At 64.9% G+C, this 54,201-nt stretch carries 61 protein-coding genes (1 of these 61 only partly in view); 36 read left to right on the forward strand and 25 right to left on the reverse strand.

Translation table 11 applies throughout. The annotated features are described in order from the left end of the window. Positions 1-980: hypothetical protein (locus ACRECX_RS10225; protein ID WP_431558732.1), on the forward strand; the 980-nt coding region annotated here is incomplete at its 5' end. Positions 981-987: 7 nt separating this feature from the next. Further along, positions 988-2,769 carry a trypsin-like peptidase domain-containing protein gene (locus ACRECX_RS10230; RefSeq protein ID WP_431558733.1) on the forward strand — a complete coding sequence of 594 codons (1,782 nt, stop codon included), beginning with the start codon at positions 988-990 and terminating at the stop codon, positions 2,767-2,769. Here ACRECX_RS10230 and ACRECX_RS10235 read toward each other — a convergent pair. Next, complete coding sequence (locus ACRECX_RS10235; RefSeq protein ID WP_431558734.1) at positions 2,735-4,600, reverse strand: protein kinase domain-containing protein; 1,866 nt, start codon at positions 4,598-4,600, stop codon at positions 2,735-2,737. The two genes, ACRECX_RS10230 and ACRECX_RS10235, sit on opposite strands and share 35 nt — an antisense overlap. A 172-nt stretch (positions 4,601-4,772) precedes the next feature. Between ACRECX_RS10235 and ACRECX_RS10240 the strand changes: the two genes are divergently transcribed. The 4 genes from ACRECX_RS10240 (at position 4,773) to ACRECX_RS10255 (ending at position 7,983) form a co-directional block, all read left to right on the forward strand. Further along, positions 4,773-5,681: a serine protease gene (locus tag ACRECX_RS10240; RefSeq protein ID WP_431558735.1), complete on the forward strand. Its 909-nt coding sequence runs from the start codon at positions 4,773-4,775 to the stop codon at positions 5,679-5,681. Between the two features lie 11 nt (positions 5,682-5,692). Then, positions 5,693-6,724: a S1 family peptidase gene (locus tag ACRECX_RS10245; RefSeq protein ID WP_431558736.1), complete on the forward strand. Its 1,032-nt coding sequence runs from the start codon at positions 5,693-5,695 to the stop codon at positions 6,722-6,724. A gap of 4 nt (positions 6,725-6,728) precedes the next feature. After that, the gene (locus ACRECX_RS10250) at positions 6,729-7,739 is read left to right on the forward strand and encodes a S1 family peptidase (protein WP_431558737.1); all 1,011 of its coding nucleotides are present in this window, start codon (positions 6,729-6,731) and stop codon (positions 7,737-7,739) included. Between the two features lie 82 nt (positions 7,740-7,821). Next, positions 7,822-7,983 carry a hypothetical protein gene (locus ACRECX_RS10255; protein ID WP_431558738.1) on the forward strand — a complete coding sequence of 54 codons (162 nt, stop codon included), beginning with the start codon at positions 7,822-7,824 and terminating at the stop codon, positions 7,981-7,983. Here the strand turns inward: ACRECX_RS10255 and ACRECX_RS10260 are convergent. Both ACRECX_RS10260 and aat read right to left on the reverse strand, forming a co-directional pair. After that, entirely contained in the window at positions 7,980-9,350 is a 1,371-nt protein-coding gene (locus tag ACRECX_RS10260) for a polysaccharide biosynthesis C-terminal domain-containing protein (protein ID WP_431558739.1), read from the reverse strand. The genes ACRECX_RS10255 and ACRECX_RS10260 overlap by 4 nt on opposite strands. Positions 9,351-9,371: 21 nt before the next feature. After that, positions 9,372-10,223, reverse strand: coding sequence for a leucyl/phenylalanyl-tRNA--protein transferase (aat, locus tag ACRECX_RS10265; protein WP_431558740.1), 852 nt, complete (start codon positions 10,221-10,223; stop codon positions 9,372-9,374). 254 nt (positions 10,224-10,477) lie between these two features. Here aat and ACRECX_RS10270 point away from each other — a divergent pair, with 254 nt between their 5' ends. Beyond that, positions 10,478-11,521, forward strand: coding sequence for an NADP(H)-dependent aldo-keto reductase (locus ACRECX_RS10270; protein WP_431558741.1), 1,044 nt, complete (start codon positions 10,478-10,480; stop codon positions 11,519-11,521). Between the two features lie 29 nt (positions 11,522-11,550). After that, a complete protein-coding gene (gene thpR, locus ACRECX_RS10275; protein WP_431558742.1) occupies positions 11,551-12,087 on the forward strand; it encodes an RNA 2',3'-cyclic phosphodiesterase in 537 nt (178 codons plus the stop codon). Here thpR and ACRECX_RS10280 read toward each other — a convergent pair. Next, positions 12,084-12,584: a low molecular weight protein-tyrosine-phosphatase gene (locus ACRECX_RS10280; protein ID WP_431558743.1), complete on the reverse strand. Its 501-nt coding sequence runs from the start codon at positions 12,582-12,584 to the stop codon at positions 12,084-12,086. The two genes, thpR and ACRECX_RS10280, sit on opposite strands and share 4 nt — an antisense overlap. Before the next feature lie 181 nt (positions 12,585-12,765). On the opposite strand from ACRECX_RS10280, the gene ACRECX_RS10285 reads away from it, so the two are divergent. After that, positions 12,766-13,167 (forward strand): YkvA family protein, encoded by a 402-nt coding sequence (locus ACRECX_RS10285; protein ID WP_431558744.1) that lies wholly within the window; start codon positions 12,766-12,768, stop codon positions 13,165-13,167. A 7-nt stretch (positions 13,168-13,174) separates the two neighbouring features. Here ACRECX_RS10285 and ACRECX_RS10290 read toward each other — a convergent pair whose 3' ends face one another. Then, on the reverse strand, positions 13,175-14,155 hold the full coding sequence (locus ACRECX_RS10290) for an NADPH:quinone oxidoreductase family protein (protein ID WP_431558745.1): 981 nt from the start codon (positions 14,153-14,155) through the stop codon (positions 13,175-13,177). 194 nt (positions 14,156-14,349) lie between these two features. On the opposite strand from ACRECX_RS10290, the gene ACRECX_RS10295 reads away from it, so the two are divergent. From ACRECX_RS10295 to ACRECX_RS10315, 5 genes are all read left to right on the forward strand, one after another. Next, positions 14,350-14,901, forward strand: a complete 552-nt coding sequence (locus ACRECX_RS10295) for an RNA methyltransferase (RefSeq protein WP_431558746.1) — start codon at positions 14,350-14,352, stop codon at positions 14,899-14,901. A gap of 99 nt (positions 14,902-15,000) precedes the next feature. Beyond that, complete coding sequence (locus tag ACRECX_RS10300) at positions 15,001-15,498, forward strand: invasion associated locus B family protein (protein ID WP_431558747.1); 498 nt, start codon at positions 15,001-15,003, stop codon at positions 15,496-15,498. Between the two features lie 75 nt (positions 15,499-15,573). Continuing rightward, positions 15,574-16,746, forward strand: a complete 1,173-nt coding sequence (rlmN, locus tag ACRECX_RS10305; protein ID WP_431558748.1) for a 23S rRNA (adenine(2503)-C(2))-methyltransferase RlmN — start codon at positions 15,574-15,576, stop codon at positions 16,744-16,746. Then, positions 16,743-17,318 (forward strand): peroxiredoxin, encoded by a 576-nt coding sequence (locus tag ACRECX_RS10310; protein WP_431558749.1) that lies wholly within the window; start codon positions 16,743-16,745, stop codon positions 17,316-17,318. Before rlmN ends, ACRECX_RS10310 begins: the two co-directional genes overlap by 4 nt. After that, positions 17,315-17,761 carry a hypothetical protein gene (locus tag ACRECX_RS10315; protein ID WP_431558750.1) on the forward strand — a complete coding sequence of 149 codons (447 nt, stop codon included), beginning with the start codon at positions 17,315-17,317 and terminating at the stop codon, positions 17,759-17,761. Before ACRECX_RS10310 ends, ACRECX_RS10315 begins: the two co-directional genes overlap by 4 nt. Before the next feature lie 162 nt (positions 17,762-17,923). Here the strand turns inward: ACRECX_RS10315 and ACRECX_RS10320 are convergent, their stop codons facing one another. Continuing rightward, on the reverse strand, positions 17,924-18,151 hold the full coding sequence (locus tag ACRECX_RS10320; protein WP_431558751.1) for a ChaB family protein: 228 nt from the start codon (positions 18,149-18,151) through the stop codon (positions 17,924-17,926). A 261-nt stretch (positions 18,152-18,412) separates the two neighbouring features. On the opposite strand from ACRECX_RS10320, the gene ACRECX_RS10325 reads away from it, so the two are divergent. From ACRECX_RS10325 to ACRECX_RS10350, 6 genes are all read left to right on the forward strand, one after another. After that, positions 18,413-19,222, forward strand: coding sequence for a phosphatase PAP2 family protein (locus ACRECX_RS10325; RefSeq protein WP_431558752.1), 810 nt, complete (start codon positions 18,413-18,415; stop codon positions 19,220-19,222). Positions 19,223-19,294: 72 nt separating this feature from the next. Next, positions 19,295-19,831 carry a response regulator transcription factor gene (locus ACRECX_RS10330; protein WP_431558753.1) on the forward strand — a complete coding sequence of 179 codons (537 nt, stop codon included), beginning with the start codon at positions 19,295-19,297 and terminating at the stop codon, positions 19,829-19,831. A gap of 202 nt (positions 19,832-20,033) precedes the next feature. Beyond that, positions 20,034-20,804, forward strand: a complete 771-nt coding sequence (locus ACRECX_RS10335; protein ID WP_431558754.1) for a phosphatase PAP2 family protein — start codon at positions 20,034-20,036, stop codon at positions 20,802-20,804. A 48-nt stretch (positions 20,805-20,852) separates the two neighbouring features. Beyond that, positions 20,853-22,061: an argininosuccinate synthase gene (locus ACRECX_RS10340; protein WP_431558755.1), complete on the forward strand. Its 1,209-nt coding sequence runs from the start codon at positions 20,853-20,855 to the stop codon at positions 22,059-22,061. A gap of 242 nt (positions 22,062-22,303) precedes the next feature. Beyond that, positions 22,304-24,070, forward strand: a complete 1,767-nt coding sequence (locus ACRECX_RS10345) for an autotransporter domain-containing protein (RefSeq protein WP_431558756.1) — start codon at positions 22,304-22,306, stop codon at positions 24,068-24,070. 75 nt (positions 24,071-24,145) lie between these two features. Next, the gene (locus tag ACRECX_RS10350) at positions 24,146-25,168 is read left to right on the forward strand and encodes an NAD(P)H-dependent flavin oxidoreductase (RefSeq protein WP_431558837.1); all 1,023 of its coding nucleotides are present in this window, start codon (positions 24,146-24,148) and stop codon (positions 25,166-25,168) included. On the opposite strand, the gene ACRECX_RS10355 is transcribed toward ACRECX_RS10350, so the two are convergent. Together ACRECX_RS10355 and ACRECX_RS10360 are read right to left on the reverse strand one after the other, a co-directional pair. Further along, positions 25,165-26,256, reverse strand: a complete 1,092-nt coding sequence (locus tag ACRECX_RS10355; RefSeq protein WP_431558757.1) for a cupin domain-containing protein — start codon at positions 26,254-26,256, stop codon at positions 25,165-25,167. The genes ACRECX_RS10350 and ACRECX_RS10355 overlap by 4 nt on opposite strands. Positions 26,257-26,391: 135 nt before the next feature. Then, a complete protein-coding gene (locus tag ACRECX_RS10360; RefSeq protein ID WP_431558758.1) occupies positions 26,392-26,817 on the reverse strand; it encodes a winged helix-turn-helix transcriptional regulator in 426 nt (141 codons plus the stop codon). 78 nt (positions 26,818-26,895) lie between these two features. Between ACRECX_RS10360 and ACRECX_RS10365 the strand changes: the two genes are divergently transcribed. The 5 genes from ACRECX_RS10365 to ACRECX_RS10385 all read left to right on the forward strand — a co-directional run bounded on the left by ACRECX_RS10365 (position 26,896) and on the right by ACRECX_RS10385 (position 33,441). After that, positions 26,896-27,525, forward strand: a complete 630-nt coding sequence (locus tag ACRECX_RS10365) for a flavodoxin family protein (protein ID WP_431558759.1) — start codon at positions 26,896-26,898, stop codon at positions 27,523-27,525. Between the two features lie 90 nt (positions 27,526-27,615). Then, the gene (locus ACRECX_RS10370; protein ID WP_431558760.1) at positions 27,616-28,725 is read left to right on the forward strand and encodes a site-2 protease family protein; all 1,110 of its coding nucleotides are present in this window, start codon (positions 27,616-27,618) and stop codon (positions 28,723-28,725) included. A 94-nt stretch (positions 28,726-28,819) separates the two neighbouring features. After that, positions 28,820-30,643 carry a translational GTPase TypA gene (typA, locus tag ACRECX_RS10375; RefSeq protein ID WP_431558761.1) on the forward strand — a complete coding sequence of 608 codons (1,824 nt, stop codon included), beginning with the start codon at positions 28,820-28,822 and terminating at the stop codon, positions 30,641-30,643. Positions 30,644-30,762: 119 nt separating this feature from the next. Next, entirely contained in the window at positions 30,763-31,269 is a 507-nt protein-coding gene (locus ACRECX_RS10380; RefSeq protein ID WP_431558762.1) for an N-acetyltransferase family protein, read from the forward strand. Positions 31,270-31,368: 99 nt separating this feature from the next. Further along, positions 31,369-33,441 carry a putative bifunctional diguanylate cyclase/phosphodiesterase gene (locus ACRECX_RS10385; protein WP_431558763.1) on the forward strand — a complete coding sequence of 691 codons (2,073 nt, stop codon included), beginning with the start codon at positions 31,369-31,371 and terminating at the stop codon, positions 33,439-33,441. Here the strand turns inward: ACRECX_RS10385 and ACRECX_RS10390 are convergent. Further along, complete coding sequence (locus ACRECX_RS10390) at positions 33,438-33,935, reverse strand: hypothetical protein (protein WP_431558764.1); 498 nt, start codon at positions 33,933-33,935, stop codon at positions 33,438-33,440. The genes ACRECX_RS10385 and ACRECX_RS10390 overlap by 4 nt on opposite strands. Positions 33,936-34,141: 206 nt before the next feature. Between ACRECX_RS10390 and dapB the strand changes: the two genes are divergently transcribed. Continuing rightward, positions 34,142-34,948, forward strand: a complete 807-nt coding sequence (gene dapB / locus ACRECX_RS10395; RefSeq protein WP_431558765.1) for a 4-hydroxy-tetrahydrodipicolinate reductase — start codon at positions 34,142-34,144, stop codon at positions 34,946-34,948. Between the two features lie 186 nt (positions 34,949-35,134). After that, entirely contained in the window at positions 35,135-35,812 is a 678-nt protein-coding gene (locus ACRECX_RS10400) for a 2,3-bisphosphoglycerate-dependent phosphoglycerate mutase (RefSeq protein ID WP_431558766.1), read from the forward strand. A gap of 3 nt (positions 35,813-35,815) precedes the next feature. On the opposite strand, the gene ACRECX_RS10405 is transcribed toward ACRECX_RS10400, so the two are convergent. Both ACRECX_RS10405 and ACRECX_RS10410 read right to left on the reverse strand, forming a co-directional pair. Further along, on the reverse strand, positions 35,816-36,565 hold the full coding sequence (locus ACRECX_RS10405) for a hypothetical protein (RefSeq protein WP_431558767.1): 750 nt from the start codon (positions 36,563-36,565) through the stop codon (positions 35,816-35,818). A gap of 127 nt (positions 36,566-36,692) precedes the next feature. Further along, positions 36,693-37,211 carry a DUF2244 domain-containing protein gene (locus ACRECX_RS10410; RefSeq protein WP_431558768.1) on the reverse strand — a complete coding sequence of 173 codons (519 nt, stop codon included), beginning with the start codon at positions 37,209-37,211 and terminating at the stop codon, positions 36,693-36,695. Between the two features lie 41 nt (positions 37,212-37,252). Between ACRECX_RS10410 and nth the strand changes: the two genes are divergently transcribed. Further along, positions 37,253-37,966, forward strand: a complete 714-nt coding sequence (gene nth / locus ACRECX_RS10415; RefSeq protein WP_431558769.1) for an endonuclease III — start codon at positions 37,253-37,255, stop codon at positions 37,964-37,966. A gap of 4 nt (positions 37,967-37,970) precedes the next feature. Here the strand turns inward: nth and ACRECX_RS10420 are convergent, their stop codons facing one another. Further along, a complete protein-coding gene (locus tag ACRECX_RS10420; protein ID WP_431558770.1) occupies positions 37,971-38,663 on the reverse strand; it encodes a sulfate transporter family protein in 693 nt (230 codons plus the stop codon). Positions 38,664-38,766: 103 nt separating this feature from the next. Between ACRECX_RS10420 and ACRECX_RS10425 the strand changes: the two genes are divergently transcribed. The 3 genes from ACRECX_RS10425 to ACRECX_RS10435 all read left to right on the forward strand — a co-directional run bounded on the left by ACRECX_RS10425 (position 38,767) and on the right by ACRECX_RS10435 (position 42,273). After that, positions 38,767-39,765, forward strand: a complete 999-nt coding sequence (locus ACRECX_RS10425) for an adenosine kinase (RefSeq protein WP_431558771.1) — start codon at positions 38,767-38,769, stop codon at positions 39,763-39,765. Positions 39,766-39,898: 133 nt separating this feature from the next. Further along, on the forward strand, positions 39,899-40,975 hold the full coding sequence (locus ACRECX_RS10430) for a hypothetical protein (protein WP_431558772.1): 1,077 nt from the start codon (positions 39,899-39,901) through the stop codon (positions 40,973-40,975). 140 nt (positions 40,976-41,115) lie between these two features. Further along, positions 41,116-42,273: a hypothetical protein gene (locus ACRECX_RS10435; RefSeq protein ID WP_431558773.1), complete on the forward strand. Its 1,158-nt coding sequence runs from the start codon at positions 41,116-41,118 to the stop codon at positions 42,271-42,273. Between the two features lie 76 nt (positions 42,274-42,349). Here the strand turns inward: ACRECX_RS10435 and coaA are convergent, their stop codons facing one another. The 8 genes from coaA to hisB all read right to left on the reverse strand — a co-directional run bounded on the left by coaA (position 42,350) and on the right by hisB (position 47,434). Next, positions 42,350-43,303 carry a type I pantothenate kinase gene (gene coaA, locus ACRECX_RS10440; protein ID WP_431558774.1) on the reverse strand — a complete coding sequence of 318 codons (954 nt, stop codon included), beginning with the start codon at positions 43,301-43,303 and terminating at the stop codon, positions 42,350-42,352. A 24-nt stretch (positions 43,304-43,327) separates the two neighbouring features. Continuing rightward, positions 43,328-43,654, reverse strand: coding sequence for a phosphoribosyl-ATP diphosphatase (locus ACRECX_RS10445; RefSeq protein ID WP_431558775.1), 327 nt, complete (start codon positions 43,652-43,654; stop codon positions 43,328-43,330). A 109-nt stretch (positions 43,655-43,763) separates the two neighbouring features. Next, positions 43,764-44,540, reverse strand: a complete 777-nt coding sequence (hisF, locus tag ACRECX_RS10450) for an imidazole glycerol phosphate synthase subunit HisF (RefSeq protein ID WP_431558776.1) — start codon at positions 44,538-44,540, stop codon at positions 43,764-43,766. 5 nt (positions 44,541-44,545) lie between these two features. Further along, entirely contained in the window at positions 44,546-44,860 is a 315-nt protein-coding gene (locus ACRECX_RS10455) for a hypothetical protein (RefSeq protein WP_431558777.1), read from the reverse strand. A 6-nt stretch (positions 44,861-44,866) separates the two neighbouring features. Continuing rightward, positions 44,867-45,619 (reverse strand): 1-(5-phosphoribosyl)-5-[(5-phosphoribosylamino)methylideneamino]imidazole-4-carboxamide isomerase, encoded by a 753-nt coding sequence (hisA, locus tag ACRECX_RS10460; RefSeq protein ID WP_431558778.1) that lies wholly within the window; start codon positions 45,617-45,619, stop codon positions 44,867-44,869. After that, the gene (hisH, locus tag ACRECX_RS10465) at positions 45,616-46,266 is read right to left on the reverse strand and encodes an imidazole glycerol phosphate synthase subunit HisH (protein ID WP_431558779.1); all 651 of its coding nucleotides are present in this window, start codon (positions 46,264-46,266) and stop codon (positions 45,616-45,618) included. The genes hisA and hisH overlap by 4 nt, the downstream gene beginning before the upstream one ends. 6 nt (positions 46,267-46,272) lie before the next feature. After that, a complete protein-coding gene (locus tag ACRECX_RS10470) occupies positions 46,273-46,773 on the reverse strand; it encodes a DUF2628 domain-containing protein (RefSeq protein WP_431558780.1) in 501 nt (166 codons plus the stop codon). 46 nt (positions 46,774-46,819) lie between these two features. Next, complete coding sequence (gene hisB, locus ACRECX_RS10475) at positions 46,820-47,434, reverse strand: imidazoleglycerol-phosphate dehydratase HisB (RefSeq protein WP_431558781.1); 615 nt, start codon at positions 47,432-47,434, stop codon at positions 46,820-46,822. 110 nt (positions 47,435-47,544) lie between these two features. On the opposite strand from hisB, the gene ACRECX_RS10480 reads away from it, so the two are divergent. From ACRECX_RS10480 to ACRECX_RS10500, 5 genes are all read left to right on the forward strand, one after another. Then, on the forward strand, positions 47,545-48,075 hold the full coding sequence (locus ACRECX_RS10480) for a DUF2939 domain-containing protein (protein ID WP_431558782.1): 531 nt from the start codon (positions 47,545-47,547) through the stop codon (positions 48,073-48,075). Between the two features lie 86 nt (positions 48,076-48,161). Further along, a complete protein-coding gene (hslV, locus tag ACRECX_RS10485; protein ID WP_431558783.1) occupies positions 48,162-48,725 on the forward strand; it encodes an ATP-dependent protease subunit HslV in 564 nt (187 codons plus the stop codon). Positions 48,726-48,813: 88 nt separating this feature from the next. Beyond that, a complete protein-coding gene (gene hslU / locus ACRECX_RS10490) occupies positions 48,814-50,118 on the forward strand; it encodes an ATP-dependent protease ATPase subunit HslU (protein WP_431558784.1) in 1,305 nt (434 codons plus the stop codon). A 182-nt stretch (positions 50,119-50,300) separates the two neighbouring features. Continuing rightward, the gene (locus tag ACRECX_RS10495) at positions 50,301-50,648 is read left to right on the forward strand and encodes a hypothetical protein (protein WP_431558785.1); all 348 of its coding nucleotides are present in this window, start codon (positions 50,301-50,303) and stop codon (positions 50,646-50,648) included. Between the two features lie 55 nt (positions 50,649-50,703). Beyond that, the gene (locus ACRECX_RS10500; RefSeq protein ID WP_431558786.1) at positions 50,704-51,012 is read left to right on the forward strand and encodes a hypothetical protein; all 309 of its coding nucleotides are present in this window, start codon (positions 50,704-50,706) and stop codon (positions 51,010-51,012) included. Positions 51,013-51,072: 60 nt separating this feature from the next. Here the strand turns inward: ACRECX_RS10500 and ACRECX_RS10505 are convergent, their stop codons facing one another. From ACRECX_RS10505 to ACRECX_RS10525, 5 genes are all read right to left on the reverse strand, one after another. Then, positions 51,073-51,390, reverse strand: a complete 318-nt coding sequence (locus tag ACRECX_RS10505; RefSeq protein WP_431558787.1) for a hypothetical protein — start codon at positions 51,388-51,390, stop codon at positions 51,073-51,075. Positions 51,391-51,484: 94 nt separating this feature from the next. Further along, the gene (locus ACRECX_RS10510; RefSeq protein ID WP_431558788.1) at positions 51,485-51,826 is read right to left on the reverse strand and encodes a hypothetical protein; all 342 of its coding nucleotides are present in this window, start codon (positions 51,824-51,826) and stop codon (positions 51,485-51,487) included. Between the two features lie 147 nt (positions 51,827-51,973). Then, a complete protein-coding gene (locus tag ACRECX_RS10515) occupies positions 51,974-52,555 on the reverse strand; it encodes a Smr/MutS family protein (RefSeq protein WP_431558789.1) in 582 nt (193 codons plus the stop codon). A 23-nt stretch (positions 52,556-52,578) separates the two neighbouring features. Continuing rightward, positions 52,579-53,619, reverse strand: a complete 1,041-nt coding sequence (gene mltA, locus ACRECX_RS10520; RefSeq protein WP_431558790.1) for a murein transglycosylase A — start codon at positions 53,617-53,619, stop codon at positions 52,579-52,581. A gap of 94 nt (positions 53,620-53,713) precedes the next feature. Further along, positions 53,714-54,201 carry the 3' portion of a Tim44/TimA family putative adaptor protein gene (locus ACRECX_RS10525; RefSeq protein ID WP_431558791.1) on the reverse strand. Its footprint extends 238 nt past the window's final position, so the window shows 488 of its 726 coding nt (coding positions 239-726); its start codon lies off the right edge, out of view; it ends in the stop codon at positions 53,714-53,716.

The raw sequence follows: 54,201 nt of genomic DNA on the forward strand, positions 1-54,201 counted from the left end.
CCTGCGGGACCGACATCATTCTCGCGGAGACGGCCCTCAAGATGGGCGCGGACTTCGAGGCGGTGCTGCCGTTCAATACCGAACGTTTCATCGAGTCATCGGTGAGGATCGGCGACCCGCCGGGCGAGCCAGGCAAGTGGGAGAAGCGTTTCCGCGCCATTCTCGAAGGCTCCCATGGCGCGTGCACGCTAACCATCATGGACCCGCAGGGCCCGGTCGAACGCGATCTCGACGGCTATTTCTTCTATGGGTTCCGCTATGCGGCCGGCTGCGCACTGCAGCGTGCCGCGATGCTTCAGACGGCCTGCGGGCTCATCGTCGTGTCCGACGCCACCGAGCCGGACACGCTCGCCGGCACGAATCGCGTCGTCGCCGATTGGCGGAGCCACGGCCGGCCCTTCGACCTGATCCCCTATGAGCACAAGCGTCCGCCGCGCCCCACACGCGCGCGCGGCGAGACCGCCTTCCGGCCCGCCATATTTCTGTGGGATGGCGCGCCCGAGGCGAAGGGCGCCGATGCCGCACTCGACAAGCTATTTAAAAGGATTGGCAAAGGTTTGGACCGCATCGAGCGCACCCACCGCGATGGCCGGCGCGGCTGTTGCCTGATCGCCGAGACCACGTCGCAGGCGCTGGAGATCGGCCTCGCCGCGGTCGACGCCGCGCGCAAGGCCAAGCACCCGTTACGGGTGATCTGCGATTTCGGCCTCGTGCTCGGCACCAATCTCAAGCCGGACAAGAAGCTGATCGCCCGTCTGCAATCCGCCGACGATTTGCCGGGCCTGCCGGTGGACAGCGTGCTGGCGACCGAGGCCTATGCCGCACAGACGAAGTTCGATCAAGGCGCGGGCGTCGTCCTCGTCCCCGTGGGTCGCGCCGAAGTGGCGCCCTCCGCCGAGGACGGCGAGCGCCAGACGATCCGCAGCCGCCCGTCGCTGCCAATCTTCACCGTTGAACCCGCCAAGAACCGCAGAACGTGAAACTGCCATGACCATCACCATCACCCATCTCGAAGGCCCTCTCAAAGGCACGGAACAAACCTTCGGCGACGACGTACCGAGCGTCGTATTCGGCCGCGACCGCGAGGCGGCGCGGGTCGTCTACCCGCCGCAATACGACGTGGTCGGCAGGCTGCACTTCGAGCTCCGCCGCACGAAGTCAGGCGACTACGCGGTCGAGCTGTTCGGCACGCGCTATGTGGAGATCAACGGCATCCCCGCCGAGAACGGCATGCCCGTCAAGTCGGGCAGCACCTTTAGGCTCGGCCGCAAGGACGGCCCCGCCTTCAAGGTCGAGATCGGTGCGCCGTCTGCCAAAGGTCTGTTGATCACGGGCGACCAAAGCGAGATGACGACCGGCTACAGCCGGCTCCTGCGCTATGGCACTTATGCAGGCGGCGCTTTTGCTGCCGTCCTTGTCGGGTTCTTCGCCTACACGACCTATCTGCACTCGACGCTCGGCCATCAGATCGAAGCCGCCCGCGCTGAAGCGAGCGAAATTGCCAAAACGGAATTCTCGCCGGCAGTCCTCAAGACCCTCGAGGCGGCGGTCTATCTCGTCGCCAAGAAGCACGGCAACGTCGACGAGGCGGCCGGCACGGCCTTCGCCTTTGCCCCCGGCAAGCTCGCCACCAACGCCCATGTCACCGAAGCCATCAAAAAAGGCTATGAGAGCGAGTACTTCCTCGTCACCCCGAACGGCGACAAAGTCGACATCGAGGGCGTCGTCTCGCATCCCGGCTATACCGCCTTCGAGAACTACAAGAGGACCCAGGGAACCATCCAGTGGGATGAATTCGTCGCGCTCGATCTCGTCAACGAATATGACGTCGGCATCATCGAGGTCGATCCCAAGATCGAGTTTCGCGCCTTGCTGGAGTTCGCCTCACAAGAGGAGCTGGAGCAACTCGCGCCCGGTACGCCGGTCGCCTCATTCGGCTTCCCCGTGGAAGGCCTCGCTGGCGACCAGACGGCATCCAAGGCGCCAGGCAAGCTGCGCTTCGGCTATATCAGCGCGTTGACTGATGTATTCATGATCCGCGCCGAGCCCGAGCATCGTCTGCTCATCCAGCATTCGGTGCCCGTGACCGGGGGCGCGAGCGGCAGCCCCTTGATCGACCCGAGCGGCAAGGTCATCGGCATCGTCAACGGTGGCAACACCACGGTGTTCAAGGACAAAACGGAGTCCCTGGGCGCCAAAGTGCGTGTCCCCAACGCGGCGCTCATCAACTTTGCCCAGCGGGCCGATCTACTGACGAGCCTTGCTGACGGCGACGCGGATAGCGCGCTCACAGAGGAAGAGGCCTATTGGGACGAGGTCGCCGAGCAGTTCGACGGCTATTTCGATGTGGCCCTGGAGACCTTCAGGAAGGACGCCAAGGACCGCTATGGGGTCTCGGAGGGCAAGGAGACCGCGCTGGATAGCGAGACTCTTAAGCCCGGCAGCACGGACACTCCCAAACTGGTGACCAAGACCTACACCATCGAGGCCTCGCCTGGCCTCGTTTATGGGTTCATCGCCGACACCAAGAGCGGCATCCCCCTTGGCATCAACGTCAAGAAGAAAGGCACAAAGGAATATGTGCGTGATGCCAAGGACCCCAGGAAGACGACCGAGCCCGAGCCTGCGCCGACCGCATGGGTGACCGTGACCGAGCCGACGACGCTCGAGGTCGTGGTATGGGGCTTCCTGACCGAGCCCGCGCGCTTCCAGCTGCACACCTATGCGTGGGACGCTACGCCTGGACCATCTGCCGGCGCTGGGTTCTGAGCGCTTCGGCGACCCGCGTAAGGTCGCTTGTGCGCCGTCCCGGATCGGCGCGCAGCATCCCGCGCACGATCTTTCGGATCGGCCGCGGCATCGATCGTGCCTCCTCCCCCCGACGCCACGTCCTGAGGGTGAAGCGCGCCGGAACATTGCCGCCCCAGATCTCGGCGATCATCTGCCCGAGCGCATAGACGTCGGCCCTCGCATCCACCGGCCTGCCGGCGACCTGCTCGGGCGCGACGTAAGGCGGCGTGCCGAAATGCTTGAGCTCGTCCGCGCGGCCGGCGACGAAGGCGATGCCGAGATCGATGATCACTGGCCGCTCGCCGCCTCCGTCCCGCGCAACGATGACGTTCTCGGGCTTGAGATCGCGGTGCACGATGTTGCGGCGGTGCAGTTCGACCAGGGCGTCGGCGATGCCGGCGAGCAGGTCGAGCAACCGGTCGGGGCGTGCGTGAGAGGTATAGAGCTCGCGCAAAGTTGGTCCTTCCACGAAGCGCTGCACCACATAGAGTGAACCGCCCGGCGACATACGCAGGTCGAGCACCCGGGCGAAGCGCGGATCGTCGAGCTTCCCCGCCGCTGCATATTCCGTCTTGATCGTGTTGACCATGGCGTGGCGCTGGCTCTCGCCAAGCCCGCGGAGATCGATCTTCTTGAGTGCGACGTGCCGACCGTCGTTGAGGTCGATGGCGCGGTGCACCTCGCCGGCGCCGCCCTTTCCGAGCCGGCCGATGCGGATGAAGCGCCGCTCGTCACCGGCAGGCCCGCCGATCAGGTCGATAGCTTCGGCCAGCTCTTCCAACTGATCGGCGTCGGCGCTCTTCAGCATGTCGGCGCGGATGTCGTCGGCGACTTCCTCATTGTTGTGACGGAGCGCGCCGCGTAGTCCTTGCGCCAGCACGTCGCGGGCCTGCTCCTTGTCGCCCAGTTTGAACAGAGCGTCGGCAAGAGCCCGTCGCGCCACAGCCTCCTGCACCATGAGCTCCTGCTCGGCGTATTCCCCGACCAGGAGCCGCAGGCTTTCCACCGCCGGGGGGCCACCTTGCATTTGCTGCAGCTCGGTCACGGCCCGCAGGAACTCCGAGCGCTCGTAAGCGCTCTCCTTTTCGGGGAGCACCGCCTCGGCCTCCAGCAGGACCCGCTCGGCATCGTCGAAGCGGCCACGGCCACCATGGGCCCGTGCCTCTTCGAGCCGTGTGAGAATGTGCAGGCGTTCATCGTCCGCCGGGAGTTCTTTGCGCAGACCTGCGATATGCTGCAGCACCTCTTCGTGCGCACCGAGTCGGTTGAGCGCCTGGCAAAGATTGATGCGGATGCGGTGAGCCTCGCGCGGTGGCAGCTTCAGTTTGGCGTCTTTCGACACAAGCTGGCGGAATAGCCTGGCGACGTTGTCGAAACGCTGCGCCTCGAGTTCGATGCGCCCGAACTCGGCGATGATCTTGGCAACCTCCTTGGCGTCGCCTTCGAGCGAGGCGAACGCAAGCGCCGGCAGAAGCTCGGCTGCAGCGCGACGAGCGTCGCCGCGCCACGCATAGATGACCGCTGTCTCCCGTCCGATCTTGGCAAGTTCGCCGTAGTTCGGCGGCGAGGCGGCCTCAGCGAGCGTCTTCGCCTCGCGCAACTCGCGCAGCGCGTCGCGATAGAGCTTGAGCCGGTTATGCGCGACGCCGAGCAGGCGGTGCGCCCGTGGGCGGTGGACCGAATTGGCCTGCAGGCTGAGAAGAATGGTGGCGAGGCGCGGCGGCAGAACGTCCGGGTCGCCGCGCCGGAGATCGATGTCCTCCTCGATGGCGTCGAGCGCCGCCAGCGCGTCCTGCGGTTCAATGGTCATCCCATAGGCCCCGATCAACATCTTGCGAGGAGGCGCGAGAGGCAGCACTGCACTCTCAACCTCACTAAAGTTTAATGTACAGCGTTGTTGAGCATAGTTAAAATGGCGCCAAATAAACCTAGCGCCTCGATAGAAGCTCACACAACAACCAAAAACATCCGGAGAAAACAGAATGACGCGAGTCCAAGTGCTTGTGGCAAACCTTCTCTTAGGCGCCGGCCTCTTGTGTGGCCTCAATGCGCCGGCGCTCGGCGAGACCGACACCGAAATGATCGTTGGCGGCCAGCCTGCGGCGCAAGGGAAGTACCCCTGGCAGGTGCGGCTTTACGAGTCCATGGACGACGATATTGGCTTTTGCGGCGGCTCCGTCATCGCGCCGCAATGGGTGCTGACCGCGGCGCATTGCCTTGTCGATACGGAGAAGGTCGTCGTCGGCTACGGCGATGTCGACCGCACCAAGACGAAGAAAGTCGAGAGCGAGAAGATTATCGTGCACCCCGCTTATCTCGATGGCCATAAGGCCGATATTGCGCTGGTCAAGCTCGCCCAGCCGATCGACAACGCTCCCGTCATTCCCTTGGTCGACACCGCATCGTCGCAAGACGCACTCAAGCCCGGTGTGAAGGCGACCGTCACCGGCTGGGGCGCGATTTGGGATTTCCAGATATTTAACAACGCCATGATGGCTGGCAGGCGCACTCTGTCCGAGCGGCGGCTTCTCGACGACGAGGAACTGCAAGCGCCTCGCCGGCTGCACGAGGTGGATATCGAGGTGATCGATCCGGACGAATGCAAGGCGGTGTACGAATCGCTGCAACAGTCGGGGTTTACGATCGGCGACACGGAGATTTGCGCCACTGGTCCGCGCGGCGGCAAGGACTCCTGCTATGGCGACTCGGGCGGCCCCCTGGTCGTGCCCTCAGATGCACCGAGCGGCTATGTGCAGGTCGGTATCGTGAGCTGGGGCCCGCAATGCGGCAACCCGCTGTTCCCCGGAGTCTATACCCGCGTATCGTCCTTTTCCGACTGGATCGGTGAAGCAGTGAACGCGGGTGCGCCCGCAACCATGTCATCCCAATAAGGCCTCCCGCCATGATACGTCTCGCATTCATTCTCGCCGGTTCATTGACGGTGCTCGCTGCGGCGTCGACGCCGGGCGTCGGCCTCGCCGAGGAAGACACGGAGATGATCGTCGGCGGCAAGCCCGCTCCCGCCGGCAAGTTTCCCTACCAAGTGCGCCTCTATGATTCGATGGAGGACAAGAAGGGCCACTGCGGCGGCTCGATCATCGACCCGCAATGGATCCTGACCGCCGGCCATTGCGTCGTTTCCGGCAAGGAGACGGCGGGCGCGCAGAAGGCCACCGAAACCGTATTTGTCGGCTATGGCAGCGTCGACCGCACCGAGACGACCAAGATCGAGGCTGAGAAGATCGTCGTTCATCCCTTATATCTGGAACACGGGCTTCCCGGCGGCGGCGACGTCGCCCTGATCAAGCTCAAGGAAGCGATCCCCAGCGCCAAGCCGGTCGAATACGCCAACGACGACACCGAGGCGAAGCTCGTCACGCGCGGTGTCAAGGTCACCGTGACCGGTTGGGGCTCGATCTGGGACCCCGACGACAAGGAGGTCGTGGAGCTTCTGTCCAAGCTCAACCCGCAGGATGACATTTCCGAGAAGCTGAACTACCCCGAGAAGCTCTATTACACCGACATCCACGTCATGGATCGCGGGGAATGCCGGTCGGTGTACGAGCCGCAGCAGCTCAATATCGCTGACAGCGAGATTTGCGCCATGAAACCGCGCTCTGCGGCGAACTCCTGCTATGGCGACTCGGGCGGACCGCTCGTCGTTCTTGCCAAGGATCCCAAGCGCTACGTCCAGATCGGCGTGGTGAGTTGGGGCGACCGCTGCGGCCGCGCCGGCAATCCCAACGTGTTCGCGCGCGTGGCGTCGTTCGCCGATTGGATCGAGGATACCATGGCTGCCAACGCCGCTTCGGCGGTCGAGGCACCATCGGCCGAAGAGTCCTCGACTGACGAGCCTTCCGAGCAGCCGGCCGCCGAGGCGGACCCTGACGATTCGGACGATGGGTCGGAATCGGAGACGATGACGTCCGAGTAGCCCAATGCGAATAACGACTCCTACGCTCGCTCTGGCCGGATTGCTCTCGCTGGGCGTGCTGTCACCCCTCGCCGCCGCTCTTGCCGAACAGGACACCGAGATGATCGTCGGCGGCACGCCGGCGCCCGAAGGGAAGTATCCTTACCAAGTTCGCCTCTACGACAGTTTGGAAGATGAGAAGGGAAGCTGCGGCGGTTCGATCGTCGATGCGCAATGGGTCCTGACGGCCGCCCATTGCATGTATGCCGGCCGGAGCGACAACAAGCGGCTCATTGAGGCGAGCGAGGTGGTTATCGGTTACGGCAGCAACGACCGCGCCGAGACCACCAAGGTCGAGGTCTCTGGCATTTTCGTTCACCCGAAATACGCCGCATGCGAGGGCGACACCAAGTGCGCTGACGCCTCCAAGGCGGACATCGCGCTGCTCAAGCTCGCGGCCCCGATCGCCGATCCCAAGACCGTGCCTCTCGTGGAGCCCGGCGCCGAGCCTACCCTACTTGTGCCTGGTGCCAAGGTCGTGGTCACCGGGTGGGGCGCCATGTGGGACCCGAGCGATGAGGACATGGATAAGCTGCTCGCCGCCATCGGACCCGCCGGTGTCAAAGACCGGCTGAACTATCCGCGCAAGCTGCACGAGGTCGAGGTCGACTGGGTCGACAATGCGACCTGTGACGCCGCCTTTCAGGCGGCCGGTGGCGGCGAGATTGCCGACACGGAGATTTGCGCCATGGTCGAGGGCACGCGGAAGGATTCCTGCCAAGGAGATAGCGGCGGCCCGCTGGTGGTTCCCGCGAATGATGGCGAAGGTTTCATTCAGGTCGGCGTCGTGAGTTGGGGGCGCGGCTGCGGCAGCTCGCTCCCCGGGGTCTATTCCCGCGTTGCGGCGTTCTCGGACTGGATTGACGAGACCATGCAGGCCAATCCAGGGCCGGTGACACCAACGTCCGAGGAGGAGCCCTCTGCCGATCAGGCTCCCGTGGAGGAGACGCCTTCGGACGCCGCGACCTCGGAGTAGTCTCCCCGCCAATTCGATTGATTGGGCGCGGGCGTTTGGTTAGGTTCGTGCTCTTCCGTCACAACGCTGAGGCCGCGAGCAAATGCCCCTGTCATTCGGCAAACTTGGCAAGGCCATCGCCATCCTTGTCATCGCTGCCTTCGTGCTTTGGTTGATCTTTACCTATTTCTTCGCCACCGAAGAAGTGGCGGAGGAGGTCGCGCCAACTGGCGCCGTCGATGTCGTCGGCGACCCCGTCGCCTAGACCGGGGCTGAACGCGGCGCCACTAACCTGCCAACGAGGTAGACGGCGTCTGTCCTGAGCCCGCTGAGGCGCGCGAGCACGACGGCGCTTGCCGCGAGCCAGAAGAGCGTGGCGATGGCGACCGCGACTGCTGCCCCAAGCACCCCATAGGTCGGCACCAGCGCGAGGTTACAGACCGCAAGCACGGCGATCGCCGCGACGGCAAGCGCCGCATTCTCCCTCTGCGCCCCGATCACCGTGAGCAGCGGCACACTCGGCCCGAACACCGCGCGTGCCAGCTGGCAGAACAGCAGGATCAGGAGGGGCATCTTGGCGCCCGTGAACTCCGGGCCGAAAATGCCGAGCAAGGTCTCGCCCCATAGCGCGACCACAACGATGGCGGCGATGGTGATGACGAGCGGGAAGGCGAGCGCCTTCAGCACGACGTCACGAATGGTGCCGTGCTCCTTCCGCGCATGGGCATCGGCGAGGTCCGGCACCACCACCTGATGCGCGACCTGCACGGCAAAGCCTACGAGCAGAGCGAGCTTGAGGCAGAGCCCGATGATGGCGGTATCGGCGCTCGTCATCAGCGGCGTCACCATGAGAATGGCGACGTCGGCGAAGAAGAAGGTGAACAACGCGACGAGGATCAAAGGCTTGGCCTCGCGCCGCCAAATTTTGACCAACCGGGGCGGCGCCTCGATCCTCGACGCGTCCCCCTTGGGCAAATCCTTGCGCAATAGCAGGTACTGAGCGAGCGCCAGTCCGGTGAACAAGACGGTGAGCAACCAGGTCACGTTGCCCGCCGTGAGCGTGACCCCGAGCGCGATGAGCAAAAGCACGCCGCCGAATAGGAGAAACGGCCTGATGCACGTATCAGGCAAATAGGCGAGGGCGAAGCGCCGGATCGCCGCGGCGAGCGAGCCGTTGAGGCGGAGCGCGGCGTTGGCCGGGATCGACAGCGCCGCGGCGATGAGCGCGAACCGCGCCTCGAGGCTGAGCGAGGGCCACAGCACGGCGAAGGCGAGCGCGCCCGCCGTGGCGACTGCGGCAAAGACGGCGGCATCCTTCCGGGCGCGGGCCACGAATGCGGCGATCAGCGCCTCTTTGCCCTGCTCGCGATAACGCGACATGAAGCGCGGCGCGATGGAGGGGTAGCCGTGGGCGGCCATCAGTCCGACCACAGCGGCAAGGCTGGTGACCGAGTAGAACACGCCGAGCGCCGATGCGTGCAGCGTCCGCGCCAGCACGACCTGCGTAACAAAGCCCGCGAGCGCACCCGCCACGCGGGCGAGCGACAGCAGGGACGGGGTGGTGAACAGGCGTCCCGCTCGAGACAGGAGCGGCGCCAGCCAGGCGCTCCCGTGCGCGCTTGATCGGGTCATGGATCGAGCCATGGCGAGCCCTTAGGCAACCTTTCGGGGCGCAGGCTTGAGCGTCCCGGAACTCACGGTCTCGTCCGCAAGGTCGAGTGCAGGATCGACGGCCCAACGGCCCACATTTCCGGGCTCACCGACATGAGCTGCCACCAGGGCTTGAAACGCGTCACGCGGCATGGGCTTGAACCCGAAGCTCGCGAGATGCGGGGTCATCCATTTGCCGTCGCGCAAATGATAGCCCCACGCAGCGAGATGCCGGTGGAGCGCGACGAGCGCAATCTTCGAGGCATGCTCCACGGCGGAAAACTGCGACTCGCCGAAGAATACCTTTCCGATCGCCAAGCCGTAGAGCCCGCCCACCAGCCGTCCCGCCTCGTCCCACACTTCGACCGAGTGCGCGTAGCCGGCCTCGTAGGCATCCCAATAAGCGCGCATGACTCGCGGCGTGATCCACGTGAGCGGCACCTTGCCGGGACGCGGTGCGGCGCAAGCCTGCATCACGCCGGCGAAGTCATGGTCCATAGTGACCGTGAATCTGTGCTGGCGGATGAGCCGGCGGAGATTCTTGCTCGCGTGAGTTTCGGCCGGGTCGATAACGGCACGGTCCTCCGGACACCACCACTTCATAGGTCCGAGGTGACACACAGGAAAGAAACCACGGCTGTAGTTGGCCACGAGCGCCGGAACCGAAAGATCGTCGCTGATGCCGACCAAACCGCGCTTGCTATAGTAACTCGGATGCTCCGGCAGCCGGTTGCGCTCCGACTCTGGCGCCAGCATGGAGGCGATGCTCAGCATCAAGATGCGCGGCAGCAACCCGATGCGCTCCGGCATGAGGACGTAGATCGAGCCGAGCACAACGCGCCGCAGCCACTGCACCCAAGTTTCGCGGAACCGCGGTGCTTCGAATTCTGGACGCGCAGCGGGTTCCGGCGCGGTCTTCGCCGCACCATTTTGGGCACTCATCGTCGCGTGCATGGACCGGTTCCCATCCCGCCCCGAAGCCCGTTCTCATCGCCCGGATGGCCGGTCGCGGGTCCTTCTCTCTTTAGGCTTCACTCCTTAACAAGAGGGATAGGGCGCACCCTGAGCAACGAGCTGTTAACCTTGCCGGATCGTTAGGAGGATCACCGATGGAATACCGCGAGCTTGGGCGCACGGGCCTGAAGGTGAGCGCGCTTACGCTCGGCACTATGACCTTCGGCGAGCAGAATACGGAAGCCGAAGGCCACGCCCAGATGGACTACGCGGTGACGCGCGGCATCAACATGTTCGACGCCGCCGAGATCTATCCGATTCCGCCCAAGCCGAAGACGCAAGGCCGCACCGAGGCGATCATCGGTACCTGGCTCGCGGCGCGCAGGAATCGCGACAAGGTGCTGATCGCCACCAAGGTTGCCGGCCGCAGCACCAAGATCGATTGGCTGCGCGAGGACGGCTCGTTGTCGCGGCAGAGTCCGGCGCAGATTATGGAAGCGGTCGACAAGAGCCTCGCGCGCCTCAAGACCGACTACATCGATATCTACCAGCTGCATTGGCCCGACCGCCCCCTGCGCATCTTCGAGGGCCTCGAATACGTGCATCTGCCGGGCGCCACGCATCCCATTCACGACATCCTGTCGACCTTGGGAAAGCTCGTACGCGACGGCAAGGCTCGCTTCATCGGCCTCTCCAACGAGACGCCGTGGGGCCTCATGACGTTCCTGAAGCTCGCCGAGCAGCACGGCCTTCCCCGCCCCGTGTCGATCCAGAACGCGTTCAACCTGGTGAATCGCTCCTTCGAAGTCGGGCTGTCGGAGATTGCCTATCAGGAGCAGGTCAGTCTGCTGGCGTACTCGCCGCTTGGCCAGGGCTATCTCACCGGCAAGTACGAGGGTGGCGCGCTGCCCCCGGGCTCACGCAAAACCCTATTCGACCGCCTCGGCCGCTACGAGAAAGGCAATGGACCGCGCGCCATCTCGACCTATGTGGCGCTCGCCAAGAAGCACGAACTCGATCCCGCACAAATGGCGATTGCCTATGCCGTGTCGCGGCCGTTCGTCACCAGCGTCATCATCGGCGCCACGACTATGGAGCAGCTCGAGACGGACATCGACGCCGCCGGCCTCGTCCTCGGCGCCGACGTGCTTGAGGACATCGAGCAAATCCACCTTGACTATCCCAACCCGTGCCCTTGATTCTTGTATGTAGAAGTGAGTCTTTCGTCATGCCACGGCTGTTCTCCGCCATCGAAATTCCCCGCGGCATCGCCGAGCGTCTCACGGTGCTTCGCGCAGGCCTGACCGGCGCCCGCTGGATCGATCCCGAGAACTATCACCTGACGTTGCGCTTCATTGGTGACGTCGACGGCGCCACCGCGCGCGACTTCACCCTGGCCTTGAGCCAGATCGAGGTGCCCCCTTTCGAGCTCAGGCTGAACGGCCTTGGCAGTTTCGGCGGGCGAAAACCCCGCGCCATCTTCGCCGGCATCGTGCCGTCCATGGCCCTCGACACCTTGCAGCGCGCCAACGAACGCGCCGCGCGCGAGGCGGGCCTGCCGCCCGAGGGCCGCAACTTCAAGCCGCACGTCACCTTGGCGCGGCTGCGCGGCGCCCGGCCCGACGCCGTGGCCGCTTATCTCGAGCGCCAGGGCGGCGTCGATGCCGAGCCGTTCACCGTGAGCCGCTTCGTGCTCTACTCGTCGCGGAATTCGGTGGGCGGAGGTCCCTACGTCGTCGAGGCCGCCTATGACCTGGAGGACTAGGCGCCCTTCTTCGTCGAAGCCTTGCCCGTCTTGGTGAGATCGGCGAGGAGCCCGCGCGCGGCCTCCTCGATCAGATCGAGCGCATGGTCGAAGCCGCCCGCCCCGCCATAGTACGGGTCGGGCACGTCTCTCGTGCCCACGTGCGGCGCGTAGTCGAGAAAGCGGCGGATCTTGTGCCGCGCGCCGTGCGGCGCGATCTCCATGAGATCGGCGATGTTCGATCCATCCATCGCTAGCACGAGGTCGAAGTCGTCGAAGTCCTCGGACTCCACCTTGCGCGCCGATTGGCCGGAAATGTCGATGCCGCGCTTCCGCGCCGCAGCCTGCGCACGCCGGTCCGGCGCCTGGCCTTTGTGCCAATCGCCCATCCCCGCCGAGTCGATCTCGAACAGATGGAGCACGCCTTCCTCTTCGGCGACGCGCCGGAACGCGCCCTCGGCCATTGGCGAGCGGCAGATATTGCCGAGACAGACGAAGAGGAGCCGGTGTTTGGTCATGGGGCTGTTTGCACGGGCTGGCGGCCGCGCGCAAGTTGGACGCGGGTTAGATAGGGAAGCGCCGGCGACTTCGAAACAGCTCTCACTCGCTTTTGTCGCGGCTTCTTGCGTGGCCCCCCGCGTCACCCTATGTTTCTCACCGGCTTGGGGGATCCAAAGGACCTTCACGAGGTGGAACGAAATGATCGCCTTTAACGATGCGAGCAACTTGCGGGACGCGGCCCTCGGGCGGCAGATTTCGCTTCGTGCGTTTGCCGAGCGGGAGCGCAAAGTGCGCCGCGACTTCTGGGCCAAGCTGAAGCGCTTCGCTGTGCAGGTCCCGTTCGTCGAGGACCTCGTCGCCGCCTATTACTGCGCGCTCGATCCTACCACGCCGCTGCGGGTACGCGGTATGCTGCTCGCGGCGCTTGCCTATTTCATTCTGCCGGCCGACCTCATCCCCGACATCGTCCTCGGCCTCGGCTTCGCCGACGACATGGCGCTGCTGACGGCTGTGGTTGGCATGGTCTCGTCTCACATCACGCCGACCCACCGGGCAGCGGCTGCGCGCGCGCTCGACAAGGAGCTGCCGAAGTCGGCTTGACCTTCCGCTAGGCTTGCGGGTGGACGATGACTTTGCCGGTGACTTGCCGGCCTTCGATCTGCGACAGCGCTTCCGCCGTCTCTTCGAGTGGGAAGACCCCGTGGATGTGCGGCGCGATCTTTCCCTCCCTGCACCATTCGAGCACTTTGGCCGTGTTGGCGCGGTGCTGTTCGGGCGAGCGCTCCACGAACGACGTCCAGAACACGCCGACGATCGCGCAGCCCTTGAGCAGCACGAGATTGAGCGGAATGCGGGGGATCTCGCCCGACGCAAAGCCGAGCACGAGATACCGCCCCTCCCAGGCCATCGACCGCAACGCCGGCTCCGAATGCGGACCGCCCACGCAGTCGTAAAGCACATCCACGCCGGTCGGCACCGTCAGCTCCTTCAGCCGCCGCTTGAGGTCCTGGTCCTTATAGTTGATGAGCTCGCTCGCGCCATGTTGCCTTGCGAACGCGAGCTTCTCGTCCGACGAGGCGACGGCGATGACGCGGGCTCCCATGTTGTGGGCCACCTCGACGGCGGCAATGCCCGCGCCGCCCGCCGCGCCGAGAACCGCGACCGTCTCGCCCGGCTTGAGATTGGCCCGGTCTTTCAGCGCGTGGATGGCCGTGCCGTAGGTGACGGGGACGCCGGCCGCCGTCTCGTCGCTGACCCCGTCGGGAATGGGGATGAGGTTCTTCGCCTTGGTAACGATTTTCTCGCGGCAGCCATTGCCGCCGATAAACGCCACGACGCGTTGACCTTCATGCAAGTCGGTGACGCATTCCCCGAGCGTCTCGATCGTGCCGGCGATCTCTGCCCCCGGCGAGAACGGCAGCGGCGGCGTAATCTGGTACTTGTTGCGCAGGACCAACGTGTCGAAGAAATTGAGGCCTACCGCGGTGACCTTGACGAGGACATCGCCAGGGCCCGGGCTCGGATCGGGGACGCGGTCGATATGCAGAGCTCGGGGCCCGCCGAACTCGGCGAATTGCGCAACTCGCATGAAATCTCCCATGGTCAGCGGCTCCGGCTCTGGGCTGGAATCCTGGTGGGCCCTGAGGGCTCCGTTTTTTGACGCCGTCGCTCTTGAAGTGCAACCTTCTCACTAGGCTGCGGGAAACGGTTGCTCTTGGAAGGGGCTCACCGGGCGCCCAAGCGCAATTTTGTTCGGCACCGCAATTGTGGCAGACAAAGATTGTGAAACCTCTACCTCCCAACACCCGCGGGTACTTCGGCATCGGCACCGAAGGCATCTCAAAGGCCGTGAATTTGGGCAATTTGCTCCGCTCGGCTCACGCGTTCGGCGCACGCTTCGTATTCACCATCGGGGCTGACAGCCGCGCCCTCGAAATGCGCTCGGACACCTCCCGCGCCGAAACCCATCTCCCGCTCTATCATTGGGCGAGCCTCGAGGAGATGCGTCTGCCCAAAGGGTGCAGCCTGGTCGGCGTGGAAATCCTCGAGGCGGCGGCGGACCTGCCGAGCTTTCCGCACCCCCTGCGCGCGGCCTACATATTGGGTCCTGAACGCGGGCAGTTAAGCCCGCAACTTGTCGCCCGCTGCCAGCACCTGGTTCGCATTCCCGCCGCCTTCTCGCTTAACGTGGCGACAGCCGGGGCCATTGTCATGTATGACCGCCTACGCTCCCTCGGCCGCTTTGCGCAGCGCCCGGTCAGCGAGGGGGCGAAGGCTGGCGCCCACCCGCCCCATGTCCAAGGGGCGCCCAAGCGCCGGAGGCGGCGGGGTTGACCTAACGGCCTGATCCAGTGAAGATTGGGGGCATTCATGCTTAACGCTTGCTCACGACACGGGGACGGGGAGATGCGCCGAGCCGTACGAGCTGCTTGCGTGATCGCGGTGCTGAGCACGACGCCCGCATTCGCGCAGGAAGTCTCACTCCTGCAAAAATATGGCAGCTGGTCCGCCTATACGGCGACCGGCAGTCCCAAGGTTTGCTTCATCGTCTCCCAGCCCTCGGAATCGGCGCCCAAGAACGTCAGGCGCGGGCCGATCTACTTCTACATCTCCCACTATCCCGCCGATAAGGTCACGGGCGAGATCAGCGTGAAGATGGGCTACCCATTCGCCGCCGGTGCCAAGACTACGGTCACCGTGGGCAACGACAAGTTCGAATTGTTCACCAAGGAGGAAGGCGCCTTCGTCGAGAAGACCGAGGACGAGGCACGGCTGATCACCGCGATGCGGGCCGGCAGCTCCCTGCGCGTGCAAGGCAAGTCGGCCCGCGGCACCAGCACGACTGACACCTATTCCTTGAGCGGCATCTCCGACGCGCTCGACCGCATCGCCAAGGAGTGCGGCGACGCCGCCGCCACGCCACCAAATTAGCCGCCTTGGCCTTTTCAGGCCTCAACATGATATGAGGGATGCTGCCAGGCTTTGCCGGAGCCGCCCATTGATGTCATGACCCTATCGTCCCTCATAGAGGCCGTACCGCCTCCACCTGACAGCTCCGCCGGGGAGTCACTTGTGGGTCTCGGCCGCCTTGCGCTCGCCGTACGCCTCGCGGCGCTTGGCGTGCCCGAGCGGCAGCTTCGCATGCGTGTCAGCCAGCTGTGGAGCTGGCTCTATGTGCGCGGGGCGACCGATTTCGCCGCCATGACCGACGTCGCCAAGGAGCTTCGCGCCGAACTCGCCGCGAACTTCACCCTGGCGCGGCTCGCCATCGTCACCGAGCAAATATCCGTCGACGGCACCCGCAAATGGCTGCTCCGCCTCGACGACGGCAAGGAGATCGAGACGGTCTACATTCCCGAGGAGGATCGCGGCACGCTCTGCGTCTCGAGCCAAATCGGCTGCACGCTCACCTGCACCTTCTGCCACACCGGCACCCAGCGCCTCGTGCGCAACCTTACCTCTGGCGAAATCGTCGGCCAGATCCTCCTTGCCCGCGACCGCATCGGCGATTGGCCAGGGGCCACGCCGCCCGACCCGCGGGGCCTGCCCTCTGCCGAGCGCAAAATCACCAACGTGGTGCTCATGGGCATGGGCGAGCCGCTCTACAATTTCGACAATGTGCGCGACGCCTGCGCCGTCGCCGCCGATGGCGAAGGCCTCTCCATCTCAAAGCGCCGCATCACGCTCTCGACCTCGGGCGTCGTACCGGAAATCCCCCGCTGGGGCGCGGAGGCCGGCACCATGCTCGCCATCTCGCTCCATGCCGTGCGCGACGAGCTGCGCGACCAGCTGGTGCCCATCAACAAGAAATGGCCGATTCACCAGCTGCTCGACGCCTGCCGCGCCTATCCCGGCCTCTCCAACGCCAAGCGCATTACCTTCGAGTATGTGATGCTGAAGGGCGTCAACGACTCCGTCGCCGACGCCAAGGCGCTGGTGCGGCTCCTCGCCAAGATCCCGGCCAAGATCAACCTGATCCCCTTCAATCCATGGCCGGGCGCGCCCTATGAATGCTCCGACTGGGAGCAGATCGAGAAATTCGCCGAGGTGGTGAACAGGGCCGGCTACGCAAGCCCGGTGCGCAGTCCGCGCGGGCGCGACATCATGGCCGCCTGTGGCCAGCTCAAGAGCGCGAGCATCAAGCAGCGCGCCGGTGCGCGACTCGCGGCGCCGGCTTGAGCAGTCTGCTCGATCTCCCCGAAGACCTGCCCTGTCCCGTGGACGACGGCGCCTGCGATCATCTCACAGGCATGCAAATGCCGCACATACGGCTCGCTTCGACCGCGGGCCGCGACGTCGATATCGGCGCCTTGGGAAGCGGCTGGACTATCCTCTACTGCTACCCGCGCACCGGCCGGCCGGGCGAGGCCTTGCCCGCCGGCTGGGATGCAATCCCCGGGGCGCGTGGCTGCACGCCGGAAGCTTGCGCCTTCCGTGACCATGCCGCGGAGCTTGAAGCGCTCGGCGCGCGTGTGTTTGGTTTGAGTACGCAGACGACCCAATATCAGCGCGAAATGGCTACCCGTCTGCACTTGCCCTTCGAAGTGCTGAGCGATGCGGACCTCACGTTCGCCACGGCACTCCGACTGCCAACCTTTGAGGTGGATGGGATGCGGCTCATCAAACGGCTCACGCTCATCATCAGGAACGGCATGATCGAGCACGTCTTCTATCCGGTGTTTCCGCCGGATGAGAGTGCGGCTGGTGTGGTTTGCTGGCTACGCGGAAGGGCAACAGGGGCGCGGCCATGATCCTTAAGACGATCGTGCGTGTGCTGTGGGTCGTCGTGGCCTTCTGCATCGCTGCGTTCGCCGCGCTCGCCGTGTTATTCGCGTTGGGCTCGATGTGGGTGGGAGACGAGCTTCGCGCCGCCGCGCCGCCCGACGATCCAATCTTGGGTCATGCCGGCGGCGCCAATGTATTCGGCATCGTTCTGTTCGCCAGCACCGTGACGCCGGCACTGACCGCGCTGCCCGGCCTGATCGCGGTCGTGGTCGGCGAAGTGCTGCGCGTGCGGTCGTGGATTTATTACGTGCTCGCGGGCGGTGCGTCGGTCGCCGCCATCCCGCTTCTCGCCGGCGCGCCGGCTGCGGGCACGCCCCCGGTTCCCTCCGGCGAATACATGGTGATTTTCGTCGCTGCCGGATTCGCCGGTGGCTTCATCTATTGGCTGCTGGCCGGTGCCCGGGCTTGACGGGCAGTCCCATGCGGTCGCGCGCCAGCGCCACGAGCCACGGCTCCGGCACAAAGTGCGTGACCGTCTGCCGCCAGGTCTGATCGCCTCGCCGCGGCGACCGCTTCCGCACGGCAAAACCGGCAGGCGCCGTAGGCGAGTCCAGACGCTCACCCGTTCGCTCTAATCCTTTGCCCGCCACTGTCCCGCGTCCTTCTCGTATTTCTGCTTCACCGCCGCCCACGCAACCTTGTGGGCGACCTCCTCGCGCGTGTCGTCGCCGCGGCGTTCGGCCGGATCCTCGTACTCGTCCCACGCGCTGTTGGACGCTTCGCGGTAGATATCCTGCGCATGGTTCGGCAGGTTGTCCTTGACGCTGTCGGGCAGCTCTCGATTGCTGCGGTACGGCATGGCCCTACTCCCTTGACGGCCGGAGCGAATTCAAGAACGCGCAGACGCCGCACAAGTTCCCGGGCGAAAGTTCGCGCGCAGCGCAGACTGACACTGTCCACAGTTTGTGCACCGACGAAGATCAAATTCGTCATCCGAACGTCGGACAACCTTCACCGATCCGGCATTGAAACTTCATTGCAACCTCACCGAAGTGTCGCGCGTCGCCGCTAGCGTCGGGCCTGGGTATGGGGTTCGGGGGGCGCTGTGGTTCGCGGCTGGTTGTTCGCATCTGTCGCGCTTGGTCTCATCTCAGGGATCTTGTTTGCCGCGTATCCTCTGATCGATCTCGAAGTCGCGCGCCTGTTCTTCGATGACCGGGCGGCGAAGTTTCCACTCGCCATAACCTATGAATGGAATCTCGTCCGGCGCGTTGCCAACTGGATTCCGTTCGTGCTCCTTGCTCCTGCCCTGTTCGTGCTTCTGCGCAAGATTGTCTATCCCGGGTCGGCGATGTTAATTGCCCCGTCGGTCGTGGTCTTCCTGCTCGCCTCCTTCGTCGTCGGCCCGGGACTCACGTCCAATCTCCTGCTCAAGGAAAATTGGGGCCGGCCGCGCCCCAATCACGTGCAGCAATTTGCCGGCGCGGCGGACTTCCAGCCCTGGTGGCGGCCGAGCGGCGCATGCACGCGCAACTGCTCGTTCGTCTCCGGCGAAGCCTCGCAGGCCTTCTGGGCGGTGGCCCCGGCGATGCTCGCGCCGCCGCAGGTGCGGCCGGTGGCGATGGGCGCCGCCGTCGTGTTCGGGGCTTCGGTCGGCGCCATGCGTGTCGTCTTCGGGCGCCACTTCGTCAGCGACATCGTCTTCGCCGGCCTCATCACCATCGCCATCGTCATGGGCTTCTACCGGCTCCTCCTCGATCCCCTCCGGCGCAACGATGCGCGCCTCGAACGGGCCGTTGAGCGGACCTCCGTCGCCCTCCACAAGGCCACCGGAGCGGCCCTGGCCGGCCTCGGCGCGGCCCTGGCGCATGCCGGCGGCTCCTTGCGCCACACCGGACAGCACTTGCACAAGCGCATCGCCTGCCTATAGCCAAATTTCAATCCTTAGATGTGCCCCGCGCGAGTTCACTATGGCTCGCGAAAGGGAGGGGATCGTGGCGCGATGAAGCGGATGATCGTCTGTTCGGTCTTGGCGGTCGCTCTATTCCTCTCTCTGGTGGCGCTGGAGGCCCTCGAGAACTGGCCAGACTTCACGATCGAAGAACTCCTTTTCGATCTCTTCGAAATCGCGCTCTTGGCGGGTGCCGTGGTTGCGACCGCCTATGTCTCCTTCGAAATGCGCGAGGTGCGCCACGAGCACGCCACCCTGATCGGCGATCTTTCCCAAGCCCGGGCCGAGGGTGACCGCTGGCGGGCGACCGCGCGCGTGCATATTGACGGCCTTCACCGCGCGATCCGGCAACAGTTCGAGGCTTGGCGTCTGACCGCCAGCGAGGCCGACATCGCACTTCTGATGCTGAAGGGTCTCTCCCACAAAGAGATCGCGCGGCTGCGCAACTCAAGCGAAGCGACCGTGCGCCAGCAGGCCACGGCGATCTACGGCAAGTCCGGCCTGGCGTCGCGCGCGGCGCTGGCGGCGTTCTTCTTCGAGGATCTCTTCGCCTCGGCCGCCGAGCGCGGCGGCTCACACGTGTCATAGGGCGCGACGACGAGCTGGCAGCTTTCCACGCCCCACACCCCTTATCGCACCTGTCTGATTGTGGCCGCTGAGGCCGGCCTGCATGGTCCTCGCGACGCGTGGCATGCCGCACGCGAACTCGGGGGCGGGGGCCTAGCTGAGGGAAGCCGTGGCTTGGCGTTGGTCCGTTGCGATTGCGGCCCTAGGAGTCTCGCTCGGGGCGGTGTTTGCTGTAAGTCCTTCCTTGGACCTCCAGGTGGCGGCGCTCTTCTTCGATCACGAGCAGGCGCGTTTCCCACTCGCCACGGAGAGCGGCTGGCACAGTCTCCGTCAGGCCGCCAATTGGATCCCCTGGTTGCTGCTTTCACCGGCAATCGCCGCGCTGCTGTTGAAGCTCTTCTTTCCAGCCAGGCGCATGCTGATTGCGCCGTCGATCACGCTCTATCTCCTTGGCTCCTTTTTGATCGGGCCTGGACTGGTTAGTAACGCGCTTCTCAATGAGAATTGGGGCCGGCCGCGCCCCAATCACGTGCAGCAATTTGCCGGCGCGGCGGACTTCCAGCCCTGGTGGCGGCCGAGCGGCGCATGCACGCGCAACTGCTCGTTCGTCTCCGGCGAAGCCTCGCAGGCCTTCTGGGCGGTGGCCCCGGCGATGCTCGCGCCGCCGCAGGTGCGGCCGGTGGCGATGGGCGCCGCCGTCGTGTTCGGGGCTTCGGTCGGCGCCATGCGTGTCGTCTTCGGGCGCCACTTCGTCAGCGACATCGTCTTCGCCGGCCTCATCACCATCGCCATCGTCATGGGCTTCTACCGGCTCCTCCTCGATCCCCTCCGGCGCAACGATGCGCGCCTCGAACGGGCCGTTGAGCGGACCTCCGTCGCCCTGCACAAGGGCACGGGAGCGGCCCTGGCCGGCCTTGGCACGGCTCTCGCGCATGCCGGCGGTACGTTGCGGCATACCGGACAGCACTTGCACAAGCGCATCGCGTGCCTATAGTCGCGGCCGGTTCCACCCTTTACCGCGGGGCCCGCGAGGCCTTTTCCCATGTCCGACGTCAAGAAGGTGGTGCTTGCCTATTCCGGCGGGCTCGACACCTCGATCATCCTCAAATGGCTCCAGGAGACCTACGGCTGCGAAGTGGTGACCTTCACCGCCGACCTCGGCCAGGGCGAGGAGCTTGCGCCCGCGCGCAAGAAGGCCGAGCTGCTCGGCATCAAGGAGATCTTCGTCGAGGATTTGCGCGAGGAGTTCGTGCGCGACTTCGTGTTTCCCATGTTTCGGGCGAACGCGCTCTATGAGGGCGTCTATCTGCTCGGCACCTCGATCGCCCGGCCACTGATCGCCAAGCGGCAGATCGAGATCGCCAAGGCGACCGGCGCCGACGCCGTCGCTCACGGCGCCACCGGCAAGGGCAACGACCAGGTGCGCTTCGAGCTCACCTATTATGCGCTCAACCCCGACATCAAGGTGATCGCGCCGTGGCGCGAGTGGAAGTTCGCGTCGCGGAGCGACCTCATCGAGTTCGCCGAGAAGCACCAAATCCCGGTGGCCAAGGACAAGCGCGGCGAGGCGCCGTTCTCGGTCGACGCCAACCTGCTGCACTCTTCTTCGGAAGGGAAGGTGCTGGAGGATCCCAACACCGAGCCGCCGCCTTACGTCTATCAGCGCACGTTGTCGCCCGAGGAAGCGCCTGACAGGGCGGTCGAGATCACTATCGGCTTCGAGAAGGGGAATCCGGTCTCGATCAACGGCACACGTCTGTCCCCTGCCGAGCTCCTCACCGAGCTCAATGCCTACGGCAAGGAGAACGGCATTGGCAGAGTCGACCTAGTGGAGAACCGCTTCGTTGGCATGAAGTCGCGCGGCGTCTACGAAACGCCCGGCGGCACCATCCTGCACGTGGCGCACCGCGCCATGGAATCGCTCACCCTCGACCGCGAGGCGATGCATCTAAAAGATCAGCTGATGCCGCGCTACGCCGAGCTTGTCTATTACGGTTTCTGGTTCTCGCCCGAGCGCGAGATGCTGCAAGCGCTGGTCGACAAGAGCCAGGAGCATGTGGAGGGCGAAGTCACCCTCAAGCTCTACAAAGGCAATGTCATCGTCATCGGGCGGAAGAGCAACAAGTCGCTCTACTCGGACAAGATCGTCACTTTCGAGGACGATTTGGGCGCCTACAACCAGAAGGACGCCGAGGGCTTCATCAAGCTCAATGCCCTCCGCCTCCGCCTCCTCGGCAAGCGCCGCTCCTGACCGTGGCGGATCAGCAACAGCCGGTCCTCTTTCGACCCGCCTGCGGCCCTTTTCACCTACGCGAATCAAGGCCATCTGCTACCGTTGATGGTGTAGGGGACAGGCCGGTCAACGGCCTGCAAGGGGCGTTGGACAAGAATTCCAGGCGAACGGCTTCGGGAGAGGTCGGCGCTGACATTTGTCAGCGCCATATCGCATTTCGCAGGCTCAGCGCGTCGCTTTGTGCCCTTTTTGGTGCGCTCGTGACGTTGTTTTGCCTCGCGCCTCTCGATCGCGCCGCGGCGCAGATTGGGCCGGACTTCTCCTTCACGAAAACCGCCAGCCCTACGACCTATACCCAAGCCGGCCAGGTCATCACCTACGACTATGTGCTGACAAACACCGGCGACCAAATCCTGAACAACGTCGGCGTGACCGACGACAGGGTCCCGGTTGTCACCTGCTCAAGCTCGTCCTTCGCACCCACTGAGACGATCACTTGCACGGGGAGCTATACGATAACGTCCGCCGATATCGCCGCCGGCAGCGTGACCAACACCGCGACCGCAAGCGCCGAGGGCGATCCGGACATTGTGGTCAGGCAGGCGCAAGCCACCGTCACCTTTGCCGGAGGGCCGCCACCGCCACCTCCATCGCAGAACAGCAGCATTACCATCATCAAGGAAGCTGTGGCCGGCTCGGGTACCTTCACCTTCGTGTCGTCGACCGCTGCGCTCGCTTTCTCCCTCACGACGGGCGGCACGGCGAGCTCGGGGCGTATTGCTCTGCCCCCGGGGACTTATTCGATCCGGGAACTTCAGAACAATCAGTTCTTCTACCTGTCGGAGATCGCCTGCAACGATCCCGACGGCGGCACGCAGATCAATCAGTCGAACTCGACTGCCACCATCGACCTCGACGCCGGCGAGCACATCACCTGCACCTTCACCAATGTCGATCCGCGGCCACAGACCCAGGCCGTCATTGAGCGCTTCCTGTACCATCGCCTGACCGCGCTGCTCGACGATGATCCCGACCGGCCGCGTTTCCTTCGCCGCTTCCCCGGCTCGCTATGGGGCGGCGGGCCCGGCGGTGATGGGTCGCCGTTCAATGTCACGGCTTCGGAGAACGGCAGCAATGTTGCCTTCTCCACGAGCCTCAGCCAGATGCGGCAGGCTGTGGCGAGCGCGGACTCTAAGCTCGACGATCGGGCGATGAGCCTCGGCAGCGCGGCGCTTTACGAGCGTCCGGGCCCCGCGCCCTATCAGGGCATCGACATCTGGACCGAGGGTCATTTCACCAGCTACGACGATACAGGCGGCGCCAGCGGTAACTTTGACGTCCTGTATGTCGGCGCAGACTATCCTCTGACGGACAACATTCTCGTCGGCGTGCTCGGCCAGTTCGACTGGGCTGACGAGCACACCAAGGCCGATGGCAGCAGGATCGACGGCGACGGCTGGATGGCCGGCCCCTATGTCAGCGCGCGGCTCGACGAGCATCTGTTCTTCGACTGGCGCGCCGCCTGGGGAACCTCGGACAACAGCGTTAGCCCGTTCGGTACCTATACCGACAATTTCGACACAGATCGGTGGCTGACCACCGCGCGCCTCACCGGCAATTGGACCTCCGGCAATTGGCGCCTGACGCCGAGCGTGGCGGTGAAATACGGCGAAGAGAATCAGGACGGTTACACCGACTCCAATGGAATCCGCATCAGCGGCCAAGATGTCTCGCTCGGCCGCGTCGAATTCGGGCCCGAGTTCGGCTACCGCTGGCTGCTCTCCGGCGGCACCTTGGTCGAGCCTCAATTGTCTCTCGTCGGCGTGTGGAACTTCGACGACAGCGGCCGGCTCGTCGTCAACAACACGTTCTTCACCCCCGACGACTTCACCGGCCGCGTCGAAGGCGGTATGCTGGTGTATCTCCCCAGCGGCTGGTCGTTCCGCGGTGCCGCCGCCTATGACGGCATCGGCAGCGACTACGAGGCGGTGACCGGCAAAGTCTGGCTCAACGTGCCGCTGAACTAGCCACTCTCTTCTGTATCGGGCATGATCCGCGCCCTCACCGGTCGCGGGAAGCAACATGACTTGGCCCGATAGGGCATCGGCATCGAGCTGCCGATCGTCCAGGCGCCGATGGCGAACTCGACCGGCGTTGACATGGCGATCGCCGTGGCGGAAGCCGGCGGCCTCGGCTCTCTCCCTTGCGCCGCGCTGACCCCGGACCAGATCCGTGCCGACGTCGCCGCCTTCAGGGCCCATTCGCGCTGGCCGGTCAATCTCAATTTCTTCTGCCACGAGGAACCGCGCCCCGACCCGGAGCGGGACCGCGCTTGGCTCGAGCGCATCGCGCCCTACTTTGCCGAGCTTGGGGTCACGCCGCCGCCGCTTCCGCTCAAGGTCGGCCATCCCCCGTTCGGCGACGAAGACTGCCGGGTCGTCGAGGAGCTTCGCCCAGAGATCGTGAGCTTTCATTTCGGCGTCCCCGCGCCGCGGCTCCTTGCGCGCGTCAGGGCGACGGGATGCAAGATTCTGTCATCCGCCACATCGCCGCGCGAGGCCGAGTTCCTCGCCGGCCACGGCGTCGACGCGATTATCGCCCAGGGCGCCGAGGCCGGCGGCCATCGCGGCATGTTTCTCGAGACCGACGTCACGACGCAGATCGGCACCTTGGCGCTGGTGCGCGCCATCACCGCGTCGGTGAACGTGCCGGTGGTCGCCGCCGGCGGCATCGCCGACGGAAGGGCGATCGCCGCGTGCTTTGCCCTCGGCGCCTCTGCCGTGCAGATCGGCACCGCCTACCTGCTTTGCCCAGAAGCGTGGACGCCCCCTCTGCATAGGGCCGCGCTTGCCGATCCCATCCGCGAGACCGCCATCACCAATGTGCTGACCGGGCGCCCGGCCCGCGGCGTCATGAACCGCTTCATGCGCGAGCAAGGCCCGATGAACGGCGCCGCGCCCGCCTTCCCGTTTGCGCGCCCGGCGATCGCGCCGCTCCGCGCCAAGGCGGAAGCGGAAGGCGCGGCCGATTTCTCGCCGCTGTGGTCTGGCCAAGCCGCCAAGCTGCCCGGACCCATGAGCGCCGGCGAGTTGACCCGCTGGCTTGCCGACGAGGCGCGGCCCTAGTCGGGCATGATCACAGCATCGCCTGGCATCTTCTCGAAGATGCTCTCCTTGACGCCGAAGTTCGTGGCGAGCGTAAGGTCCGGCGTGCCCGCCATCCACGCCGTGATGGAGATCGATTGATACGTGCCGTTGTTGAGTACGACGATGACTTCGAGATCGTCCTTGCCCGTGTTCTCGATGTAGTGGCCGTAGCCTTGCGGGACGTAGCCCACGTCGCCCACGCCGAACTGGTCGGTCCGCGCCCGGCCGTGGCTGCCGAATACCGTCATCTGCGCGGTGCCCTTCAAGTAGAACTGCCACTCCGCGGCGTTCGGATGCCAATGCAATTCCCGCATGCCGCCCGGCGCGATCGTCAGCAGCGCGCCGGTCATGGTCGAGGAGATGGGAAACTCCATTTCCGAGGCGATCCGCATGGTACCGCCGGGAAACGGCTCCGGCGCCTGAGCCAGCAGCCGGTAGCGGTGGGTGAGCGGCGGCGCGTTGAGCGAGCCTGGCGTCGGGTCCTCCGGCAGGGGCGGCACCGGACCCTTAGCGATATAGACCTCGTGATCGGGGAAATTGGCGAACGCCGATTCCGGCAGTCCGAAATTCTTGGCGAGCACGTCGTGCGGCGTATGCCCGAGCCAGTCGGTGATCGAGAAGGTCCCGAACTCCGAGAAATAGCCGTTGTCGAACACGAGGATGAAGGTGCAGCCCCGTTCGAGCCCCTGAATTGAGTGTCCGTGTCCGCGCGGGAAGTACCACACGTCACCGGGTCCGAAATCGACCACCTCCACCTGGTTTTCCGGATCGATGGTGGTGACGCGGCAACGCCCCTCGATCACATAGGCCCACTCGGCGGCGTTGGCGTGCCAATGGAGCTCGCGGAGCGCCTCCGGCTCGAGGGTCATGTAGACGCCGGCGAGCTTCTCGGACACCGGGAACTGCTCGACATTCGCTTCCTTGGCCGTGCCGCCATCGAACTGCTTCGTCGGTTGCGCGCCGAGCGGATAGCGGAACGATGGCAACTCTGCTCCGGCGAGCGGTCCGGGCGTTGGTCCGAACGGCGGCTGCATCGTGCTCCCGCCGCTTTCGCCTGCTGTACCCATGACTATTCCTCCCATCGCCAAGCCGCCGATCAGGTCCCGACGCGTCAGTCCAGACATTTTGCGACCAATGCACCCTCGTCGGCAGTGCCCTTCGACCTCTGCCGCCATGATTACGGCTGTGAACCGGCAGCTTGGTCAACGGCCTCGACGCCGTTGTCCCCTGCCATTCTCCCGATCGGCGAGGAAGCGCTCGCGGGCCGCGTCGAGCCGCGGGAAGTTCCGCTCCGCCCAGCGGTCGAGCCCGGAAAGCGCGGTGCTGAGCGACTTGCCGAGCGCCGTCAGCCGGTACTCCACATGCGGCGGCACTGTTGCCAGATCCGCCCGCGCCACGAGGCCGTTGCATTCCAGATCTCTGAGCGTCTGGGTCAGCATCTTCTGCGACACGCCGCCGACTTTGCGCAGCAGCGCCCCGTTCCGCATCGGTCCCTGGGCGAGCGCCGTCAGAACGAGGATCGCCCATTTGCTCGCGATCAGCTCCAGCGCGTCCCTCGCCGAGCATTCAGGGTCGAACACGCTCGGCTTATAAGCCGCCGGCGCGGCACGTTTCACAGAACCGTCCATGGTTACCAAAATGTGCGTACTTGCCTTCTAGTTCCTTTACGCCAATATCGCCTGAGAGCCAAGCGAGGAGTGAGAAGCATGAAAGCGCTCGTTCTGAGTTCCAGCCCGCGGCGTAACGGCAACTCTGCGGCGTTGGCGGAGGCCGCGGCCGCGGGACTTCGCGAGGCCGGACATGCCTGCGATCTCGTCTTCGTCGACGACGTCGTTAAAAGCTTCCTGCGCGATTGCCGAAACTGCCGGAAGGAAGATGGTGCCTGCGCCATCGACGACGGTTTCGCTCGCGCGTTTCTCGGCCAGTTCCTGCCGGCGGATGGCTTCATCGCCGCGACGCCGGTCTATTGGTACGGCATGTCGGCTCAGCTCAAGGCGTTCTTGGATCGCATGTTCTGCTATGTCGCGGCGTCTTATCCACGATCGCCAGACGTCGTGCGGGGCCTGATGGGCAAGCGGATCGGGCTCGTCGTCAGCTCCGAGGAGACGTTTCCCACCGTCTCGGCCGGCATTGTCCACCAGATTCAGGAGTATTGCCGCTATACGCACTCGACCTTCGCGGGCGTCGTCCACGGCATCGGCAATGCGCGCTGCGACGTGGCGAAGGACCCGAGCCAGCCGCTCGTGCGCGCCCGGCGTCTCGGCCGCGACCTGTTCTCCTCTCACGCGACCGACTACGCCATCGACACGGAGCGGTCAGCCCGGGTCTGGGGTTAGGGTCCGCCGCTCCCCGGTAGGCGCATTGCTTCTCCTGATCCGCTGCACTCCCTATATGCTGAGAACCATCTCAACCGACGGCCCTTGATCATGCGCTGGTCCTTGAACGTGGGCACGATCGCCGGCGCGGCGATCCGCATCCACATCACCTTCCTCCTGTTTCTCGTCTGGCTCGGCATGATCTACTACCGCCAGGGCGGCGCCGAGGCCGCCTGGCAGGGCACGATCTTCATCGTACTCATCTTCCTCTGCGTGCTGTTGCACGAGCTTGGTCACGTGTTCGCCGCGCGCCGCTACGGCGTGAAGACGCGCGACGTGACGTTGTGGCCGTTCGGCGGCATCGCCAGCATGGAGCGCATGCCCGACAAGCCGGGGGAGGAGCTCATCGTCGCGATCGCTGGACCTGCCGTGAACGTCGCTGTCGCCGCCGTGCTGCTGCTATGGCTTTGGCCCCAGCTCGATCCCGACAATCTCGCCAAGCTCGAGGATCCGCACGTCTCGCTCGCGGTGAAGGTCGCCGGCGCCAACATCATCCTCGTACTCTTCAACCTGATCCCCGCCTTTCCCATGGACGGCGGACGCGTGCTCCGCGCGCTGCTCGCCATGCGCATGGGCACCGCGCGCGCCACCGAGCTCGCCGCCACCATCGGCCAGGGCTTCGCCATTGTGTTCGCCATCCTCGGCATCGTCTACAATCCGATGCTGGTCATCATCGCCATCTTCATCTTCCTCGCCGCCTCCGGCGAGGCGAGCCACGCGCAACTCCGCGCCGTGGCCCAAGGTGCGCTCGTCTCGGACGCCATGATCACCGCGTTTCAGTCGCTGCCCACCACCGCCACCATTGGCGATGCCGCCGACGCGCTGATCCGCACAACGCAAACCGCGTTTCCCATCGTCGACGGCGCCGGGCATTTGCGCGGTGTGCTGACCCGTGACGCCATGATCAAGGCGCTGAAGGAGCGCGGCCCGGGCGCGCCGGTGATCGAGACGATGCAGGGAGACGTGCCCACGGTGCCGGCGCGGGCCAAGCTCGATGCGGCGCTCCGCTCGCTGATGCAGAGAGAACGTCCCGTGGTGGGTGTCACCGACCCGGGCGGCAAGCTTGTCGGCCTTCTCACTGTGGAGAATCTCGGCGAGATGATGATGGTGCAATCGGCTCAGCCGGACGCCGGGACGGGCCCCTGGGGCACGCGCCGCTAGCGCGATCGCTAAGCCTTGTCATTGCGGTTCAACGCAAAATCACTATATTGCGCCGCAACAACAGCCGCCAAGCGGCCGAAAGACATCTCCCACAATGCAGCTCCGCAACATTGCCATCATTGCCCATGTCGACCATGGCAAGACCACCCTGGTCGACCGTCTGCTCCAGCAGTCTGGCTCGTTCCGCGACAATCAGCGCGTGGCGGAGCGCGCCATGGATTCGAACGACCTGGAGCGCGAGCGCGGCATTACCATTCTCGCCAAGGTCACCTCGATCGTCTGGGACGACGTGCGCATCAATATCGTCGATACGCCCGGCCATGCGGATTTCGGCGGCGAAGTCGAGCGCATCCTCAACATGGTCGACGGCGCGCTCGTGTTGGTCGACGCGGCGGAAGGCCCGCTGCCGCAGACGAAGTTCGTCGTCTCCAAGGCGCTGAAGATGGGGCTGAAGCCCATCGTCGTCATCAACAAGGTCGATCGCGCCGACGCGCGGCCTATCGAGGTGGTGAACGAGGTGTTCGACTTGTTCGCCGCGCTGGATGCGAGCGAGGCGCAACTCGACTTTCCCATTCTCTACGGCTCGGCCAAGGAAGGCTGGATGGCGGCCGGTCCTGACGGCCCGAAGGACCGGGGCATGCGGCCGCTGTTCGAGCTCGTGCTGCACCACGTGGCGCCTCCTGCGATCGAAGACGGGCCGTTCAGTCTGCTCGGCACCATCCTCGAGGCCAATCCCTATCTCGGCCGCGTCGTCACCGGCCGTATCACGTCGGGCACCGTCGCGCCCAACGACACGGTTAAGGTCCTCGACCACGACGGCCGGCTCGTGGAGCAAGGCCGCGTGTCGAAGGTGCTCGCCTTCCGTGGGCTCGAGCGCGTCGCTCTCGACGAGGCTGTGGCTGGCGACATCGTCTCAATTGCCGGCCTGCCCAACGCCACCGTGGCGCACACCATCTGCGCGCCTGAGGTTGAATTGCCTCTTCCGGCGCAACCCATTGATCCACCAACCCTTTCCATGACCTTCAGGGTCAACGATTCGCCGCTTGCCGGCACCGAGGGGACCAAGGTGACCGGCCGCATGATTCGCGACCGGCTGCTGCGCGAGGCCGAAGGCAATGTTGCGCTCAGAGTCACCGAATCGGACGAGCGCGACTCGATGGAAGTCGCCGGCCGCGGCGAGCTGCAGCTCGGCATTCTCATCGAGACCATGCGCCGCGAAGGGTTCGAGCTGTCCGTCTCGCGCCCCAAGGTGCTTCTGAAGCGCGAGAACGGCGCACTGCTCGAGCCCATCGAGGAGGTCGTCATCGATCTCGACGAGGAACACGCGGGCGCCGTCGTGCAGAAGCTGTCCGAGCGCAAGGCCGACCTCGTCGAGATGAAGCCGTCAGGTGGCGGACGCCAGCGCCTCGTGTTCTATGCACCGACGCGCGGGCTGATCGGCTATCAGGGCGAGCTCCTTACCGACACGCGCGGCACCGGCATCATGAACCGCCTGTTCCACGGTTACGCGCCGCACAAGGGCCCGATCCAGGGCCGGCGCAACGGCGTCCTCATCTCGACCGACATGGGTGACGCGGTCGCCTACGCGCTGTGGAACCTCGAGGACCGTGGGCCGATGATGATCGAGCCGGGCACCCGCGTCTATCGCGGTATGATCGTCGGCGAGCACACCCGTGGCAACGATCTCGAAGTCAATGTGCTCAAGGGCAAGAAGCTCACCAACATCCGCACCACGTCGAAGGACGAGGCGGTGCGGCTGACGCCGCCGATTCGCATGGTGCTCGAGCGCGCGCTTGCCTACATCGAGGACGACGAGCTTGTCGAGGTGACTCCCAAGTCGATCAGGCTCCGCAAGCGCCACCTCGATCCGAATGAGCGCAAGAAGGCGGAACGCCAGCGCGCCGAAGAGGTCGCTTAGGCGCTAACCACATGTTGCGCGCGAAGGTTGCTCGCCCTGACCTCATCGCCCAAACTCGAATCGGGATAACCGTTACGACCCCTTTGCCGTGTGCCATGGTCCTGCGCTAGGCTCGACTCATGCCCGTCGACGTCGCGCATATCAGGCCGGCACGGCCAAAGGACGCACCGGCTCTCGCCGCCGCCTACGAAGAGGCGTGGCGCGGCACCTATCAGGGCATCATCCCGCATCTGTCGCTCGAGCGCATGATCGCCCGCCGCGGGTTGCGCTGGTGGGAGAGCGTATTACGCAAGCGGAGTCCGCTGCTTGTGCTCGACTTCGGCGGCGAGGCAGCCGGTTATGTGACATTCGGCCGCTGCCGGCTGAGCCGCGTGCCGTTCCAAGGCGAGATCTTCGAGCTTTACCTCCACCCGACCTATCAAGGCATCGGCTTGGGGGAGAAGCTGTTCGATGGCGCGCGCCTGCGGCTCGGCGAGATGCGGCTGAAAGGCCTGCTGGTGTGGGCACTTGCCGATAACGAAGCGGCGTGCGGCTTCTATCTTCGGCTCGGCGGCAAGCCAATTGCAGAGGGCGCCGAGAGCTTCGGCGAGACCTCGCTCCGCAAGGTAGCCTTCGCCTGGGCCTGAGCCGTCTTAACGGCTCATTTACTGCAAGCGTTGGCTGCGCCTTAACGACCTTTTCCTATGGTCGCCAGCATTCATTGCGGCTTGCGGGAATCTGAGAAAATGACAGAAGTCGGCGCGCGCGATCGGTGGATCATGGCCGGTCTGGTGGTCCTGGGGCTACTTACCGTCATTGCGGGTGTTCTATCGGGCCGATCGACCATCAACTACGTGCTCGGCCGTGACGCGCGCGAAGCGGCGTTGACTTGGGCGACCCAGCTCGACGGAGGTTTACGCAAGACGGGCGAGGCGCCTGCCGATCTCGGTCGGGATCTGCACCCGCTGAACGAGGTAGAGCTGAGCGGCATTGCCGGAGAGGCCGGCGCAGTGAGCCTTCCCGCCGGTCCGACCCTCCGCGATGACGGATTCGGCCTGATCGATGGTCTCGACCGGCTCACCCGAGGCTGGTTCCTCGGCATTGTTGATGAGAGAAATGGCGAGTTCGTAAGCCAACTCGATGGCTTCGCCATTCTCACGCCCGGCCAAAAAGCGCTTGCCGTCGGCGGCAATCTCACACCCGACGCTCTTGCCACCATCTTGGGCCAGAGCGGCGTGCGGCGTGCCTTCGCCCAATCCATTAGAGGCGACAGGGTCGAACTGGCGGACCTCGACGGCGAGAAGGATATCCGACTTGCCCTGGTCCCCGTCACTCGAGACGGAAAGGTCTCGCGCATCTATGCGTTCGCCGTCGACCAGACGGCCGCCGCTTCGCTGACCAACATGGCGCTCACCGTGGTTACCTTGACCACCAGCCTCTTGATCGTCATGGGCTTCTCAGTGCCCGCAGCCATTGCTTCACGGCGCATCCGCGAGCGCTGGCACGCCGAGGACAAGATCAGATTCCTCGCCATGCACGATTCGCTTACCGGCCTGCCTAACCGGCTGCAGTTCCGTCAGCATCTCGAGCGGGCAGTGGCCAGGGCCAAGCGCCACGGCAACCTCATGGCGGTGTTCTGCCTCGATCTCGACCGTTTCAAGGACGTCAACGACACCCTCGGCCACGCGACCGGCGATGCGCTCCTCGAGGAGGTCTCCGCCCGCCTCAAGGAGAACATGCGCGAAGTCGATCTCGTCGGCCGGCTGGGCGGTGACGAATTCGCCGTCGTCGCCGAGGAACTCGAGACGCCCGAAGACGCCATGCGCCTCGCCCGCCGCATCTGTACCGCGCTCGCCGCCGCCTATCATGTCAACGGCCACGAGGTCACGACCTCGGCGAGCATCGGCATCGCGCTCGGGCCCATCGACGGCGGAGCGCCCGACACGCTGCTCAAGAACGCCGACCTCGCGCTCTATCGCGCCAAGGAAGACGGCCGCAACACTTTCCGATTCTTCGAGCAGGCGATGGATGCCGCGCTCCAGAAGCGCCGTCGCCTGGAGAACGATCTTCGCAACGCCATCCGCAAGAACCAGCTCTATCTGGACTATCAGCCGCAGTTCGGCCTCAATAGCGGCAAGCTGACCGGCTACGAGGCGCTGGTACGTTGGTGGCATCCCTCCGAAGGTGAGATCCCGCCAACCACGTTCCTCCCCATCGCCGAAGAGACGGGGCTGATCGTTCCGCTCGGCGAATGGATCCTCAAGACGGCGTGCACCTACGCCACGACTTGGCCGCTCGACACCAAACTGGCCGTCAACCTCTCACCCGCTCAGTTCAAGACTCAGGACGTGTACAATCTGGTGCGCCGCGTCCTGGCCGAGACGGGCCTCGAGGCCAGCCGGCTCGAGCTTGAGATCACCGAAGGCATCATCTTGCAGAATACCGAGTCGGTGATCGAGACCCTAACCAAGCTCGATCAGCTCGGCGTCTCCATCGCCATGGACGATTTCGGCACCGGTTACTCGAGCCTGAGCTATCTCACCCGCTTCCCCGTCAAAAAGATCAAGATCGACCGCTCTTTCATCGACACGCTCGGCACCAGCCCGCAGACCTCCGCCATCGTGTCGAGCATCGTCGGTCTCGGTCAGTCGCTGCATGTGACCATCACCGCCGAAGGCGTCGAGACCGAAGGTCAGGCGGCGATGCTGAAGAAGTGGGGCTGCGATCAGGTGCAGGGCTACTATTACGGCCGTCCCGAGGCCGAAATCGCCGACACCGAAGAGAGCGACAAGCCTCTCGATCGCCCACTGGTCGCTTAATCGATCTCCTTGCCGTCGGGACCGTAGGTCCTCACTCTGTCGCGCTTGCACACGAAGCCGCGCGCTTGACTGTCGGCGATTTGTCGGGCGAGCTCGTTGGCCTTCGGGTTGCCGGTCGCCACAACATGCGCGACATGACAGGCATCGTCCTTGCCGAGTTTGGTGACGACCAGGGTCGAGCCTTCGCCGTTGTCCGAATCCCAACGGAAGCGGAGGATGGTCGCGAACGGCTTGCCTTCCGCGAGCCGCCATTCCAGCGTTTCGCCAATACTGTTGAACTGAGGCAACGTCTCATAGGTCGCGGTCTGCGAGTCGGCCTTCGGTCCGTACGACACGAAGATGCGCAAGTCCCCCTCCGCTACACGAACGTCGATGCCGTCGTAGCCGGCGCATATCCAGACCGTGCCGTACTCCTTGGCATCGTCGGGCGTCACGTCCTTGCAGGCGTCGAGCTTGAGCGGCGTGTAAACGCTCGAAATTTCCTCAGCGCCCACCGCGCATGGCGCCCCCGCGAGACAGAGGGCCAGGGCGAGGAGCTGCGTGAGGTGGACCGTCCGGGGGAGGCCGCTCAAATGGGCCAAGACGAGAAGCATTGCAGCGACACTTGTGAGAGGCCCATCGCCGTCATAGAAGGGCTGGGGGATTTCTGGGCGTCCTTCTACCACGCGCGGCGCCCCGTAGCATCAAGGTGGCCGTCGCCATGAGTGACATGAGGATCGCCGTGCTGGGCGCCGCCGGGCGCATGGGCCAGGCCCTGACCTGCGTGCTGGCCGAGACGCCCGGCTGCACCATTGCCGGCGGCCTGGAGCCCAAGGGCTCGCCTGCCGTCGGCAAGGACATCGGCGAGACCGCGGGTCTCGACCCCATCGGCGTCGCCATCACCGACGATCCGCTTCCTTTGTTCGCCCATGTCGACGGCGTGCTCGACTTCACCAGCCCCGCGGCGACCGTCGCCTTCGCCGGCCTCGCGGCGCAAGCGCGCATCGTGCACGTCATCGGCACGACTGGCTTTTCCGATGGCGACCTCGCCAAGCTCGAAGCCGCCGCCCGCCACGCCACCATCGTCAAGGCCGGCAATATGAGCCTGGGCGTGAACTTGCTTGCGGCCCTCGCCGCGCGCGTGGCCGGGACGCTTGGTCCTGAGTTCGACATCGAGATCCTCGAGATGCACCACCGCCACAAGCGCGACGCGCCCTCCGGCACCTCGCTCATGCTCGGCGCCGCTGCCGCCAAGGGCCGCGGCGTGTCGCTGGCCGAGCAAAGCATCAAAACCCGCGACGGGGAGACCGGTCCCCGCGGAGAAGGCGATATCGGCTTTGCCGTGCTCCGCGGCGGCGACGTCGTCGGCGAGCATCGGGTGATCTTCGCCGGCACCGGCGAGCGCATCGAGCTTGCCCATGTCGCCACGGATCGCGGCATTTTCGCCCGCGGCGCGGTCAAGGCGGCGCTATGGGCGCGGGGCAAGCCACCTGGGCTCTACTCCATGGCCGACGTGCTTGGCTTCTGACCCGCCCGTTGATATCTGACGCGACACCCCTGGCAAAAACATGGAGGAGCGCCTAAAACCTGTGACCCTGGAGCCGGAAATCGGCCCTAAAGAGAGGCGACGGTGACGCAGAATTTAACCTTGCCCTCCTATGCTGGCCGGCTAGCCCAGGGAGCCATAAAGGCCCGCTAGGCCGCCGGACACGCGATGACAGGGCGCCTTCCCAGCGACATGCTGCAAAAGACCAGCGAAGAACCCCGAAAAGCCGACAACGTTCTCGTTCTGGTGCGCCACGGTCAGAGCGAGTGGAACCGCCTCAACATGTTCACCGGCTGGAAGGACGTGGGGCTCAGCGAGGAAGGCATGACAGAGGCGCACCGCGCTGGCGCCCTCCTCAAGGAGGAGGGTCTCCGCTTCGACAGCGCCTTCACCTCCACCTTGAAGCGCGCCCACAACACCCTCGACATCATTCTCGATGAGCTGGGCCAGGGAAAGCTTCCCATCATCAAGGCCGCCGCTCTCAACGAGCGCGACTACGGCGAGCTGGTCGGCATCAACAAGGAGGAGGCGCGCAAGCGCTTCGGCGCCGAACAAGTGCACATCTGGCAGCGCTCTTACGACATCGCGCCCCCAGGCGGCGAGTCACTGAAGGACACCGCGGCGCGCGTCTGCCCTTTTTTCGAACGCTGGATCGTGCCCGAGCTGCAGGAGGGCAAGAACGTCATCGTGGTCGCCCACGGCAACTCGCTCCGCTCGCTCATCATGGAGCTCGATAAGCTCACGCCTGAGGAGGTGAAGGAGTATTCGCTCGCCACCGCGGTGCCGGTGATCTACCGCCTCAATGCCGACGGCAGCGTGGCGGAGAAGCGCGACCTCGCCGCTTAAGCTCTATCCCTTGGCCATTTGCTGATAAGCGAGTTCGAAGGCCGCGGGCGAGACACTCACCTCGCCGAGAAAAGGGTTATCGAGAAGCGCGATCAGGCCGATGATGGTGCCTGTGAAGAACGAGATCAGTCCGCCCAACAACAAATGGTTGCCGAGCCTCATATCGAACAGCCACAGGAAAATGAAGTTGAACAGAGCGCCGAGCGCGACTGTGTACCACATGACGCTGGGCATGCTTCCGGCAACGCTATAGAGGCGCTGAAGCCGAGTTTGCAGAAAGGTATCGAACTGCCGCAGCGTTGCCTCGTGAACCGACTGTTGTCCCCTCGTCTCCGGTTCGAATTCCGCTATGCGGTTATAGATCCCGATCACGGGATTGTGGGCGCCAGGTAGCGGAATGATGCCCTGCCGCTGCTTCGGCCAGGCGTCAACGATCGTTGTGCGCGTATAGCCGCTGATAAGCATTCTGAAATCGCTCCGGTACGGCTCGGGATAGGAGGCGGTGTTGCGGTAGAGCGCCAGCACTGCCGCCGCCTCGTCTGCCACCGCCTTCTCCGCGTCGCTGAAATTTTCGTAAGCCCCGACCGCGAGCAGGCCGAGCAGCAAGCCGTAAGTGACGCCGAAATAACTGAGGCAATTGGCGAGAATCGAATTGAGGTTGGAGTCCCGGTGCACCCACGGCTTGAGGATGGGGCTGAGGAACACGGCGCCGAGCCAGAACACGGCCAAGAAGGTCGCGCCGAACAATGGCATCGCTAGCCAAGTTGGAAGGTAATAGATCCAGTAGAACAACGACCTGCCCCGTCGCCAACAGAGGAGACGAATAAGGGGACAGATTAGGGCGAGAGACTGAAAGAAACCTCACCCCAGGACGTGCAATTCAGAACTTGCCCGTTAACCGAGACCCCTTCGCCGCCGACAGGGCCGCCCGTAGCGCCGCGGCGAAGTCTTCGCGCTCCGGGTCGGTTAGAAAGCTTCCGAGCACGAGCCGCGTTCCGTGCGAGACGAGTGACAGCTCCGACGTCCGCCCCACCCGCTCCTCGAGGCTTAGCCGCACCCAATAGGGATTGAAGCGCCACGACTGCGGCCGGCCGTTCGGCGCGACTCGCGTTACTGTGAGCGCCTCGGGGCTGAGGTCCACTGTCTCGTAGATGCGGAGCGCCCGGAAGTTGAGCTTGAAGGCGATATAGATCAGCGCCACGTCGAGGCCCATGAAGCCGATCACCGGCCAAGCGCCCATGAGGAAAAACATCAGCCCTGTGCCGAAGCTCACCACGCAGATCGCGCCCATGAGGACCATGAAGCCCTTGGGCCCGAGCGAGCGGTGGGGCGTCAAGACGGCCCTGAACTGCGGCTCCTGGCTTGAAGCATCTTGTGGGGTGCCGGGAGGCTCTGCCATAGCTTTGAAGCTAATACACTCTGGGCGGGTGACAAGAGGCTGTGGCGGCACGACCCAAACGCAAGCCGGCCGCGTTGGTCTTGCGCGGCGGCAAGAAAGCGCCCGGCTCGCGCCTGACGCAAGCCCAGGTCGACGAGATCTTCGCCCGGTTCCACGCCGCGGACCCGGACCCAAAGACCGAACTCCACTATCACGACCCGTTCACGCTGCTCGTCGCCGTGGTGCTGTCGGCGCAGGCCACAGACTCTTCCGTCAACCGCGCCACGCCCGACCTGTTCCGCGCCGCTGACACGCCGGCGAAGATGGTGGCGCTCGGCGAGGCGGCACTGACGGATAAGATCAAGACCATCGGCCTCTACCGCAACAAGGCGAAGAACCTGGTCGCGCTGTCAAAGGCGCTCATCGCCGAGCACGGCGGCGAGGTGCCCTGCACGCGCGACGCGCTTGAGGCCCTTCCGGGCGTTGGCCGCAAGACGGCGAACGTCGTGCTCAACACGGCCTTCGGCCAGCCCACCATCGGCATCGACACCCACGCGTTCCGCGTCGCGAACCGCACCGGCCTCGCGCCCGGCAAGACGCCGCTGAAGGTCGAAGAGACGCTGAATCGCATCGTGCCCGAGCGCTACAAGCACAGCGCCCATCACTGGCTGATCCTGCACGGCCGCTATGTGTGCAAGGCACGGCGCCCCGAATGTTGGCGCTGCATCATTTCCGACATCTGCCTGTTCAAGCCCAAGACCCCGGCGCCGATCTGATCGCTCAAACCGAGGCGGCTCGCGGCACGAGTCCAGCGCCCGCCTTCGCCGCAAGCCGCTTGTACATGCGCACCATGAAGCCCGTGGCGAAGAGCGGCGTGACGAGGTTCAGGATCGGCACCGACGCGAGCCCTGCGATGAGGAGCCCACAGAGCAGCACGGTCACCCGATTCGCCTTGCGCAAGCGCTTCGCCTCCGCCGCGCTCAAATGGCGCATGGCGGCGAGCTCGAAATACTCGCGGCCGAGCAGATAGCCGTTGCCGACGTAGAACGCGATCAGGTTGACGCCGGGAATGAGCAACAGGAACAGAGCGATCAGGTTCACAACCAGAACCACGAAGAAGAACTTCGCCGCGAGCCACACGGCCTGCACGGTGGGCAGTTCGCGTCCCGGCAGGTCCGACGGGAAGTTCTTGCGTTCCACCAGCGCGGCGATGTCGTCGAGATAGAGCCCGGCGACGACCGACGTCACCGGCGGGATGAGGAAGATCGACCCGACGACCAGCGCGAGCCCGCCGAGCCATTGGATCGCGGTCTCGACCCAGTCCGGCCAGACGACGAAATAGGCGAACGACCACTGCAACGCGACGATGAGGAGGGCGAGCAGCCCGATGGTGAAGCCCACGCATTTCCAGAGCACCGCGCGAAAGGGCGGCGTGAACAGCTCCTCGAAGGCTTGACCCGCGGCGGCGAGCATGACGTTCTCCCATTGGTTGCCGGGCGAATATAGTGGCGCCCGCGCGCCATGCCAGCGTCGGACGCCGGGCATTTGGGGAACAACGGGGGAGCAGCGGCGAGAGATGGCCGATAAAACCTACGACGTGGTCGGCATCGGCAACGCCATCGTCGACATCATCTCCCGCTGCGACGAGGGCTTCCTGACCAAGCACGATCTCGCCAAGGGCTTCATGCGCCTGATCGATGCGGAGGAGGCCGCGCGCCTCTACGAGGCCATGGGGCCGGCCATCGAGCGCTCCGGCGGGTCGGTGGCGAACTCGATCGCCGGCCTTGCCTCGTTCGGCGCCAAATGCGGCTTTGTCGGCCGGGTCGCCGCCGACCAGTTCGGCGGCATTTTCCGCCACGACATCCGTTCTCTCGGCATCGCCTATGACACCGAGCCCGCCGGCGACGGCGCGCCGACCGCCCGCTGCCTCATCCTGGTCACTCCCGACGGCGAGCGCACCATGAACACGTTTCTCGGCGCGAGCGTCGATTTCGCCCCGGACGACATCGACAAGGACGTGATCGGCGCTGCCGGGATCGTCTATCTCGAGGGCTATCTATTCGACAAGGACGCGGCCAAGGCGGCCTTCCGCAAGGCGGCTAAGCTTGCCAAGAAGGCCGGCGCCAAGGTCGCCCTCACCCTCTCGGACCCTTTCTGCGTCGACCGCCACCGGGCGGATTTCCGCAAATTGGTCAAGGAGGACGCCGACATCGTGTTCGCCAACGAGAAGGAAATCACCACCCTCTACGAGGTGAATTCCTTCGACGAGGCGGCGGATTCGGCCCTCCAGGACTGCGAGATGGCGGTCCTGACCCGGTCGGAGGCGGGCTCGGTCATCCTGGGCGGTGGCGAGACCGTGGAGGTCGCCGCCGATCCCGTGCCTAAGGTGGTGGACGCAACCGGTGCCGGCGACCTCTATGCCGCGGGGTTCCTCTATGGGCTGACCCAGAACCTGCCTCCTGAGGCTTGCGCGCGCCTTGGCAGCCTCGCCGCGGCGGAGGTGATTTCCCATATCGGCGCCCGCCCCGAAGTCCCTTTGCGCAAGCTCGCCGCTTCCCGCGGCCTCTTGGACTAGGACCGATTCGCTTGTGTCCTTTCTGCCACGCAAGGGGAAAATCGTCTTGTGAGGCTTACAGATAGGCCATCGGCGGCGTATTCCCCTGATATCTTGTCATGAAATTCGAGATGCGCTTCGGGGGCCAACTCCAATGCAGAGATCGTCGTTCGTAGTAGTAGCAGCTCTCGCCGGGACCGCAGCCTTTGCGCAGCCAGCGGCGGCGCAGGATTTCACGACCGCCACCTATGGCGGCTCGCGGATTTGGGCCGGCGGCGGCGTCCAATTCTTGAGCCTTCCGGACATCCGCTTCGTCGGCAAGGGATCGACCCCAGCCACCGCACGCCGGCAAAGAAACAGCGAGAGCGACTGGCTCGACTTCGGTGGCGCGGCCGGAGGGGGCATCGAGACCGCGCTCGGCTGGTGGGGAAACCATCGGGTCAGCGGTTCGGTGAAGGGCTTCTGGGCAAATCTCGAGGATGACGACACCTCCGCTTGCCGGAACCAGACCTGCTTCGTCTTCGACCCGACCGGCGTCGATATCGTTTTCGGGCCGCCGACACTGCAGACCCGTACGAGCCGCGATGCGGACTACTGGGGCGCCCAAGCCGAGTTGAAATTCGCCACCGGTGCGCCGCAAGAGGTGAAGCCCAACGTCTATCGCAACGATTATTGGATTGCCGGCTTCGACGTGCGCGGCATCGACCAGAGCAACAGGTTGCGTGGCAGGTTCAACGGGGCCCAAATCTACAATTACAACGAAACGCTGGATACGACCTATTACGGCGGCTATGTCGGCTTTGGCGGCGAGTACAGCTTCGGATTCGTTCCGATCATAGGCTCAGCGCTCAAGGGCTCCGGCGGCCTCTTTGACCGTCTCGGTTTACGCACGTACATCAACGCTACGGCAGGCCTCTACAGCGCCGACACCGACTATAACGGGCGATACTTCACCCCGGTCGGCGGTGGCTTTTCCTCGGCACTCTCTCAATCGAACGACGAGCTTGCCTTCATCGGCACCATATCGCTGGAGACGCGCAAGCAGATCGGCACGCGCACCAGCCTGTCTTTGTGGACCGACTATGAGTACATCTCCTCGGTTCCCGAGATGAGATATGCCAACACCCAGCGCCCGACGCGGATCGACGACGATTCGGTATTCGCCACTCGCACCATGCTGAGGCTCAATATTGGCCTCGGGTCGCAGCAACTCTACCCGCCGCCTCCATAGGCAAGTCGGGTCTTTCCCTGGAGCCTTCGGCCGGCCTGTGGCCCATTGGCCACGCTAGGCGAGAAACGTCCCTGGCAACCCTGGCGATCGCCGCCTCGGGTGGTAAGCTACCCTCTGGCTGGAGCCATTGGGGGGCCCCCGTGCGCAAGATCCTGTACCTCGTCGTGGCGAGCCTGTTCGGCGCTACGTTCATTGCGCCGGTCTCAGCGGCCGAGCGCTCGGACGCCACCTACTACAGCGGCTGGACCACGCTCTGGGACACGGGTTTCGGCCCTTCGTCCGCTCCCGCTTATGCCTATATCGGCGGCGGCGTGCAGTTCCTGACCCTTCCGGACATCAAGTTCACGGGGAAGGACAATCTTAACGACGGCTTCCGTCGCCAGACCAACAGCTCCGGCGACTGGCTGGACGTCGGCGGTGCGCTAGACTTCGGTTTTCAGCATCCGTTCGGCTGGTGGGGCGAGCACCGGGTGATTGTCAGGGTCAACGGCTTCTGGTCCAATGTTGAGGTCGACGACACCACTAAGTGCACCAGCACCACGACGACATTCTGCGGCGCGTTCGATCCGACCGGCGAATTCTTCGTGACGCCGGCGTTTCAGATCGGCGGCCCTGACCCGACGCTTCGCACCAAGACCGACCGCGACACCGACTATTGGGGCAGCCAGGCTTCGGTTATCGTCGGCGATGTGCGCCCCAACAAGGTGAAGCCAAACGTCTACCGCAACGACTATCTCATCGCCGGCTTCGACATTCGCGGCATCGACCAGGACAACCGGCTGCGCGGCCATGACCAGGGGGGCACGCTCTTCAAATACGATGAGACCCTGGACACGACCTACTACGGCGGGTTCATCGGTTTCGGCGGCGAATACAGCTTCGGTTTCATTCCGGGTCTCAAGACGGTCGGCGGTTTCTACGACCGCCTCGGCATCCGTACCTTCATCACGGTCAAAGGCGGCCTCTACGACGCCCAGACGGACTATCATGGCCGTTTCTGGTCAGCCCCCGGCACGACCAATCTCTTCGAATCAGACGACGAGCTCGCCTTTATCGGCACCGTGTCGCTGGAGGCGCGCAAACAGGTGGGGCGGCGCACCAGCGTTTCGCTATGGACCGACTATGAGTACATCTCCTCGGTACCGCAGATGCACTACGCCAACGCCGATCGTCCCACGCGGATCGACGAGGACGACATTTTTGCCTCCCGCACGACGCTTCGGCTCAATATCGGTCTCGGTCCGGACCAGCTTTACGAGACGACGCGCTTTATACCGGGCACTTCTCCTCGCTATTAAGGATGACGCCTTCGTCGCCCGTGCAAAGGCTGAGTCCTAGGCACGAGCAATTGCCGGCGCAGGCGTGCGATCGATCTTAGAGCTTCCGCAGCGACACGCTTTCAACCGCGTGGTCCTCGCCCTTGCGCAGGATGAGGTCGGCGCGCTGCCGCGTCGGCAGGATATTGTCCTTCAGATTGACCAGGTTGATCGTCTGCCAGATCTCCAGCCCGGTGGCGCGCGCCTCCTCCTCCGAGAGCGTCGCATAGCGGTGGAAGTATGAGGCGGGATCGCGGAACGCCGTCTGCCGCAAGCGCAAGAAGCGCTCCACGTACCACCGCTCCACCAGCGCCTCCGCGGCGTCGATATAGATCGAGAAGTCGAAGAAGTCGGACACGAAGGGGATCGCCTCGCCGTCCTTCGGCAGCTTGGCCGGCTGGAGCACGTTGAGGCCTTCGACGATGACGATATCGGGCTGATCGACGGTGAGCATCTGGTCCGGCAGCACGTCATAAATGAGATGCGAGTAGACCGGCGCTTCGACCCCTGCCTTTCCCGACTTCACCGCGTCCAGGAAATTGAGCAGCCGCGTCAGGTCGTAGCTCTCTGGGAAGCCCTTGCGAACCATCAGGCCGCGCGCTTCGAGCACGGCGTTGGAAAACAGGAAGCCGTCGGTCGGCACGAGTTCCACATGCGGGTGGCTCGGCCAGCGCGCCAGCAGCGCTTGCAGCACGCGCGCCGTGGTGCTCTTGCCGGCGGCGACGCTTCCCGCAAGGCCGAGAATGAACGGCACCTTGTGGTTGCCCTTGCGCAGGAACCGCTCGGTCTCGCCATGCAGGCCTTGCGTGGCCTCGACGTAGAGGTTGAGCAACCGGCTCAACGGCAGATAGACCTCGACCACCTCTTCGGTCGACACCCGCTCGGTGAGACCGCTGAGATTTTCGAGATCCGCCTCGCTCAAGGTCATGGGCGTGTCGGCACGCAGCCTCGCCCACTCCTCACGCGAATAGATGGCGTAGGGCGAGAACGCGACGGTGGGACGCGGATTCATGATGTGAGACCGGCGCCGCCCTCGTCAGCCCGAGGCGGCTTTTCGCCTCTGTTGTGCAACCTCGGTTGCCCCCATGCGCCGTTCGAGTTCGCGATAGACCTCGTCGAGCGTGATCTTGCGGGACTCAAGCAGCACGAGCAGGTGGTAGAGCAAGTCCGCCGTCTCGGCGATCAGGGCCTTGTCGTCCTGAGCGATGGCCGCGATGGCCACCTCGACGGCCTCCTCGCCGAGCTTCTTGGCCGGCTTGACGGGCGCCTCGTCGAGCAGCCGCCTGGTATGCGAGTCCTCGGGCCTTGCGGTTCGCCGCGCCTTGATGGTGGCGGCGAGCCTCTCCAATACAGTTTTGCTCATGCTTGGCTCATACACCGCCGCGCGGGGCCTGGAAATAGGCGCGTGGCGGTAATCCTAAGCAAAAAGCGGGCAGGTTTGCGCCTTGCCTAGCCTGCGGGCAACCTCTGGCCTAGGGATCGAGCCGCATGGGGAGCCCGGCTGCGGCCATATAGCGCTTCGCCTCGCCGATCGTGTGCTCGCCGTAGTGGAAGATCGAGGCGGCCAGAACCGCCGAGGCGTGTCCCGCGCGCACACCCTCGACCAGGTGCTCGAGCGTACCCACGCCGCCACTGGCAATCACCGGCACCGGCACCGCGTCGGCGATCGCCCGGGTCAGCACCAGATCGAAGCCCTTCCGCGTGCCGTCGCGGTCCATCGAGGTGAGCAGGATTTCGCCCGCCCCGAGGCTGACCACCTCCTCGGCGTAGCCGACCGCCTCGATGCCCGTCGGCTCGCGGCCGCCATGGGTGAAGATTTCGAACCGCGGCGCCTTGCCGTTGGCTCCGACCCGCTTCGCGTCGATGGCGACGACGATGCATTGCGCGCCGAACTTCTCCGCCGCGCGGCGCACGAGATCGCGGTGCTTAACCGCCGCGGTGTTGATCGACACCTTGTCGGCGCCAGCTTCGAGCAATGTGCGCACGTCGTCGGTCGTGCGCACGCCGCCGCCGACCGTGAGCGGCATGAAGCAGCGCTCCGCCGTGCGCGCCACCACGTCGAGGATCGTGCCGCGCTTCTCGTGGCTCGCGGTGATGTCGAGGAAGCACAGCTCGTCGGCGCCCGCCTCGTCGTAGGCGGCGGCGGCCTCGACGGGATCGCCGGCGTCGCGCAAATCGACGAAATTGACGCCTTTGACGACGCGGCCCTCCTTCACATCGAGGCAGGGTATGACGCGAACCTTCAGCATGTTTGTCAGCTGCTCTGCGGCTTCCGCCGGCTCCTGATGAAGCGGACGACCAGATAGACCAGAAGCGCGGCCAGCCAAATGGCGAGCATCATCTCGCCGACCGGGATCGTGAACAGAGCGAGATAGGCGAATTTCTGATAGTCGAAGATGGTCTTGCCCCACTCCTCGCCGTTGATCGTGCACGGGATGGCACGGTTGAAATCCGTCTCGCAGCCGAGCAGCTGCGCGATGCCGGCCGCGCCCATGGCGAGCAGGGTCGGCCACAAGGCGAAGAGCAGGATCAACACCAGCGTGACAATGAATATGGTCCTGGCGCGCATGTCCGTTCAGCCTTTCGCCTTCTGCGCCTCGCGGCGATCCTTGAGCAAGGCCAGCGCCTCGCTCGCATCGAGTCGCCCGTCATAGAGCGCGCGGCCGGCGATCGCGCCTTCGAGCTTGGCGTAGCGCGGCTCGATGAGCCGTCGGATGTCGTCGATCCCGGCGAGCCCGCCGCTTGCGATCACCGGGATGGTGACGGCGTCGGCAAGCTCGGCGGTCGCATCGAGATTGAGCCCTTCGAGCACGCCGTCGCGGGCAATGTCGGTGTGAATGATCGCCGCCACGCCGGCGTCCTCGAAGCGCCGCACGAGATCGAGCGCTGTCATTTCGGCGGTTTCAGCCCAGCCTTCGATCGCCACCTTGCCGTCGCGCGCGTCGATGCCGACGGCGATGCAGCCCGGGAAGTCGCGCGCCGCCTCGCGCACCAAGGCGGGATTGCGCACCGCCGCCGTGCCGAGGATCACCCGGTCGATGCCCTTTTCGAGCCAAGTCACGATTGTGTCGAGATCGCGGATGCCGCCGCCGACCTGGATCGAGATATGCACTGCATCGAAGATCGCCTCGACCGCCTTCTCGTTGCGCGGGCGTCCTTCGAACGCGCCGTTAAGGTCGACCACGTGCAGCCACTCGAAGCCTTCGTCCTCGAATGCCTTCGCCTGCGCCGCCGGGTCGGTGTTGAACACCGTCGCCTGGTCCATCTCGCCTTGGCGGAGCCGCACGCATTGCCCGTCTTTGAGGTCGATAGCCGGAAACAGGATCATGGCTTCCACGTGAGGAAATTGGCGATCAGCGCGAGCCCGAGCTTCTGGCTCTTCTCCGGGTGAAACTGGCTGCCGGCCATGTTGTCGCGCGCCAAGAACGCCGTAACCGGACCGCCATAGTCGGTGGTGGCGACAAGAGCGCCCGCGTCCTCCGGCACGAGATGATAGGAATGCACAAAATAAGCGTGCAGCCCGCCGTCGCCCGTGTCGATGCCGTCGAACAACGCGTGGTGCCGCGCAAGCCGCAAGGTGTTCCAGCCCATATGCGGGATCTTGAGCGCGGCGTCATCCGGCTCGATGGCGCGTACCTCGCCCTCGATCCAGCCGAGCCCTGGCGTCACCCCGTGCTCGAGCCCGCGGCTCGCCATGAGCTGCAATCCGACGCAGATGCCGAGAAACGGCTTGCCCGTCTCCTGCACCGCCTCCTCCAGCGCCTCGATCATGCCGGGGATGGCGGCAAGCCCCGCCTTGCAATCGGCGAACGCGCCGACCCCTGGCAGCACGATGCGCTCGGCCGCGTGCACCTCCTCCGGCTCGGCCGTGACCTTGATGGCAAGGCCCGAGCCTTGCTCCCTCGCCGCCCGTTCGAAGGCCTTGGCGGCGGAGTGGAGATTGCCCGAGCCGTAATCGATGATGGCGACGTGCATGGGAACTCACGCTTGCGGGAAAAGCCCGATGACCTCGTCGCCCTCGCCCCCGCGCTTCGGCGAAGGCGCGTCGCCGCCCCGCGCGGCCTTCCGCGGCGGCTCTGGCGAGCGCGGGGTCTGCTGCTGCGCCAGCCACGCGGTGAAGAACGACCGCTCCGCCTCGATGCGGTCGCGGCCGGCGGCGACGCCCGCCAGCCGGTAGCCGCGCCGGCTGAGCGCCGCGCCCCTCAAATCGTTGGCCTCGAACGCGAACAGAGTAATGAGCCCGAGGCTCACCCAGCCGAACAGCTGCTCACCCTGCTGGTCGAAGCCGAACACCCACGGCAGCACGGAGAAAACGATGAGGAACACGATCAGCTCGATCCACATGCGGTGATAGAACAGCCACAGCGCCGGCACGAAGAACGCGGGCCAGGAGAACCCGTCCTTGACGAAGGCGACCTTGTCGGCGCGCGCGACGACATCTTCATCGCCGCTCGCTGGCTCATAGACGGAATAGACGGTCACGTTGCGTCACTGCTGCTGGCCGGCTAAACGCGAAGCCGGTGAGGCGTTAAAGCTGGCCCTTGGTGGAGGGCACCCGCCCACTCTGCCGTGGATCGATGGCGATCGCCTGGCGGAGCGCCCGGGCGAGCGCCTTATAGCAGGTCTCGGCAATGTGGTGGCTATTCTCGCCATAGAGCGTCTCGACGTGGAGCGTCAGCCCGGCATGCTGGGCGAAGGCCTGGAACCACTCGCGGAACAGCTCGGTGTCCATCTCGCCGATCTTGGAGCGGGTGAACTCCACCTGCCACACGAGGAATGGCCGCCCAGATACGTCGAGCGCGACCCTGGTCAAGGTCTCGTCCATGGGCAGATAGGCAAAGCCGTAGCGCGCGATGCCCTTCTTGTCGCCGAGCGCCTCCGCCACCGCCTGGCCGAGCACGATGCCGGAGTCCTCGGTCGTGTGGTGCTGGTCGATGTGAAGGTCACCCTCGGCCTTGAGGGCGATGTCGATGAGCGAGTGCCGCGCCAGCTGCTCGATCATGTGGTCGAGGAAGCCGACTCCCGTCGCGACGTCGTAGGCCCCCGTCCCGTCGAGATCGACAGTGGCGCTAATCGCCGTCTCCTTGGTGCGGCGCTTGACCGTGGCCGCGCGGGCTTCGGCCGCTTTGCTTCGCTTCTGCATGTCCGCCAGTCTACTCTAAGGCTCTTAGCAATTCGCTTCTTCGTGATCCGCCGCTTATACGCTGCGACGGCGAAGCGTGCTATCTCAACGATCCTGTCACAGGAGGGCTCATGCGCAGATGGTGGATCGCGGCCGCCGTGCTGATCGCGGCTTATGTGGGTTACCCTTACTTCACCCTCTATCGGATCGACCGGGCCCTACTCACCGACGACAAGGTGACCCTTCAGCGCCTTGTCGACTTCCCGAGGATCCGAGGGCAACTCAAGGATGACCTAACCCTGACCGTGCTCGCAAAGGCCCGCGCCGAGCAGGAAGAGCGGCCGCTGATCGGGGCCTTCGGGGCTGCTCTGGCCGGCCTGCTGGCGCCCGACGTCATCGACGCGGCCGTGGACGGTATGGTGACCCCTGAGGCCGTCCTCAGTAGCCCCATCGTCGTGGAGCGTCGTCGCGAGCGAAAATCCTTCGCCGATTTCGTGACTTACGCCTTTTTCTCGGCGCCGACCCGGTTCCGCGTGGACCTCAAGGACCCCGAAAAGCCCAATTCGCCCACGCTAACCGCCGAAATGGAGCTCATCGGCCCGTGGTGGCGGGTGGTTTCCATCGACCTGCCTCCCGTCCGCACCTGGTTCGGCGACGAGTAGACTTAGGTCGGACTCAAGTCCCGTTAGGCTCGTTTTCCGCCCAAAGCTTGACGAATGGCGCCGTCACGCCGATATCGCAACGCAGCATGAGCGTTTACCCCTCCTCCCCCGAGCTCTGGCACGGCACCACGATCCTCACCGTCCGTAAGGGCGGCAAGGTCGTCATCGCCGGCGACGGCCAGGTCAGCCTCGGCCAGACCATCATTAAGGGTACGGCGAAGAAAGTGCGCCGGGTCGGCACCGGCAATGTCATCGCCGGCTTCGCCGGTTCCACCGCCGATGCCTTCACCCTGTTCGAGCGGCTCGAGACCAAGCTGGAGCGCTTCCCCGATCAGCTAAAGCGCGCCTGCGTCGAGCTCGCCAAGGACTGGCGCACCGACAAGTTCCTGCGCCGGCTCGAGGCGATGATGATCGTCGCCGACCCCGGCGAGAGCCTGGTCATCACCGGCACCGGCGACGTGCTAGAGCCTGACGACGCGGTCATGGGCATCGGCTCCGGCGGCGCTTACGCGCTCGCCGCCGCCCGCGCGCTGCTCGACACCGACCTCGACGCCGAGGCGATCGCGCGCAAGGCCATGGCCATTGCCGCCAAGATTTGCGTCTACACCAACGACGAGGTGGTCGTCGAAACCCTCGCCGCCACAAAATGAGTATGAGTTTGAGTTCTGTCGGCTACGCACTCTCCACCTCTCCCCGCTGGGGAGAGGGGGCATGCCGTGCCCGCGGATATTCTATTCTATGACCTCATTTTCACCACGCGAGATCGTCTCCGAGCTCGACCGCCACATCATCGGCCAGCGCGACGCCAAGCGCGCGGTCGCCATCGCGCTGCGCAACCGCTGGCGCCGCCAGCAGCTCGAAGGCGACATGCGCGAGGAGGTGCTGCCCAAGAACATTTTGATGATCGGCCCGACCGGCGTCGGCAAGACCGAGATCTCGCGCCGCCTCGCCAAGCTCGCCGGCGCGCCCTTCATCAAGGTCGAGGCCACCAAGTTCACCGAGGTCGGCTATGTCGGCCGCGACGTCGATCAGATCGTCCGCGATCTCTTGGAAGCCGGTATCGGCCTCGTGCGCGACGCCAAACGCAAGGAGGTGGAGGCCAAGGCCCAGCTCAACGCCGAGGAGCGCGTCATCGACGCCCTGGTCGGCGCCGGCGCGGCGCTCTCCACGCGCGAGGCATTTCGCAAGCGGCTGCGCACCAGCGAGCTCGACGACAAGGAGATCGAGATCCAGGTCGCCGACATGCCTTCCATGCCGTCCTTCGAGATTCCCGGCATGCCCGGCAGCCAGGTCGGCATGATCAATCTCTCCGACGTGCTCGGCAAGGCGTTCGGCCAGCGCACCAAGCCGCGTAAGGTCAGCGTGAAGGACTCATTCGACATCCTCATGGCCGAAGAGTCCGACAAGCTCATCGACAACGACTCCATCATCCAGGAGGCGATCAAGAACGTCGAGAACAACGGCATCGTGTTCCTCGACGAGATCGATAAGATCTGCGCGCGCTCGGAGCGCATCGGCGCCGACGTGTCACGCGAAGGCGTGCAGCGCGACCTGCTCCCCCTGATCGAGGGCACCACCGTCGGCACCAAATACGGGCCGGTGAAGACCGACCATATCCTGTTCATCGCCTCGGGCGCGTTCCACATCGCCAAGCCGTCTGATCTGCTGCCGGAGCTGCAGGGCCGGCTCCCGATCAGGGTCGAGCTTCGCGCGCTGACCGGCGAGGACTTCCGCCGCATCCTCACCGAGCCGAAGGCCTGCCTCATCAATCAATATGTGGCTCTGATGAAGACCGAAGGCGTCGATCTCGAATTCACCGCCGACTCCATCGACGCCATCGCCGACATTGCCGTCGAGGTGAACACCGCGGTCGAGAATATCGGCGCGCGGCGCCTCATGACCGTGATGGAGCGCATCCTCGACGACATCTCCTTCAACGCCGCCGACAAGCGCGGCGAGAAGATCGTCATCGACGCGGCCTACGTGAACGGCCATATCGGCGACCTCGCCAAGAACGCCGATCTGTCGAAATTTATTCTCTGATCTTTCCCTAGTACCGTGTCGCCGGGCTTGACCCGCCTACGCGGGACGACGCATTGCACCAGCAAAAGTCCCCACACTGAAGTGCTAGAGTGATAAGATCTCCCAGGGCCGAGACAGGGACGCGCTTTTTCTCGAACCGGGCCGACGAGCTCAACGCAGCGCTCGGCCGAATGGAGGTGTCCATGCGACAGCTGAGGATCGGCCTGATCGTCCTGACGTCGGTTGCCGCTGCCTGCGCGGTTTCGCTTGCCGACTACGGGGCAATGGCGAGATCGAATGTTCAAGGCACCTACAAATGCGGCTGCACGGGCGGCCAAGGGACTTGCACCGTCAGCGCGCACAGCTCCGGGATGATTTGTTACAAGGGCGATAGCGATAGCTGCAGCGGGACGTGCAAGTTGGAGACGACGTCGAGCGGCATCACTGGCCCCGCGGCCAAGGGAGTAGCAAAGGAGCTGCCCGAGCTTCAGCCCGTCCAACCCAAGGTGCAGCCCAACGTGGTGCCGAAGGGTACTTTGAAGCAGCAATAACGATCCGAACCGGGCCGGAGAGCTCAAGGGAGCGCCCGGCCTCATGGAGGCGTCCATGCGGAAGCTGAAGATCGGCCTGATCGTCCTGACGTCGGTTGCCACCGCCTGCGCCGTTTCCCTCGCCGGCCGCGAGGCCTTCGCCGTCAAAGCCGGAGGAGCTGGCACCTCGGGCGACGCCTGCATGGAGGCGTTCAACGAGTGTCAGAGAGGGTGCGGCCCGTCGCCCTCGACGGCGAATCCCAGCTGCATGAGATATTGCGAGGAGGAGGTCCTGGCGAAATGCAAGGCGGGCGGCGGCAGCGCCACGAAAGGCCAGACGATCAAGCCCGGCGTCGGCGTCAAGGGCGGGTTGAAGGCGCAATAGCCACAATAACCCCTGCGCGCGCTAACGCACGCAAAGCCGATCGCTCTCTCAAGAGCACCGTCAGTCTGTTTTCCTCTTCAACACACCCGACGGCGCTTTCAGGATGCCGCCAAGCGGCGGCTTCACGAGCGCGGCGACGCAGTTGCTGTAATGCGTCACCGTTCGGCAATTCGAGATCTCACCGCCGCTCGTGTCGCATTTGGTGAAGACGCACTTGTCGCAGCTGTACTCCTTGCCTTGGATCGTGCGCTTTACGCCCGTTGCGCTCGAGCTGCACGTCTCGCCGTTGGGCCCGGCGGGGACCGCGAGAGCGGAACTCGCCAACGTCACCGTGGCGAGCCACATCGCAAGGACGCCAATCTGGAGCCGCATCGTCATCACGCCCTCCCTGGAAACCATCTGGGGAACTGTCACTGTGCGGAAAGCGCCTTCGCCGCCGAGGCGGCGGAGGCGCGGCCCGCGAATAGGAAGCTCAATTCACCTTGTCGATGCACACGGCGTTTGTGTCGGGCATTCGGCAGTACTGACGCGAAGCTCCACACCGGTCGTCGGCAACCCCAACGACGGTGCCGCCCACGTTCTTGCAATCCTGCGTCGATAGCTCCGCCACCGTGCCGCCCGTGGTTCCTTTCACGCCGCCAGTTGGACCCGTGGGTTTTAGCTTGGTGGTTGGCGCCTTAAGCGCCGGTGCTGTCTGTGCTTTTTCGCCGGTGGTTGCCTGGGCCAGCACGGTCAGCGCGCTCGCGGAGGTCGCGGCAAAGGCTATGACTGTTGCCAAGGCTATGGCGACAGGGGCTGCAAATTTCGCTTGCATCGGACATCTCCTTCAGGCGCGGGTGACGCGCAGGTCCCCGGCCCCGTTAAGGCGAACGCTCCCTGTCTGGCCGAAGTGATTTTATCATTATGGGTGCCAGCCCGGTGAGGAGTTTTCGCGACCTCGCAAGCCGCAAAATACTGGGGTTCAGCCTTTGCGGCGCAGCCGCACGTAAAGCGCGCCTTCGCCGCCAAGCCGGCGCGGCGCTTCCGCAAAACTCACGATGAGCGGCGCAAGGTCGCCATGGCTGAGCCAATGCGGCACCGCCTGGCGGAGCACGCCGCGCGCGTCCTCCTCGTAGAAGCTCTTAGGTTCGTCGGCCATAGCGCCCTTGCCGGTGATGACCAGCACGTGGCGGTAGTCTTTGCCTCGCGCCCATTTGAGGAATTTGCGGAGCGCCGCGTGCGCGTCCCGCTGGCGCATGCCGTGGAGGTCGAGCCGCGCCTCGACCGCGAGCCGCCCGCGCTCGAGCTTCCGCGCCGTCTGCCGGTCGAGGCCGGCCGCCGGAGCATGGCTGGGTTTCGGCCTCGCTTCGGGTTTTGGCGCGGGCTTGACGGCAATGCGCGGTGGCTTCTTCTTGGGTGGCGTCGGCGGCTTCGGCGGGGCGGAGGCCTCGACCACCCGGTTCTTCTTGCGCGGCTTTAGCGGGATCGCGGACTTCGCCACCCGCGCCCACAGCGCGCCGTCGTCGCTGGCCTGGTCGTGCTTGCCCGAGTCGCGCTTGCCCATGGCGGAGCATAGCGCGAATCGCCTTAATCCTTCGGCAGCAGCACGTAAAAGCGCGCCTTGTGCTTGGTCGTGCCGGCAAGAGCGCCCGCCTCGTCTCCCGTGCCGAAGAAGATGTCGCCCCGCTGGAGCCCCTTGATCGCCGAGCCGACGTCTTGCGCCACCATCAGCCTGCGAAACGGCGCGCCACCGGCGGCAAGGTCCGGCGCCGTGACGAAAACCGGTGTGCCCAGCGCATGATAGGACGCATCCACGGCGAGGCTGCGCCCTGGCGTGAGCGGCACCCCTTGGGCGCCGACCGGCCCCTCGCCGGCTTCCCCTTGCGGCAACTCGCGGAAGAACACGTAGGACGCATTCTCGTGCATCAGGGCCTGGCCGCGCTTAGGGTCTGCCCGCAGCCACCACTTCAGCCCGTCCATGGTCAGCCCGCCTGGCGCCTTTTCGCCGCGTTCCGCCAGCAGCCGTCCGATCGACGTATAGGAGTGGCCGTTCTTCGCCGCGTAGCCGAGCCGCACCCAGGACCCGTCGGGCAGCCGCACGCGCCCCGAGCCTTGGATCTGCATGAAGAACAGCTCGACCGGATCGTCGAGATAGAGCAGTTCGAGCCCTCTCCCCTCCAGCGCGCCGGAGTCGATTTCCGCGCGCGTATAGTACGGCACGAGCTCTTCGCCGCTCTTGCGCATCACGCTCAGGCGGTCGTTGTAGCGCGCCCGCAAGACATCCGGTGTCACCTGAACGATATCGTCAGGCCGCGCATAGACGGGGACGTGAAACGTCTCGCTCTTCTCGCGCGAGCCGGAGACCTCCGGCTCGTAATAGCCGGTGACGAGACCTGGCGGTACCCCTTCGAAACGGTGCGGCACGTAGTTGGCCTCGAAGAAGCGGCGTGCGGCCTCCCGGCCGGGGTTGTCGCCCAGCGCCAGCGCGTCCTTGCAAGCCGCGTTGCCGGCGAATTTCTTGCGGCAAGACCTCTGCAGCGCGGCCAGCGCCGCCGCGTGATCGTCCGCGGCCCAGCCTTCGATCTCATCGAAGCTGATCGGCTTGAGCCTGATGGCGGGCTCGTCCACTCCGCACCTCCACAGGAGGAGCACAATCGTTGCGAGGACCGCAATCGTTGCAACGATTGCCGCGACCGGCAACACGCGCTTTGTCAGATGGGGGCTAATTCGCGGCTTCGGTGGCAACCAACTTCCAGTTGGGGTTCCTGGAGGCGACCTCGCGGGCGAAGGTCCAGATGTCAGTGACCTCGCGAACCTTCTTGGGATCGCCCTCGACCACCTCGCCGTCGGCGTCGCGCGTCACCGAGACCAGCTCGCTCACGAACTTCACCGTGACATAGGCCTGCTTGTTCTTGACCTCGGCCTCGATGATATCCGTCTTGTCGATGCCGACCAGATTGGACTCTAGCTTCTCGCCGCGGCTCTCGCGCTCGGCGATGGCGCGCTCGAAGCCTTCCGCCACCTCCTTGCCGAGCAGCTGCTTCAACATCGCCTCGTCGCTTTGCGCGAACGCGGTGACGATCATCTCGTAGGCCATCTTGGCGCCGTCGAGGAACTGGCCGGGGTCGAAGCCGGGATCGGCGCGCATCAGGGTGGTGAGCGACTTTGCGAGCGGGCTGTCCTTGGCGGCGTAGCGCTCGAGCCGCGCCT

The organism is Methyloceanibacter sp., from assembly GCF_050726195.1.
In the GTDB taxonomy this organism is placed as follows: Bacteria; Pseudomonadota; Alphaproteobacteria; order Rhizobiales; family Methyloligellaceae; genus Methyloceanibacter.

Excerpts from the sequence above, each read along its gene's own strand:
- ACRECX_RS10230 (WP_431558733.1), top strand. The coding sequence starts at position 988 with ATGACCATCACCATCACCCATCTCGAAGGCCCTCTCAAAGGCACGGAA.
- ACRECX_RS10235 (WP_431558734.1), bottom strand. The coding sequence starts at position 4,600 with ATGACCATTGAACCGCAGGACGCGCTGGCGGCGCTCGACGCCATCGAG.
- ACRECX_RS10240 (WP_431558735.1), top strand. The coding sequence starts at position 4,773 with ATGACGCGAGTCCAAGTGCTTGTGGCAAACCTTCTCTTAGGCGCCGGC.
- ACRECX_RS10245 (WP_431558736.1), top strand. The coding sequence starts at position 5,693 with ATGATACGTCTCGCATTCATTCTCGCCGGTTCATTGACGGTGCTCGCT.
- ACRECX_RS10250 (WP_431558737.1), top strand. The coding sequence starts at position 6,729 with ATGCGAATAACGACTCCTACGCTCGCTCTGGCCGGATTGCTCTCGCTG.
- ACRECX_RS10255 (WP_431558738.1), top strand. The coding sequence starts at position 7,822 with ATGCCCCTGTCATTCGGCAAACTTGGCAAGGCCATCGCCATCCTTGTC.
- ACRECX_RS10260 (WP_431558739.1), bottom strand. The coding sequence starts at position 9,350 with ATGACCCGATCAAGCGCGCACGGGAGCGCCTGGCTGGCGCCGCTCCTG.
- ACRECX_RS10270 (WP_431558741.1), top strand. The coding sequence starts at position 10,478 with ATGGAATACCGCGAGCTTGGGCGCACGGGCCTGAAGGTGAGCGCGCTT.
- thpR (WP_431558742.1), top strand. The coding sequence starts at position 11,551 with ATGCCACGGCTGTTCTCCGCCATCGAAATTCCCCGCGGCATCGCCGAG.
- ACRECX_RS10280 (WP_431558743.1), bottom strand. The coding sequence starts at position 12,584 with ATGACCAAACACCGGCTCCTCTTCGTCTGTCTCGGCAATATCTGCCGC.
- ACRECX_RS10285 (WP_431558744.1), top strand. The coding sequence starts at position 12,766 with ATGATCGCCTTTAACGATGCGAGCAACTTGCGGGACGCGGCCCTCGGG.
- ACRECX_RS10290 (WP_431558745.1), bottom strand. The coding sequence starts at position 14,155 with ATGCGAGTTGCGCAATTCGCCGAGTTCGGCGGGCCCCGAGCTCTGCAT.
- rlmN (WP_431558748.1), top strand. The coding sequence starts at position 15,574 with ATGACCCTATCGTCCCTCATAGAGGCCGTACCGCCTCCACCTGACAGC.
- ACRECX_RS10315 (WP_431558750.1), top strand. The coding sequence starts at position 17,315 with ATGATCCTTAAGACGATCGTGCGTGTGCTGTGGGTCGTCGTGGCCTTC.
- ACRECX_RS10320 (WP_431558751.1), bottom strand. The coding sequence starts at position 18,151 with ATGCCGTACCGCAGCAATCGAGAGCTGCCCGACAGCGTCAAGGACAAC.
- ACRECX_RS10330 (WP_431558753.1), top strand. The coding sequence starts at position 19,295 with ATGAAGCGGATGATCGTCTGTTCGGTCTTGGCGGTCGCTCTATTCCTC.
- ACRECX_RS10340 (WP_431558755.1), top strand. The coding sequence starts at position 20,853 with ATGTCCGACGTCAAGAAGGTGGTGCTTGCCTATTCCGGCGGGCTCGAC.
- ACRECX_RS10355 (WP_431558757.1), bottom strand. The coding sequence starts at position 26,256 with ATGGGTACAGCAGGCGAAAGCGGCGGGAGCACGATGCAGCCGCCGTTC.
- ACRECX_RS10360 (WP_431558758.1), bottom strand. The coding sequence starts at position 26,817 with ATGGACGGTTCTGTGAAACGTGCCGCGCCGGCGGCTTATAAGCCGAGC.
- ACRECX_RS10365 (WP_431558759.1), top strand. The coding sequence starts at position 26,896 with ATGAAAGCGCTCGTTCTGAGTTCCAGCCCGCGGCGTAACGGCAACTCT.
- ACRECX_RS10370 (WP_431558760.1), top strand. The coding sequence starts at position 27,616 with ATGCGCTGGTCCTTGAACGTGGGCACGATCGCCGGCGCGGCGATCCGC.
- typA (WP_431558761.1), top strand. The coding sequence starts at position 28,820 with ATGCAGCTCCGCAACATTGCCATCATTGCCCATGTCGACCATGGCAAG.
- ACRECX_RS10380 (WP_431558762.1), top strand. The coding sequence starts at position 30,763 with ATGCCCGTCGACGTCGCGCATATCAGGCCGGCACGGCCAAAGGACGCA.
- ACRECX_RS10385 (WP_431558763.1), top strand. The coding sequence starts at position 31,369 with ATGACAGAAGTCGGCGCGCGCGATCGGTGGATCATGGCCGGTCTGGTG.
- dapB (WP_431558765.1), top strand. The coding sequence starts at position 34,142 with ATGAGTGACATGAGGATCGCCGTGCTGGGCGCCGCCGGGCGCATGGGC.
- ACRECX_RS10400 (WP_431558766.1), top strand. The coding sequence starts at position 35,135 with ATGACAGGGCGCCTTCCCAGCGACATGCTGCAAAAGACCAGCGAAGAA.
- ACRECX_RS10405 (WP_431558767.1), bottom strand. The coding sequence starts at position 36,565 with ATGCCATTGTTCGGCGCGACCTTCTTGGCCGTGTTCTGGCTCGGCGCC.
- ACRECX_RS10410 (WP_431558768.1), bottom strand. The coding sequence starts at position 37,211 with ATGGCAGAGCCTCCCGGCACCCCACAAGATGCTTCAAGCCAGGAGCCG.
- ACRECX_RS10420 (WP_431558770.1), bottom strand. The coding sequence starts at position 38,663 with ATGCTCGCCGCCGCGGGTCAAGCCTTCGAGGAGCTGTTCACGCCGCCC.
- ACRECX_RS10425 (WP_431558771.1), top strand. The coding sequence starts at position 38,767 with ATGGCCGATAAAACCTACGACGTGGTCGGCATCGGCAACGCCATCGTC.
- ACRECX_RS10430 (WP_431558772.1), top strand. The coding sequence starts at position 39,899 with ATGCAGAGATCGTCGTTCGTAGTAGTAGCAGCTCTCGCCGGGACCGCA.
- coaA (WP_431558774.1), bottom strand. The coding sequence starts at position 43,303 with ATGAATCCGCGTCCCACCGTCGCGTTCTCGCCCTACGCCATCTATTCG.
- ACRECX_RS10445 (WP_431558775.1), bottom strand. The coding sequence starts at position 43,654 with ATGAGCAAAACTGTATTGGAGAGGCTCGCCGCCACCATCAAGGCGCGG.
- hisF (WP_431558776.1), bottom strand. The coding sequence starts at position 44,540 with ATGCTGAAGGTTCGCGTCATACCCTGCCTCGATGTGAAGGAGGGCCGC.
- ACRECX_RS10455 (WP_431558777.1), bottom strand. The coding sequence starts at position 44,860 with ATGCGCGCCAGGACCATATTCATTGTCACGCTGGTGTTGATCCTGCTC.
- hisA (WP_431558778.1), bottom strand. The coding sequence starts at position 45,619 with ATGATCCTGTTTCCGGCTATCGACCTCAAAGACGGGCAATGCGTGCGG.
- hisH (WP_431558779.1), bottom strand. The coding sequence starts at position 46,266 with ATGCACGTCGCCATCATCGATTACGGCTCGGGCAATCTCCACTCCGCC.
- hisB (WP_431558781.1), bottom strand. The coding sequence starts at position 47,434 with ATGCAGAAGCGAAGCAAAGCGGCCGAAGCCCGCGCGGCCACGGTCAAG.
- ACRECX_RS10480 (WP_431558782.1), top strand. The coding sequence starts at position 47,545 with ATGCGCAGATGGTGGATCGCGGCCGCCGTGCTGATCGCGGCTTATGTG.
- hslV (WP_431558783.1), top strand. The coding sequence starts at position 48,162 with ATGAGCGTTTACCCCTCCTCCCCCGAGCTCTGGCACGGCACCACGATC.
- hslU (WP_431558784.1), top strand. The coding sequence starts at position 48,814 with ATGACCTCATTTTCACCACGCGAGATCGTCTCCGAGCTCGACCGCCAC.
- ACRECX_RS10495 (WP_431558785.1), top strand. The coding sequence starts at position 50,301 with ATGCGACAGCTGAGGATCGGCCTGATCGTCCTGACGTCGGTTGCCGCT.
- ACRECX_RS10500 (WP_431558786.1), top strand. The coding sequence starts at position 50,704 with ATGCGGAAGCTGAAGATCGGCCTGATCGTCCTGACGTCGGTTGCCACC.
- ACRECX_RS10505 (WP_431558787.1), bottom strand. The coding sequence starts at position 51,390 with ATGACGATGCGGCTCCAGATTGGCGTCCTTGCGATGTGGCTCGCCACG.
- ACRECX_RS10510 (WP_431558788.1), bottom strand. The coding sequence starts at position 51,826 with ATGCAAGCGAAATTTGCAGCCCCTGTCGCCATAGCCTTGGCAACAGTC.
- ACRECX_RS10515 (WP_431558789.1), bottom strand. The coding sequence starts at position 52,555 with ATGGGCAAGCGCGACTCGGGCAAGCACGACCAGGCCAGCGACGACGGC.